General features: G+C 54.7%; 56 protein-coding genes and 1 tRNA gene (2 of these 57 running past the window's edge). 10 read left to right on the forward strand and 47 right to left on the reverse strand.

Going from position 1 to position 56,857, the window contains the following annotated elements; translation table 11 throughout:
• The 15 genes from ACYVRB_RS00805 to ACYVRB_RS00875 all read right to left on the reverse strand — a co-directional run.
• A protein-coding gene (locus tag ACYVRB_RS00805) for a replication initiation and membrane attachment family protein (protein ID WP_461212940.1) crosses the window boundary here: on the reverse strand, nucleotides 1–114 show its beginning. Its footprint begins 1,263 nt before the window's first position; 114 of the gene's 1,377 nt are visible here — the first part of the coding sequence; the start codon lies at nucleotides 112–114; its stop codon lies off the left edge, out of view.
• A 129-nt stretch (nucleotides 115–243) separates the two neighbouring features.
• On the reverse strand, nucleotides 244–717 hold the full coding sequence (nrdR, locus tag ACYVRB_RS00810; RefSeq protein ID WP_461213030.1) for a transcriptional regulator NrdR: 474 nt from the start codon (nucleotides 715–717) through the stop codon (nucleotides 244–246).
• A gap of 55 nt (nucleotides 718–772) precedes the next feature.
• Nucleotides 773–1,384 carry a dephospho-CoA kinase gene (coaE, locus tag ACYVRB_RS00815; protein ID WP_461212941.1) on the reverse strand — a complete coding sequence of 204 codons (612 nt, stop codon included), beginning with the start codon at nucleotides 1,382–1,384 and terminating at the stop codon, nucleotides 773–775.
• Nucleotides 1,381–2,229, reverse strand: a complete 849-nt coding sequence (mutM, locus tag ACYVRB_RS00820; protein WP_461212942.1) for a DNA-formamidopyrimidine glycosylase — start codon at nucleotides 2,227–2,229, stop codon at nucleotides 1,381–1,383. Before mutM ends, coaE begins: the two co-directional genes overlap by 4 nt.
• A 27-nt stretch (nucleotides 2,230–2,256) precedes the next feature.
• Nucleotides 2,257–4,896 carry a DNA polymerase I gene (gene polA / locus ACYVRB_RS00825; RefSeq protein WP_461212943.1) on the reverse strand — a complete coding sequence of 880 codons (2,640 nt, stop codon included), beginning with the start codon at nucleotides 4,894–4,896 and terminating at the stop codon, nucleotides 2,257–2,259.
• A gap of 87 nt (nucleotides 4,897–4,983) precedes the next feature.
• Nucleotides 4,984–5,691 carry a Bax inhibitor-1/YccA family protein gene (locus tag ACYVRB_RS00830; RefSeq protein ID WP_461212944.1) on the reverse strand — a complete coding sequence of 236 codons (708 nt, stop codon included), beginning with the start codon at nucleotides 5,689–5,691 and terminating at the stop codon, nucleotides 4,984–4,986.
• Between the two features lie 130 nt (nucleotides 5,692–5,821).
• On the reverse strand, nucleotides 5,822–7,147 hold the full coding sequence (murC, locus tag ACYVRB_RS00835) for a UDP-N-acetylmuramate--L-alanine ligase (RefSeq protein WP_461212945.1): 1,326 nt from the start codon (nucleotides 7,145–7,147) through the stop codon (nucleotides 5,822–5,824).
• Nucleotides 7,148–7,160: 13 nt separating this feature from the next.
• On the reverse strand, nucleotides 7,161–9,476 hold the full coding sequence (locus ACYVRB_RS00840; RefSeq protein WP_461212946.1) for a DNA translocase FtsK: 2,316 nt from the start codon (nucleotides 9,474–9,476) through the stop codon (nucleotides 7,161–7,163).
• Nucleotides 9,477–9,587: 111 nt separating this feature from the next.
• Nucleotides 9,588–10,409: a metallophosphoesterase family protein gene (locus ACYVRB_RS00845; RefSeq protein WP_461212947.1), complete on the reverse strand. Its 822-nt coding sequence runs from the start codon at nucleotides 10,407–10,409 to the stop codon at nucleotides 9,588–9,590.
• Nucleotides 10,409–11,506, reverse strand: a complete 1,098-nt coding sequence (locus tag ACYVRB_RS00850; RefSeq protein WP_461212948.1) for an ABC transporter ATP-binding protein — start codon at nucleotides 11,504–11,506, stop codon at nucleotides 10,409–10,411. Before ACYVRB_RS00850 ends, ACYVRB_RS00845 begins: the two co-directional genes overlap by 1 nt.
• 11 nt (nucleotides 11,507–11,517) lie before the next feature.
• Nucleotides 11,518–12,336 (reverse strand): carbohydrate ABC transporter permease, encoded by an 819-nt coding sequence (locus ACYVRB_RS00855; RefSeq protein ID WP_461212950.1) that lies wholly within the window; start codon nucleotides 12,334–12,336, stop codon nucleotides 11,518–11,520.
• A complete protein-coding gene (locus tag ACYVRB_RS00860) occupies nucleotides 12,326–13,210 on the reverse strand; it encodes a carbohydrate ABC transporter permease (RefSeq protein WP_461212951.1) in 885 nt (294 codons plus the stop codon). The genes ACYVRB_RS00855 and ACYVRB_RS00860 overlap by 11 nt, the downstream gene beginning before the upstream one ends.
• Nucleotides 13,191–14,486 (reverse strand): ABC transporter substrate-binding protein, encoded by a 1,296-nt coding sequence (locus tag ACYVRB_RS00865; protein ID WP_461212952.1) that lies wholly within the window; start codon nucleotides 14,484–14,486, stop codon nucleotides 13,191–13,193. Before ACYVRB_RS00865 ends, ACYVRB_RS00860 begins: the two co-directional genes overlap by 20 nt.
• A 246-nt stretch (nucleotides 14,487–14,732) precedes the next feature.
• On the reverse strand, nucleotides 14,733–15,374 hold the full coding sequence (ytpR, locus tag ACYVRB_RS00870) for a YtpR family tRNA-binding protein (RefSeq protein WP_461212953.1): 642 nt from the start codon (nucleotides 15,372–15,374) through the stop codon (nucleotides 14,733–14,735).
• A gap of 43 nt (nucleotides 15,375–15,417) precedes the next feature.
• Nucleotides 15,418–15,738: a thioredoxin family protein gene (locus tag ACYVRB_RS00875; protein WP_461212954.1), complete on the reverse strand. Its 321-nt coding sequence runs from the start codon at nucleotides 15,736–15,738 to the stop codon at nucleotides 15,418–15,420.
• 109 nt (nucleotides 15,739–15,847) lie between these two features.
• Between ACYVRB_RS00875 and ACYVRB_RS00880 the strand changes: the two genes are divergently transcribed.
• Complete coding sequence (locus ACYVRB_RS00880) at nucleotides 15,848–16,141, forward strand: hypothetical protein (protein WP_461212956.1); 294 nt, start codon at nucleotides 15,848–15,850, stop codon at nucleotides 16,139–16,141.
• Here ACYVRB_RS00880 and trmB read toward each other — a convergent pair.
• The 4 genes from trmB to ACYVRB_RS00900 form a co-directional block, all read right to left on the reverse strand.
• Nucleotides 16,134–16,781 (reverse strand): tRNA (guanosine(46)-N7)-methyltransferase TrmB, encoded by a 648-nt coding sequence (gene trmB / locus ACYVRB_RS00885; RefSeq protein WP_461212957.1) that lies wholly within the window; start codon nucleotides 16,779–16,781, stop codon nucleotides 16,134–16,136. The two genes, ACYVRB_RS00880 and trmB, sit on opposite strands and share 8 nt — an antisense overlap.
• Nucleotides 16,782–16,841: 60 nt before the next feature.
• Nucleotides 16,842–17,615 (reverse strand): phosphotransferase family protein, encoded by a 774-nt coding sequence (locus tag ACYVRB_RS00890; protein ID WP_461212959.1) that lies wholly within the window; start codon nucleotides 17,613–17,615, stop codon nucleotides 16,842–16,844.
• A gap of 123 nt (nucleotides 17,616–17,738) precedes the next feature.
• On the reverse strand, nucleotides 17,739–18,950 hold the full coding sequence (locus ACYVRB_RS00895) for an ABC transporter permease (RefSeq protein WP_461212960.1): 1,212 nt from the start codon (nucleotides 18,948–18,950) through the stop codon (nucleotides 17,739–17,741).
• Nucleotides 18,947–19,681 (reverse strand): ABC transporter ATP-binding protein, encoded by a 735-nt coding sequence (locus tag ACYVRB_RS00900; RefSeq protein ID WP_461212961.1) that lies wholly within the window; start codon nucleotides 19,679–19,681, stop codon nucleotides 18,947–18,949. The genes ACYVRB_RS00895 and ACYVRB_RS00900 overlap by 4 nt, the downstream gene beginning before the upstream one ends.
• A gap of 201 nt (nucleotides 19,682–19,882) precedes the next feature.
• Between ACYVRB_RS00900 and ACYVRB_RS00905 the strand changes: the two genes are divergently transcribed.
• From ACYVRB_RS00905 to ACYVRB_RS00915, 3 genes are all read left to right on the forward strand, one after another.
• Complete coding sequence (locus ACYVRB_RS00905; RefSeq protein ID WP_461212962.1) at nucleotides 19,883–20,311, forward strand: HIT family protein; 429 nt, start codon at nucleotides 19,883–19,885, stop codon at nucleotides 20,309–20,311.
• Nucleotides 20,311–20,655, forward strand: a complete 345-nt coding sequence (locus tag ACYVRB_RS00910) for a YtxH domain-containing protein (protein ID WP_461212963.1) — start codon at nucleotides 20,311–20,313, stop codon at nucleotides 20,653–20,655. Before ACYVRB_RS00905 ends, ACYVRB_RS00910 begins: the two co-directional genes overlap by 1 nt.
• 102 nt (nucleotides 20,656–20,757) lie before the next feature.
• On the forward strand, nucleotides 20,758–21,675 hold the full coding sequence (locus ACYVRB_RS00915) for a peptidylprolyl isomerase PrsA (RefSeq protein WP_461212965.1): 918 nt from the start codon (nucleotides 20,758–20,760) through the stop codon (nucleotides 21,673–21,675).
• 897 nt (nucleotides 21,676–22,572) lie between these two features.
• On the opposite strand, the gene ACYVRB_RS00920 is transcribed toward ACYVRB_RS00915, so the two are convergent.
• The 3 genes from ACYVRB_RS00920 to ACYVRB_RS00930 form a co-directional block, all read right to left on the reverse strand.
• Complete coding sequence (locus tag ACYVRB_RS00920; protein WP_461212966.1) at nucleotides 22,573–23,541, reverse strand: 3'-5' exoribonuclease YhaM family protein; 969 nt, start codon at nucleotides 23,539–23,541, stop codon at nucleotides 22,573–22,575.
• Between the two features lie 107 nt (nucleotides 23,542–23,648).
• Nucleotides 23,649–23,993, reverse strand: coding sequence for a YlbF family regulator (locus tag ACYVRB_RS00925; protein ID WP_461212967.1), 345 nt, complete (start codon nucleotides 23,991–23,993; stop codon nucleotides 23,649–23,651).
• Between the two features lie 30 nt (nucleotides 23,994–24,023).
• Nucleotides 24,024–26,108, reverse strand: a complete 2,085-nt coding sequence (locus ACYVRB_RS00930; protein ID WP_461212968.1) for a PBP1A family penicillin-binding protein — start codon at nucleotides 26,106–26,108, stop codon at nucleotides 24,024–24,026.
• A 109-nt stretch (nucleotides 26,109–26,217) separates the two neighbouring features.
• On the opposite strand from ACYVRB_RS00930, the gene ACYVRB_RS00935 reads away from it, so the two are divergent.
• A complete protein-coding gene (locus ACYVRB_RS00935) occupies nucleotides 26,218–27,054 on the forward strand; it encodes an RluA family pseudouridine synthase (RefSeq protein WP_461212969.1) in 837 nt (278 codons plus the stop codon).
• Between the two features lie 659 nt (nucleotides 27,055–27,713).
• Here ACYVRB_RS00935 and ACYVRB_RS00940 read toward each other — a convergent pair.
• The 3 genes from ACYVRB_RS00940 to ACYVRB_RS00950 all read right to left on the reverse strand — a co-directional run bounded on the left by ACYVRB_RS00940 (nucleotide 27,714) and on the right by ACYVRB_RS00950 (nucleotide 30,440).
• Nucleotides 27,714–28,169, reverse strand: a complete 456-nt coding sequence (locus tag ACYVRB_RS00940) for an arginine repressor (RefSeq protein ID WP_461212970.1) — start codon at nucleotides 28,167–28,169, stop codon at nucleotides 27,714–27,716.
• Nucleotides 28,170–28,431: 262 nt separating this feature from the next.
• Nucleotides 28,432–30,114 (reverse strand): arginine--tRNA ligase, encoded by a 1,683-nt coding sequence (argS, locus tag ACYVRB_RS00945; protein ID WP_461212971.1) that lies wholly within the window; start codon nucleotides 30,112–30,114, stop codon nucleotides 28,432–28,434.
• Nucleotides 30,115–30,369: 255 nt separating this feature from the next.
• Nucleotides 30,370–30,440: transfer RNA gene (locus tag ACYVRB_RS00950), tRNA-Gly, on the reverse strand.
• A 189-nt stretch (nucleotides 30,441–30,629) separates the two neighbouring features.
• Here ACYVRB_RS00950 and ACYVRB_RS00955 point away from each other — a divergent pair.
• Together ACYVRB_RS00955 and ACYVRB_RS00960 are read left to right on the forward strand one after the other, a co-directional pair.
• Nucleotides 30,630–31,031, forward strand: a complete 402-nt coding sequence (locus ACYVRB_RS00955) for a hypothetical protein (RefSeq protein WP_461212972.1) — start codon at nucleotides 30,630–30,632, stop codon at nucleotides 31,029–31,031.
• Between the two features lie 157 nt (nucleotides 31,032–31,188).
• Entirely contained in the window at nucleotides 31,189–32,130 is a 942-nt protein-coding gene (locus ACYVRB_RS00960; protein ID WP_461212973.1) for a dihydroorotate oxidase, read from the forward strand.
• A 118-nt stretch (nucleotides 32,131–32,248) separates the two neighbouring features.
• Here ACYVRB_RS00960 and ACYVRB_RS00965 read toward each other — a convergent pair whose 3' ends face one another.
• The 6 genes from ACYVRB_RS00965 to ACYVRB_RS00990 all read right to left on the reverse strand — a co-directional run bounded on the left by ACYVRB_RS00965 (nucleotide 32,249) and on the right by ACYVRB_RS00990 (nucleotide 37,666).
• Nucleotides 32,249–32,656, reverse strand: a complete 408-nt coding sequence (locus ACYVRB_RS00965) for a GtrA family protein (RefSeq protein WP_461212975.1) — start codon at nucleotides 32,654–32,656, stop codon at nucleotides 32,249–32,251.
• Between the two features lie 15 nt (nucleotides 32,657–32,671).
• A complete protein-coding gene (locus ACYVRB_RS00970; protein WP_461212976.1) occupies nucleotides 32,672–33,934 on the reverse strand; it encodes a class-III pyridoxal-phosphate-dependent aminotransferase in 1,263 nt (420 codons plus the stop codon).
• On the reverse strand, nucleotides 33,931–35,154 hold the full coding sequence (locus tag ACYVRB_RS00975) for a phosphotransferase enzyme family protein (protein ID WP_461212978.1): 1,224 nt from the start codon (nucleotides 35,152–35,154) through the stop codon (nucleotides 33,931–33,933). Before ACYVRB_RS00975 ends, ACYVRB_RS00970 begins: the two co-directional genes overlap by 4 nt.
• A 284-nt stretch (nucleotides 35,155–35,438) precedes the next feature.
• Nucleotides 35,439–36,107: an adaptor protein MecA gene (locus tag ACYVRB_RS00980; RefSeq protein WP_461212979.1), complete on the reverse strand. Its 669-nt coding sequence runs from the start codon at nucleotides 36,105–36,107 to the stop codon at nucleotides 35,439–35,441.
• 179 nt (nucleotides 36,108–36,286) lie between these two features.
• Nucleotides 36,287–36,685, reverse strand: coding sequence for a transcriptional regulator Spx (spx, locus tag ACYVRB_RS00985; protein WP_461213031.1), 399 nt, complete (start codon nucleotides 36,683–36,685; stop codon nucleotides 36,287–36,289).
• Between the two features lie 243 nt (nucleotides 36,686–36,928).
• Nucleotides 36,929–37,666 carry an MBL fold metallo-hydrolase gene (locus ACYVRB_RS00990; protein WP_461212980.1) on the reverse strand — a complete coding sequence of 246 codons (738 nt, stop codon included), beginning with the start codon at nucleotides 37,664–37,666 and terminating at the stop codon, nucleotides 36,929–36,931.
• A 56-nt stretch (nucleotides 37,667–37,722) separates the two neighbouring features.
• Between ACYVRB_RS00990 and ACYVRB_RS00995 the strand changes: the two genes are divergently transcribed.
• Nucleotides 37,723–38,226, forward strand: a complete 504-nt coding sequence (locus tag ACYVRB_RS00995; protein WP_461212981.1) for a hypothetical protein — start codon at nucleotides 37,723–37,725, stop codon at nucleotides 38,224–38,226.
• Here the strand turns inward: ACYVRB_RS00995 and ACYVRB_RS01000 are convergent.
• The gene (locus ACYVRB_RS01000; protein ID WP_461212982.1) at nucleotides 38,223–40,235 is read right to left on the reverse strand and encodes an FtsX-like permease family protein; all 2,013 of its coding nucleotides are present in this window, start codon (nucleotides 40,233–40,235) and stop codon (nucleotides 38,223–38,225) included. The genes ACYVRB_RS00995 and ACYVRB_RS01000 overlap by 4 nt on opposite strands.
• Nucleotides 40,213–40,989 (reverse strand): ABC transporter ATP-binding protein, encoded by a 777-nt coding sequence (locus ACYVRB_RS01005; protein ID WP_461212983.1) that lies wholly within the window; start codon nucleotides 40,987–40,989, stop codon nucleotides 40,213–40,215. The genes ACYVRB_RS01000 and ACYVRB_RS01005 overlap by 23 nt, the downstream gene beginning before the upstream one ends.
• Before the next feature lie 95 nt (nucleotides 40,990–41,084).
• Here ACYVRB_RS01005 and ACYVRB_RS01010 point away from each other — a divergent pair, with 95 nt between their 5' ends.
• Together ACYVRB_RS01010 and ACYVRB_RS01015 are read left to right on the forward strand one after the other, a co-directional pair.
• On the forward strand, nucleotides 41,085–41,759 hold the full coding sequence (locus ACYVRB_RS01010; RefSeq protein WP_461212985.1) for a response regulator transcription factor: 675 nt from the start codon (nucleotides 41,085–41,087) through the stop codon (nucleotides 41,757–41,759).
• A 10-nt stretch (nucleotides 41,760–41,769) separates the two neighbouring features.
• Nucleotides 41,770–42,816, forward strand: a complete 1,047-nt coding sequence (locus tag ACYVRB_RS01015; RefSeq protein ID WP_461212986.1) for a sensor histidine kinase — start codon at nucleotides 41,770–41,772, stop codon at nucleotides 42,814–42,816.
• A gap of 56 nt (nucleotides 42,817–42,872) precedes the next feature.
• Here ACYVRB_RS01015 and nrdG read toward each other — a convergent pair whose 3' ends face one another.
• The 14 genes from nrdG to ACYVRB_RS01085 all read right to left on the reverse strand — a co-directional run.
• Nucleotides 42,873–43,487: an anaerobic ribonucleoside-triphosphate reductase activating protein gene (gene nrdG, locus ACYVRB_RS01020; RefSeq protein WP_461212988.1), complete on the reverse strand. Its 615-nt coding sequence runs from the start codon at nucleotides 43,485–43,487 to the stop codon at nucleotides 42,873–42,875.
• A 115-nt stretch (nucleotides 43,488–43,602) separates the two neighbouring features.
• On the reverse strand, nucleotides 43,603–44,841 hold the full coding sequence (purD, locus tag ACYVRB_RS01025; protein WP_461212989.1) for a phosphoribosylamine--glycine ligase: 1,239 nt from the start codon (nucleotides 44,839–44,841) through the stop codon (nucleotides 43,603–43,605).
• A 40-nt stretch (nucleotides 44,842–44,881) separates the two neighbouring features.
• Nucleotides 44,882–46,408, reverse strand: coding sequence for a bifunctional phosphoribosylaminoimidazolecarboxamide formyltransferase/IMP cyclohydrolase (gene purH, locus ACYVRB_RS01030; protein WP_461212990.1), 1,527 nt, complete (start codon nucleotides 46,406–46,408; stop codon nucleotides 44,882–44,884).
• Nucleotides 46,405–46,977, reverse strand: a complete 573-nt coding sequence (gene purN / locus ACYVRB_RS01035; protein ID WP_461212992.1) for a phosphoribosylglycinamide formyltransferase — start codon at nucleotides 46,975–46,977, stop codon at nucleotides 46,405–46,407. The genes purH and purN overlap by 4 nt, the downstream gene beginning before the upstream one ends.
• Before the next feature lies 1 nt (nucleotide 46,978).
• Complete coding sequence (purM, locus tag ACYVRB_RS01040) at nucleotides 46,979–47,980, reverse strand: phosphoribosylformylglycinamidine cyclo-ligase (RefSeq protein ID WP_461212993.1); 1,002 nt, start codon at nucleotides 47,978–47,980, stop codon at nucleotides 46,979–46,981.
• The gene (purF, locus tag ACYVRB_RS01045) at nucleotides 47,977–49,431 is read right to left on the reverse strand and encodes an amidophosphoribosyltransferase (RefSeq protein ID WP_461212994.1); all 1,455 of its coding nucleotides are present in this window, start codon (nucleotides 49,429–49,431) and stop codon (nucleotides 47,977–47,979) included. Before purF ends, purM begins: the two co-directional genes overlap by 4 nt.
• Nucleotides 49,416–51,623 (reverse strand): phosphoribosylformylglycinamidine synthase subunit PurL, encoded by a 2,208-nt coding sequence (purL, locus tag ACYVRB_RS01050; protein ID WP_461212995.1) that lies wholly within the window; start codon nucleotides 51,621–51,623, stop codon nucleotides 49,416–49,418. The genes purF and purL overlap by 16 nt, the downstream gene beginning before the upstream one ends.
• The gene (gene purQ, locus ACYVRB_RS01055; protein ID WP_461212997.1) at nucleotides 51,610–52,293 is read right to left on the reverse strand and encodes a phosphoribosylformylglycinamidine synthase subunit PurQ; all 684 of its coding nucleotides are present in this window, start codon (nucleotides 52,291–52,293) and stop codon (nucleotides 51,610–51,612) included. Before purQ ends, purL begins: the two co-directional genes overlap by 14 nt.
• Entirely contained in the window at nucleotides 52,290–52,541 is a 252-nt protein-coding gene (gene purS, locus ACYVRB_RS01060; RefSeq protein WP_461212998.1) for a phosphoribosylformylglycinamidine synthase subunit PurS, read from the reverse strand. The genes purQ and purS overlap by 4 nt, the downstream gene beginning before the upstream one ends.
• Nucleotides 52,534–53,256 (reverse strand): phosphoribosylaminoimidazolesuccinocarboxamide synthase, encoded by a 723-nt coding sequence (purC, locus tag ACYVRB_RS01065; protein ID WP_461212999.1) that lies wholly within the window; start codon nucleotides 53,254–53,256, stop codon nucleotides 52,534–52,536. Before purC ends, purS begins: the two co-directional genes overlap by 8 nt.
• Nucleotides 53,256–54,374: a 5-(carboxyamino)imidazole ribonucleotide synthase gene (gene purK, locus ACYVRB_RS01070; protein ID WP_461213000.1), complete on the reverse strand. Its 1,119-nt coding sequence runs from the start codon at nucleotides 54,372–54,374 to the stop codon at nucleotides 53,256–53,258. Before purK ends, purC begins: the two co-directional genes overlap by 1 nt.
• Entirely contained in the window at nucleotides 54,367–54,855 is a 489-nt protein-coding gene (purE, locus tag ACYVRB_RS01075; RefSeq protein ID WP_461213033.1) for a 5-(carboxyamino)imidazole ribonucleotide mutase, read from the reverse strand. Before purE ends, purK begins: the two co-directional genes overlap by 8 nt.
• 228 nt (nucleotides 54,856–55,083) lie before the next feature.
• On the reverse strand, nucleotides 55,084–56,805 hold the full coding sequence (gene ptsP / locus ACYVRB_RS01080) for a phosphoenolpyruvate--protein phosphotransferase (RefSeq protein ID WP_461213001.1): 1,722 nt from the start codon (nucleotides 56,803–56,805) through the stop codon (nucleotides 55,084–55,086).
• Nucleotides 56,805–56,857, reverse strand: the final stretch of a protein-coding gene (locus ACYVRB_RS01085; protein WP_461213002.1) for a phosphocarrier protein HPr. Its footprint extends 214 nt past the window's final position; only the last 53 of its 267 coding nucleotides appear in the window; the start codon falls outside the window, past its right edge; the stop codon is at nucleotides 56,805–56,807. Before ACYVRB_RS01085 ends, ptsP begins: the two co-directional genes overlap by 1 nt.

Genomic DNA, 56,857 nt, shown 5'->3' on the forward strand with positions numbered 1-56,857 from the left:
GCCGACCAGCGGCTGATACAAACTGATGGCGACTTGTTGGTCGCGGTCGCTAAAATAAGTGGCCTGTGTGACGAGATAGTCGTCTTGGGCCATGAAACTCTGTGGACGATCCATCACGTCCTCCTTTCACAAAAGTTGAACCCGGCAAACACAGAAGGCGACGAAGTCCTCTGGGCATCAGAAGATATCGTCGCCTGCTCACCAAGCCTGCCAAGACCGGTTGAACCATTAGCACGGTTGCGATCAGTCTTGATGCGGACCCTTTTCTTTTTTCATCATGTCTTGGAGTTCCTGCATGAACACCGACATGTCTTTGAATTGGCGATAAACACTGGCAAAGCGAATATAGGCCACGTCGTCGACGTCGGCCAACAGGCTCATCACATACTCCCCGATGGCCTGGCTGGACACTTCGTTTTCCCCGATGGCACGCAGGCGATTTTCGACTTTTTCGACGATGCCTTGCATCTGCTCCATCGTGACCGGCCGCTTTTCGGCGGCACGGATGAGGCCTTTCAAAATCTTCTCGCGGTTGAACTCTTCGCGCGTTCCGTTCTTCTTGATCACGAGCAACGGGGTTTGTTCGATCCGCTCAAACGTGGTGAAGCGGAAGCCGCAATTTTCGCATTCGCGGCGACGTCGGATCGCCTTGCCGCCGTCGGTTGGACGGGAGTCGACGACACGACTACTGTTGTGATGACAATGTGGGCACTGCAAGCCAACACCTTCTTTTCCGTTTTGAATCAAGTATAACATACTTCCAACCGCGGTTTCACGGGGTTTCATCAAGCGCACGCAGGCGGGCGATGAGGGCTTGGACCTGTTGTTGGCGCACAACCGGCCCCAGCGAATTGTTGATCACAAAATCGGCTTGAGCGACCTTGTCTGCAAGCGGCATCTGTGCGGCGATGCGCTGCTTGGCTTCTTGTTCTTCGAGATGATCTCGCGCCATCAAGCGCGACAGTTGCAAGGCCGGTTCAATGTCGACGACACACACGCCATCGAACGCATCCTGCCAGCCGGTTTCATACAGTAGCGGAATATCCCCCACCACGATGGCGGCGCCGGTTGCCGCCGCGGCATTCAAGGCGTCATGGATCGCAGTGCGCAGATACGGCCGATCGATCGCGTTGAGATCAGCCAGCGCCTGCTTGTCGGCGAACACGATCCGCCCCAGAACATGCCGGTCCAGACTGCCATCGGGTTGGATCACATGCGCGCCAAAACGCGCCTTGATTTCTTGCAAGGCGGGTTGGCCGGGTTCAACGATCTGCCGAGCAATGATATCGGCATCGACCACCGGATACCCCGCCTCTTTGAACATCGCAGAGACTGTGCTTTTACCCGACGCGATGCCGCCGGTTAGCCCTAATAAATATGTCATGGCAGTTTGCGCTTTCTCAAAGGCTGGCAGTGTGGGCAATAGTGGGTCCCGCGCTGGCCGACTTTGATCTTGACGATGGTCGTGCCGCAAACCGGACAAGGCGTGCCTTCGCGATCGTACACACGCAAATGTTCCTGGAACCCGCCGCGTTTGCCATTCGCATCCACGAACGTATGGACGCTGGTGCCGCCTAGTTCGATGGCTTGGGCCATGATCGCGATGATCTCATCGTGCAGACGCACGACTTCTTTGCGTGTCAATGTCGCCGCCGGCTGTTCCGGATTGATCTTGGCCCGCCACAGCGTTTCATCGGCATAGATGTTGCCCACACCGGCCACCACACTTTGATCGAGCAACACGGACTTGATCGGCTTCTTATGGCGCTTGAGCGTCTGATAAAACGCCGTGGCGTCAAAAGCCTCTGCGGTCGGCTCAGGCCCCATAGCCGCGATTCCCGAGACGCTGGCGGCAACACTGCCGGTGTCACACAGTTGCATCCGGCCAAACTTGCGCATGTCCAAATAGCGCAGTTGGCTGCCATCGGTGAAATCAAACCAGACATGGACGAAACGCGGCAACGGTTGCGTGGCGTCCACTGCAAGTTGATACTTGCCTTCCATGCGCAGGTGCGACACGAGTGTCAAGTCGTTGTCAAAGCGCAACAACAAATACTTGCCGCGCCGGTCAACACCGGTGACGGTGGCGTTTTGCAAGGCTTCTTGGAACAGTTGTTGGCCGCCGATGAGGATCTTCTCCCAGTTAGTGGCAACGGCGGCGACAGTTTTGCCTACCACCAAGTTGCTCAGGCTGCGGCGGACGTTTTCAACTTCTGGTAATTCTGGCATCGGGCATCCTTTCTCGCCAACTTGAGGCTACTTGGCATCGTACCAAGTCGGTCCATAGGAACTTTCAACTTTCAACGGCACGGAAAGATCGACGGCTGAATCCATCACCTTAGGCACCAGCTCGCCAAGCTTCGCCATTTCTTCTTCCGGGCCTTCAAAGATCAGTTCATCGTGGACCTGCAAGAGCATCCGGCTTTGCAAGTTGTGTTCTTCTAGCATCTGTTGCATCCGGATCATGGCAACCTTAATGATATCTGCGGCAGAGCCTTGGATCGGGGTATTCATCGCGGTGCGTTCTGCAAACTGGCGCTGGTTGAAGTTGCGCGAATGGATCTGGTCGAGGTAGCGGCGGCGGTGGAACAAGGTTTCAACATAGCCTTGCTCACGAGCTTGCGCGACCATTTTGTCCATGTAATCATGCACCTGTGGGTATTGTTCGAAGTACCCGTCGATAAACGCCTTGGCCTGCCGCCGGGTGATGCCGATATTTTTGGCCAAACCAAAGTCTGAGATCCCGTACACGATCCCGAAGTTGGTCGCCTTGGCCTGCCGACGCATATCTGGCGTCACCTGATCCGGCGAATCGAGACCGAAGATCTTCATGGCGGTATTGGCGTGGATATCGCGATCTTCTTTGAACGCCTCTTGCATGTTGGCATCCCCGGAGATGTGAGCGAGCACGCGCAGTTCGATCTGCGAATAATCGCTACTGAAGATCTGCCAGCCGGCATGCGACGGCACGAAGGCCTTGCGGATCAACTTGCCGTCGCCACGGGCCGGGATGTTTTGCATGTTTGGATCGACCGACGACAGCCGCCCGGTTTGCGTCAGCGTCTGCAAATAACGGGTATGGATCTTCCCGTCTGGTAGTACCGCCTTCAACAGACCTTTGACATAGGTCGACTGAAGCTTAGAAACCGCGCGGTAATCGAGGATGTCTTGGACGATCGGGCTGCTTGAACGCAACTGTTCCAACACCTCGACGCTGGTGGAATAGCCGGTCTTGGTTTTTTTGATCACCGGCAGTTGCATCTTCTCAAACAAGACCTCACCTAGCTGCTTGGGCGAGTTGAGGTTAAACTTCAACCCGGCTTCGCCATAGATCTTCTCTTCCAAGACCTGGATCGTCTGGGCGTACTGGTCCCCCATGGCCTGAAGCGTCGCGCCGTGCAAGGTGATGCCGGCGATTTCCATGCGCGCCAGTACCTTGGCCAGCGGCATTTCCATATCGGTGAATAAGTCGGTTTGATCGTGCGCGTCGAGGTCTGTCAGTAAGTGTGGCCGCAGGCTCAAGATTGCCGCGGCTTTGCGAGCGAAGTGGCTGAACAACACCGGTTCTTCCGGCAATGCCAGCTTGGCACCTTTGCCATAGATATCCGCATCGAATTCCAGCTGGTAGTCGTGGTCTTGGGCGATCTGGCCAAAATCGTTGGCGTTTTGGTCTGGGTTCAGCAAATAAGACGCGAGCAACACGTCAAAATCGATGTTGTCCAGCTGTAACCCGAGCTTGTTGGCCGCGATCAGATTGCGCTTGGCGTCAAAAACAGCGATGCCCGGCAACCGCTGCAACCAGGTTTGTACTGCCGGCAGCGTCAGCAAGGTGACGTCGGCGCTGACGTACGCATCGCTGGACGTGCCGATGAAAAAGCCGACCGGGTCTGCCGTGTGGTAGTTTTCGGTCAACATCTCGATCTCAAAGCTGATCGGTTCCTTGATGGCAAACAACTGCTCGAGATTGGTGTCGTCGAGCACCACATAATGCGCGGCGGGCTGGGCGACTGGCGCCTGTTTGTTCAGCTTGTTCAGCGCCTGGCGCATGTCCAGCTCGGTGTACAGTTCCCGCAGCTTGTCGATGTCGGGGCCGGCATACTTGGTGTCATCAAGCCCCACGGTCAACGGCGCGTCTTGGCGGATCGTCGCGAGGTCCTTGCTCATGAAGGCATTGTCGCGGTCGTTGATCAGATTTTCTTTCATCTTAGACTTCTTGAGGTCGTCGATGTTGTCATAAAGATTTTCGATCGAGCCAAACTGGTTGAGTAGCTTCAGCGCGGTTTTTTCGCCGACCTTGGTGACGCCAGGATAGTTGTCAGAAGTATCGCCCATCAGCCCTTTCATGTCGATGATCTGTTTAGGCGTGATGCCAAACTTCTCTTCGATGTGTGCCGGTGTGTAGGCTTCAAGCTCACCAACGCCTTTTTTCGTCACCTGCACGGTCACGTGATCGGTCGCCAGCTGCGTGAGATCGCGGTCGCCGGTCACCACTGTGGTTTCCCAACCAGCGGCTTCCGCCTGCTTGGCCAGGGTCCCGATGATGTCGTCGGCCTCCCAATCCTGCAACTCATAATGCGCCATGCCGTGGTCATCCAACAGGCGCTTGATCAGCGGCAACTGTTCGACCAGCTCTTCAGGCGCCCGGTCACGGTTGCCTTTGTATTCCGCAAACTTTTTGGTGCGGAACGTCCCGCCGGAGCGATCAAACGCCACCAAAATATTGTCCGGTGCCACCGTGTCGACCAGATTGTCTAACATGTTGTTGAACGCGAACACCGCATTGGTGTGCACGCCTTGTGCGTTCGTGAACCGATCCAGTTGGTTGTACAGCGCATAAAATGCCCGAAACGCGATCGAGTTGCCATCGATCAGTAGTAAATGTTTACCCGTGGCCATGTTGTCCTCCTCAAATTCTTCTGCTCTCATTGTACCAGATTCGCCGAGCAACAAAAAACGACCCTCGAATGAGAGTCGCAGTATTGACTAGTTGTCGCTGGAAACCCCGAAGATCTGCAAGATGACCAAAAACAGGTTCAAGAAATCCAGGTACAAGAGCAATGCCCCTTGGACAGCGAGGCTTGAGGTGTTGACCGCATAATCACCGTCACCACCAGCGGTCAGGTATAACCGCTTCAGCGCCTGCGTATCTGCCGCCGTCATGATGATGAAGACGATCAAGATCACATACGAAATCAGAAGTGACATCATGCCGGAATGCATGAACATGTTGATCAAGCTCAAGACGATTGCCCCGAGCAAGACGCTCATGGCGATACCACCGATCCGCGACATATTCTGCTTCGTCACGCGGCCGACCACCGACATCGTGAAGAAGACCACCGCGGTGACGATCAGCGCGATCCCGATGTTTGCGGCGGGATAGATCAGCCATATCGACGCCAGCGTGAAGCCGTAGCTGGCGGCCATCACGCCGAACATCAGCCTAGCGTAAGCCGGACTTTCTTGGCCGCGGCGACCGGAAATCAGAAACGTCAAGACAAACGGCAAGAGTGTCAGGACCCAGAAGATGATCTGATTGGATGAGATGAAGTTCCCGTACTGAACACGGAACACATTTCCTAGTAAATAACTGATTACGGCGGTGATCAACAACCCACCACCCATGGTGCCGTAGACTTTCGCAAAGAATACGGATAAGCCCGCATCATTGACAATACGACGTTCTTGCATCGAATCGTCTCCTTCCATTTTTATCACTAGCAATATTATATCGACAAAAGCCAGCCTTGTCAGTTGGACTTTGGACCGATATTGCAAAAACGTCAGTCGACGACTTGCCGGCTGACGCGTCGATCATGATTTAGTTAGCTTTGGGGCTGACGTCGCTGAGCAAGTTCTCGAAGGCGACTTCGTATTTTTGAATGTCGCCGGCGCCCATGAAGACGAAGACCGCATTGTTGTAATCCAACAGTGGTGACATGTCATCTAACTTGATGACCGCGCCTGGTTTTTGGATCTTAGCTTCCAGATCTTCTGCCGAAACCGAGCCCGACTTTTCGCGCGCAGACGTAAAGATTGGCGTCACATAAACGGCGTCGGCGGCACTCAGCGTTGTGGCGAACTCGTCGAGGTACGCGATCGTGCGCGAGAAAGTGTGCGGCTGGAACACAGCCACGACTTCTTGATCTGGATATTTTTGACGTGCGGCGTCGAGCGTCGCTTTGATCTCGCTTGGATGGTGGGCGTAGTCGTCGATGATGACCGCGTTGTCCATCTTCTTTTCAGAAAAACGCCGCTTGACCCCACCGAAGCTGGCGAGCTCGCGGGCGATGTAGTCTGCGTCGAGGTTTTCAGTGAAGGCCACAGCAACGACCGCCAAGGCGTTCAAGACGCTGTGTTCCCCGAATAACGGCACGTGGAAATGCCCGATCAGTTCGTTGTGGTGGAACGCGTCAAAACTCGACCCCGTCGTCGTACGCGTGACGTTTTTGGCCACGAAGTCGTCGCGGTCGCTGGTGCCGTAATAATAAACCGGCACGTCGGCTTTGATCTTGCGTAACCATTCATCGTCGCCCCAAGCAAAGATCGCTTTTTGCACCTGAGTCGCTTCGGTTTGAAAAGCTGAGTAAACGTCTTCGATACCGGTGTAGTAATCCGGATGATCGAAGTCGATGTTGGTCATGATGAGGTAATCGGGATGATAGGCCAGAAAGTGGCGGCGGTATTCGTCGGCTTCAAAAACGAAGAACTTGGAATCCGGGGTGCCTTTGCCTGTGCCATCCCCAATCAGGTAGCTGGTCTTGTCGATACCAGACAAAGTGTGCGCCAGCAGACCGGTGGTGCTGGTCTTGCCATGCGCGCCGGCGACCCCAATGGAGGTGTAAGGCTGCATCAGCTTACCCAAGAATTCGTGATAGCGATAGAAGGTCAAGCCAAGGGCCTTGGCCTGCTTGACTTCTGGATGTTCGTCGGTAAACGAGTTGCCGCAGATGATCGTGTAGCCAGGCTTGATGTTGGCCGGATCGAATGGCAACATCTCGATGCCTGCCGCAGCCAAACCGCGTTGGGTGAAGGTGTATTGCGTGATGTCAGAGCCCAGCACCTTTTCGCCCATGTCGTGCAAGATCAGTGCCAATGCACTCATCCCTGAACCTTTAATACCGATAAAATAATACGTTTCTGTCATTGTTTTCCCCTTATCATGATTCGTCTTGATCCAAGTCGTCCTTGCTCAAGTAGACATCGCGAGGCTTGGAGCCGTTGGCAGGCGAGATATAATGCCGCATCTCTAATTCATCGATCAAGTTGGCCGCACGGTTGTACCCGATCGAAAAGACACGTTGAAGCTTTGACGTCGAGACGTGCTTTTCCTGGGCGATGTAGTCTAACACCTGTGGGAAAAGATCGTCTTGCGCCTCAGAGGCCTCGGCTTTTGCCAAGAGGCCTTCCGGTTGGAACAAATAGCGTGGCGGCCGCTCAGCACGGACAAAATCGACGACCTTAGCAATGTCTTCGTCGATAAACGTGCCTTGGAGCCGAATCGGCTGGCTGGCGCCGCTACCAAGATACAACATGTCCCCTCGTCCAAGCAAGCGCTCGGCGCCATTGGCATCGATAATCGTGCGCGAATCGGTTTGGCTCGCGACCATAAATGCGATCCGTGTCGGGATATTGTTCTTAATGGTACCGGTAATCACATCAACAGACGGCCGCTGGGTCGCGACGATCAAATGGATCCCGGCCGCCCGCGCCTTTTGCGTGATTCGGGCGATGTAGTCTTGGACCTCGCTGGCGGCGACCATCATCAGGTCGGCCAGCTCGTCGATGATGATGACGATGTATGGCAAGACCATGCCAAAATCGCCGTGCGCCTTCGCTTTTTCGTTGAATTGCGCCAGGTTGCGCACGCCTGCCGCTGCCATTTTCTGGTAGCGGTTCTCCATTTCTTCGACCGCCCACTTCAAGGCTTCCGCCGCCGCTTTAGGTTCGGAAATCACCGGTGAAACCAAGTGCGGCAACTTGTTGTAAACCGCCAGCTCGACGGCCTTAGGATCGATCAACAGCAGCCGCACCTGTTCCGGCGTCGCCTTGTACAGCAGCGACGTCAGCAATGAATTGATGAACACCGATTTCCCAGACCCGGTCGCCCCGGCGATCAAGCCGTGGGGCATCTTGTTGATGTTGGTCACCACAGGTTTGCCAAACAAATCGACCCCTAACGCGATGGTCAAAGGCGACTTGGCTTCTTGAAAAGCTTGGGACTGCAAGACTTCCGACAGCATCACCGGTCGCGGATGCAAATTCGGGATCTCGATGCCGACCGTGGTTTTACCCGGGATCGGGGCTTCGATCCGGATGTCCTTGGCGGCGAGTGCCAGTTTGAGATCGTCGTTCAAGTTGGTGATCTTGTTGACCTTCACCCCAGCAGCGAGCGCCACCTGAAATTGGGTGACGGTCGGGCCAATGGTGTGCGCGACAACATGGGCGCTGACATGAAATGCCGTCAGCGTTTCGTCGAGACGCTTGGCCTGGGCGACGACCCATTCTTCTTGCGCCGCGTTTTCAGTCACCACAGGCTGAGGTAACAGTGCCAGTGGCGGAAACTGATACGGCGGTTCGGGTTCGCTGGCTTGAGCCGGTGCCGGTTTGCTTGGCGTTGTTGCTTTGGCCGTCTGCGATTCAGGCGCTACTTGTGGCTTTGGCGCTGATTCTTGGGGCTTCGGGGTACTTGGCGAAACCGACTTTACCGGTGCTTGAGCTATGCGTTGCGCAACAGGCTTAGGCAGATCTTTGTCCCGCGGTTGATGCTTATAGGATTCGACCGCCTGCGTCAACGACCGGCGATCAGGCAACTTGACTGGGCGCCAGTTGGCATACACCATTTTCTTTTGTTTTTCCAAGGCCGCGGCGATTTTAGCCTGCTGAGCCTGCTTGAGCGGATCTTGTTGGCTCGGCAACAACGGGGTTACGTGTTTCGTCGTGACAGCCGATTGCGGCTTCGTCACAGGCTCGGCCGTGTGGCTTTGTTCCGTTGCGGGTTCGTCCGTTGCGGGTTCGTCCGTTGCGGGTTCGTCCGTTGCGGGTTCGTCCGTTGCGGGTTCGTCCGTTGCGGGTTCGTCCGTTGCGGGTTCGTCCGTTGCGGGTTCGTCCGTTGCGGCCGCAACCTCAGGAGCCTCTGGAACAACAGACATTTGCGTCATTGGCACCGTCGGTTCGTCTGATGCTTCTGCAGTTGTAAGCAGATACACATCTTCATCTGGTCGTTGCATGCGCGCAAGTATCAGCTGGTAGTCGATCACAGGTCGGCGGATATCTCGACGTACAGTGCTTTTAGGCGTACTTAAGGTCGCCAGCGGGTCGACCGAGTGGTGGCCAACAAACGACGGCTCGGGCTTGGCAACTTGCGGCTTCGACGCTTCAGGTTGATGGCGCTTGGATTTAGGCGGCAGCTGATACCGGTTTTCATCCGGTTGTTGTCCTTCTCTCAAGAACGGTGGGCCATCATAATGCGCCATTGCTCTCATCCTTTCTCAATCTCAATCCCGTCCATTTTACCATATCAGCGCCGCGGTTCCGCGGATTGAACTAAAAAACCGTGAATCCTTAACGATTCACGGTCACTTTATTTATTTCACGAAACCAACATCACCAACAGGGATATGCGCTAAGACCTGATCATCATGACGCAACAAGCGTATTTCACTGCCAACGACCCCTTCCCCCATCGTAATCACGCTGTATGAGGTGGCATCACTCAACGAATGATTGTGGATGTCGCGACAATCAATATGATAAGCCGTCGAGTCTGCGGTCGCGAACAAGCAGCCTTTTTTGACATAGCTGACTGGAAAATGGATATGCCCAGAAAAAACCCCAGTGGCACGACTACCTGCAACGATTTGAGCCAACTCATCACCATTTTGCAAAACACTATATTGCATCGCGCCTAACGGAGCCGCGTAAGGTGGATGGTGCAAAAATATCAGTGCCGGCTTATCGCCTGTCGCTAATTGTGTTTGCAACCACAGCAGTTGCTCAGGCATGAGGATGCCGGCTTCACGATCGCCATCCTTAGAATCCAAGAAAAACGCGTCATAATCGCCATAATCACGATAGTAATCATATTGAGGCAGTGGGTTCTGGTTGAGATAACCTCCAAAAAAAGCCGCTGTACGGTCGTGGTTTCCTAAAAGAACATGGATCGGCAGATTAAGCGCGGCACTTTTTGCGTCCAGTAGTACGCGCAATCGGCGGTAATCTTCGGCGTTGCCTTCATGGACCAAGTCCCCTGTGATAACAATGAAGTCAGCCTCAGGGACATTAACTTGAATATCTGCAAAAACCTGGTTCAGCTTTTCCGCCGGTGATCGCTTTTGGGGATTTTCCGGTGCCCCGGTGGTATTACTCAGATGTGGATCGGTGATGTGGACGATGGTATGTTGCCGCATTAGTTCTCCTCCTGCAGCGCAATGTTCATGCCAGTGACTTGGTCAAACAGCAACAGGTGGTCGGAGCTCAGGGTAATATAACCCATATCTCCTATCGCACCATGCCAACTCGTCAGGGTTGCCTTGACCGTTTGATCGGCTGCCAGCTTGAGCGTCAATTGCGTAAACCGCCCGTAATCTGTGACGGCGGTCACCGTTGCCTCCAAAGCTAAAGCGCTAGGGCGATCGGTGTGCCATTCAACATGCTCTGAGCGTATTCCCAACTGATAATCACCATCGCCGACTCGGGTGTGCACGTGCACTGGCACCTTGGCGACCGGCACGCCATTGCTTATGAGCAAATTGCCTTGACGCGCGACAGTAAACAAGTTGATTTGGGGTGAGCCGATAAAGGTTGCGACGAACAAGTTGGCCGGCTGATGATAAATGGCATCTGGCGTGTCTACCATCTGAATCTTACCATCGTTGATCACCGCGATCCGGTCCCCCAAAGCCATCGCTTCCAGCTGATCGTGAGTCACATAAATCACTGTCTGCTGGCTTTGTTCGTGCAATCGCAAGATCCCGTCACGAGCCTGCTCGCGCAATTGAACATCGATATTGGACAAAGGTTCATCTAATAAGAACAGCTTACTGTTTTTGGCCATCCCCCGGCCCAGCGCAACCCGCTGTTTCTGGCCACCGGACAACTGTACGGGCAAGCGCTTGGCATATTTGGTCAGATTTAACGCCGTTAAGATCGTTTCGGTACGCTCATCGCGGGCTGCAGCCGGCTGTCGGTGAACCCGTGCCGCATATTCGATATTTTGACGAACGGTCATGTTCGGGTACAGTGCATAATCTTGAAAGACCATGGCAATATGACGTTTGCCGCTTGGCCATTGGGTCGCGTCTTGGCCATCAAACAACAACTCGCCGGAGGTGATCGACTCTAAACCGGCGATCATTCGTAAGGTCGTTGATTTGCCACAACCAGAAGGCCCTAACAACACCAGAAATTCACCGGGATGCACTTGCAGGTTCATCTCGTCAATAATCATGGTTTGCTTATATTTTTTTGTGACTTGCTTTAGTTCAATTGCGACGCCAGTTTGCATTGAATCCCTCCTTACTTCATACCTTGACTGCTAATGCTGTTAAGAATATAGCGTTGGAATAGGCAATAAACGATGAGTGGCAACACGATCATGATGGTTGCCAATGCCATCGCCAATGGAAAATCAGTCCCCCCTTCGCTTGAAATGTAATTTTGCAACGCCAACGGCAACGTGAAGCTCAACTTATCTTTCAAAATCAAAGTTGGCCAGACATACTCGTTCCATGAGTTGACAAAAAACATCGCCCCAATGCTGATAATGCTCGGTCGCAACAAAGGCAACACGATATTGGTGAAGATTCGCCGGTCAGGAATATCATCAACTCGTGCCGCTTCTAACAAACTCGGGGGAATTTTTGCCATCGCCCGTGTGAACAACATAATCCCAGTAGCATCACACAATTGGGGCAAGGCAACGCCAAACATTGAGTTCAGCAAATTAAGTTTGGCAATGACCAGATAGTTGGGAATCATCACGACCGTGAAAGGCACAAACATCGTCGCAATGTAAAGCACATACGCCGTTGATCGGCCGCGGAAACGATAATAGGTGAACGCATATGCAGCCAACAGTCCCGTGACCAGTTTGCCTAAGGTAACAATGGTCGCCATCCCAAAAGTGTTCAAGATGAGGCGCACCAACGCGATCTGCTGATTCAACGCGCGATAATTTGCCAATGTTGGGTGCAAAGGAAACAATGTCAGCACCGTGTGGTAAGATTCTTGCAACGTTTTGAAGGAATTGCCAACCATGTACAAAATCGGTAGCAATACGACCAACACCACCACGAGTAATACAAGGTGCCAGCCCCAGCTCGTTTTACGATTCATGATCACGCCTCCCCTCGACAAAGTATCGCTCTATGGCTAATAGCCCCAGGAAGAGGACGAACGTCAAAATCGCCAACGCAGACGAGCTTCCGGTTTTATACAGCACAAACGCATTCAGGTAGGTATGATAAAGAATATTAGATGACCCATAATTGGGACCGCCTTGCGTGATGATGTTCAGCGGGGTAAACACGTATTGCAAGCCTTGAACAACAGTTAGGATCAAGACATACACGCTGATACTCGCATTCATCGGCAACACAATGTCTTTGATCATCCGCCAACGTGGAATATCGTCCATCCGCGCAGCGTTAAGAATATTTTCAGGAATCGCCCCCAAACCCGTCAACAACAAGATAAAGTTGTAGCCGAAGACCTTCCAATTCGTGATCAAACACACGACCACGATAGCCATTGCCCCTGACGCCGTCCATTGGGGCAATGCCAGCCCCCAGTGCCGCAACAACAAGGCGATCGGCCCAGAGATTGGATTGAGAATCCAACTGAATAACATTGCACCAACGACAAGTGAAAACAGACTGGGGATAAAGAACAGAATCTTATAGACACCCCGCATCTTCTGAATAAAAAAGCTAATGATCAGCGACAACAAATACGGCACAATAAAGTTCAATGCAATCAATAGCGCAATATATACCAAGGTATTCGCCAATACCCGCCGATTCGTTGAATCCGTGAACAATTGGCTATAATTTTTCAAACCGACAAACGTTTTTGTCGGTGCGATCATATTCCAGTCGAAAAAGCTGAGGTAAAACGTGTATAAGATCGGTCCCAGCATGAAGACCAACAAGATGATCCCTGCCGGAGCCAGATAGAACCACGGCTTCAGGTTAAGCCCCTTGTTGCGCATTGATCTTCTCCTGTGCTGTTTGCAATGCCGCTTTGACATTGCTTCCTGACAAGATCTTGTCACGTGCATCGATCATGGCTTGTTCAGCATCTAACCCATTTTTAGGGAATGATGTCCACGGCACAGCATTTGTAAACGTCTCCGTGGCCGGCACAAGCATCGGGTTTTCCTTCAAATATGCCTTGAACGCATCAGAATTCAACGCCTTGGTCGTTGGTGGCAGATAGCCGGTCCCCTTGCTCCAGGTCACCAGAGAATCGTTGTGATACAAGAACTTCTCAAACGTCCACGCGGCCTTTTGTTGAGGCTTGGCTTGTGCCGTGATGGCAAGCATTGAGCCACCAACCGGCACTTTGAGCGCATGACCCGCAAATGTTGGGGCAACCTGCGCACTCGCATCGAACTTAGCGCTGGCTTTGATGTGCGCCGCTTGGGCAACAGTAGTGAAAAGCATTGCCACTTTACCTGAAACAAAATCATTGACCCCTTGATCCCAAGGCGCATGAATTGCAGAGTGGTCTTTCACCACCATATCCTGATAAAGTTGGTAAGCGTGAACCCCTTCAGGACTGGCAAAACTAGCCTTACCATGCTTAACGATCGACGCGCCGTTACTCAACATCAGCGCTTGTTGGGCCCAAGTATCGCCGGGCTCTTGGATGTAAAGGCCATATTCGCCAGTTGCTTTTGCCTTGATGATGGCCGCAGCTTTTTGGACAGCCTCCCAAGTGGTTAAGTCGGTTGCTTTGATGCCGTATTTGCTGAGGAGCGTATTATTGACATAAAAAATCGGGGTGCTGAGCGAATATGGCAAGCCGACCACGTTTCCCTTACTATTTTTGGCAAAGTTCAGCGTTTTGGCCGTGAAATTGCTCGTCAAAAATTTTTGATTGCCATCGAATTGTTTGGCGGCCTCAGCTGGTGTTTGATACTTAAAATTATCAGCAAAATAATTCATATACGACCAGCCAACTTGAACAAGATCCGGCACTTTGTTTGAAGCCTGTGCAGACTGCAGATTTTGCATCAAGCCTTGATACATATTCGGATTATACTTGGCCGTGACTTGCACATGTTTGTGGGACTTGTTAAACTGTGCGACCAAATCGTCGACGGCTTGGCCCCCTTGGGTTTTAGCATTAACATGCCAATATGTAATATGGGTGACTTTGTCAGTCGCGGCTTTGGACTGTTGCCCACATGCGACCAAACCAGCCGCTGTCACCGTCAGTGTCAATGCTGTTGCTAAACCCTTTAAAATTTGACTTGCTTTCAAAACTTCATCTCCCTTAACTTTGATTATCTTTACCTTACCCATAAAACGTAAAAGATCGGCAGACATCGCGTAATGGTTCTGTAAGGTGATTGTGAAGAGAGCAGACGCGTCGATACAAACCTGCCAGTAACGCCATGAAGGTGACCAGTTCTAACAAAACGAGTGCCCGTTGCTGGGACCCAAGATCGATTTACCGGGACGACAAAAAAGGCCGACCATCGTGGTCAGCCTTGAAAGCGATCCTCTTTAGTTTTGTGCGGCAACCACTGCGGCCGCCTGATCAAAATCAAACGGCGTGCCAGCTTGCAGGTCGTCTGGCATGATCAAGATCCCCCGCGCTTGCGGTGCGTTAGGCAACGCGAGCTCACGGGCGGCACACAGCATGCCGTAAGAATCGACGCCACGCAACTTGCCTGGCCAGATCAGCTTACCGTCTGGCATCATGGCACCCGGCAAAGCCGCGACGACAGTTTGCCCCAATGCAGCGTTCGGCGCGCCACAGACGATCTGCTTGACGCCTTCTGCACCAAGATCGACCTTGGTCACATGTAAGTGGTCTGAATCTGGATGGGCGACAAAGTCAACAATCTTCCCGATGACGATCCGGGCAGGCGTCGTTTCTGGTAGCGCGCCGGTCAAACCGGCGGCACTGATCGCCGCATTCAGCGTCGTGATTTGAGCAGGTGTCAGTTGCACTTGCCCGTTGCCTTCAAAGTCTGGCAACCATTGGCTGAGATTGAAGAAGTTGAAGCCGATTGCTTCACCGTCTTCACCATAGATCCCGACAATATCGCATACTTGCTTGCTGGTTTGATCCTTTTGATCAGGGCCAAGAACCGCGATCAAGGTGTCACCTAATGCTGCTTGATTATAAGTGGTAATTAACATGCTTCCCGTGCCAGGCAGAACCCGGCTTTCCTTTCACAATTGACTAGGCCGGCAACCCATTGATGAAGTTTTCCACTTCAGCTTTGGTTTTGCGGTCTTTGTTAACGAAACGGCCGATTTCTTTACCATCTTCAAACGCGATAAAGCTCGGGATGCCCATCACACCAAGGTCTTGGCAAACTTCGATGTTGGCATCACGATCAACGTAGATGAAGTTGTAATCGGCGTATTCTGATTCAATTTCTGGCATTGCTGGCTTGATGAAGCGGCAATCTGGGCACCAATCGGCGCTGAAAAACAGCATCTGCTTACCGTCAGCCTTGGCTGCCTGACGGATCTGGTCATCGTTTTCAAATTTTTTCATCTGAAGATCTCCCTTTGCTTACTTATGATAAGTACATTATACCGCAATCGCCGCGTTTGGCAATCCCTTGCTGACACGCTATACTGAATGCAGAAATGGAGGCATAACCGTGAAGACCAAATTCTTAATGCCCCTCACCGGCGCCACACTTGGCGGGTTGAGCGTGCTCGCACAACACTACTATTGGCACGAATGGCTACCCAACCACCGCTTCGCCCGGCTTGAGGCCACCATGAAAGTCCGCGGCCAATGCAGCGGCGGCTGGATCGATCACCGCCCGATCGAAGTAAGTCGCGGCGATGTCTTGGCCAGCGGTTACGTCGGTGGCATGACCATCGATCAGCAAACCTATGCGTTCACCCTCGCCGCTGATGGTACCCTGCTCCGCTGGGACGCTATTTAACGTCGAAGCGTGCCACGAGTTCATAGATCCGCCCGCCGGCAGAAGCAAACTTGTGCTCATATTCGGTTTCGACGTTGTCTGTCACCCGAGGATCGTTGTGCAGATCTAACGCGACAAGATCGAAGTGCATGCCGTAGTTGTTCATGCTGACGAGCGAAAATTCAAAGAAACCTTGGTTATCCGTCTTGAACTGCAAGACGCCGCCACGCTTCATGATCGCCTTGTACTGATCGAGGAAGGTCTTGTAAGTCAGGCGGCGTTTTTCGTGCTTGGTTTTCGGCCACGGATCGGAGAAGTTCAAGAACACCCCAGTGACTTCTTCCGGCACAAAATAATCGGTGAGATCCGCCCCGTCACCCAAGATCAGCTGCAGATTAGGCAAACCGAGTTCGACTTGCTTGCGCAAGATGTAGGCGATGGCGACCTCTTGGATCTCCAAGGCGATGAAGTTGCGATCCGGGTGCTGTTGGGCCATGTTGACGATAAATTGGCCCTTGCCAGAACCGACTTCAAGATACAGTGGACGCTCTTGGTCGAAACGGGTTTGCCACTTGCCTTGCATGCCAACTGGACGGGTCATGATGTATTCCGGATGAGCGGCGATCAAAGGCGCCGCCCAGGGTTTGTTGCGAAGACGCATAATTCCTCCTCGTGTGCTTTCATTAAAAAGCCGACGCAAACCTTTTGCGTCGGTGGGTAATTAACATTCTTGCGTGAGCGCCGCCAACTGGATCAGCGCCTGGTTCATCTCGGTGTAACGTTGCGCGATAAACCCGTTGCGGACTTCGTTGAGCAAATGCAACTGGCCGTACCACAACAGCCGCTTCAACAAATCATCATCAAGCGCGCAACCGTATGCATCAAGCCATGTTGACCACTGCTCTCGCGGCACGTAATTGATCAACACCACGGACAGATCAAATGCCGGATCCCCTAAGCTGGCTTGATCCCAGTCCACCAAATACAACTTAGCAGCGTCAGAAAGGAGCCAATTCTTGTGGTTGAGATCGCCGTGGCAAACGGTGCGATGGGCGACTAGAGGCACCTGTTTCAGACGCTTGGCCGTGGCCGCCACCAACGGATGTTGGCGCAACGGTTCAGGTAGCTCCGCTACATATTGATCCCGCAATTGTGCCGGAGTCTTGCCGGGGCCGCCGACTTTGAGCAACATACGCTGCAACAGCTGAGAATTGTGCACTCGCGCCAACAGCTTGGCGACCATTGGCGTATTCATCTGTGCGCGCGTTAACGTGTGGCCGTTAAGCCACTCTTGGGCGGTCAAAACATCGCCGGTTGTCATGCGTTTGGTCCAAATCAGTTTCGGAGTGATTTCTTCAACAGATAAGGCCGCCAAAAATGGGGACGCATTGCGTTTTAAAAAGAATTTCTCATGGGCGTGGACGCCTAAAAACGCACCGCCGGTGGTGCCACCGACAGGCTGCAGCGACCAGCCAGGGTCTAAATCAAAATCCATAGGCACAACTCCTTCGTCTGCCGCAGGACTGTACTGACGTAGCACAGATTGCGAGTCTTATTATAAGACATTCCAGGATTCAGTTTACTAACTGTCACGCCTGGCGTCAAGCATGTTCCCCAACTAGCGTAGCGCCAGTTTTTGTAGCCGCATTGGCAGATACCAGATCGTCAACACGACCATCACGGCACCGCCTGCCACCAACGCCGCCAGCGCGCCTTGCCAATGCCCGCCAGCCAACGCCCCGATAGCGATGATAACCGCTGCAACACTCAGCAACACGCCGAGCAAGCGCGTGAACGCCTGCGGTTTTTGCGCCGCCGGTAGCGGATAGAGATAGGCAAAAACGATCTCGGCGTGAACCTGATACATGGGCAGAAGCTGAAACCCGATCAGATAAACAAACAATGCCGCCAACAGTGCCGCCAGCCACCACTGACTAGCTAACGCCACGATCACCGCCCCAATCACCACCAGACGCATGTACAGGCCGATGAACTCAGTGCGGCGCAGGAAGCTACGGATAAACAGCCACTGCCAGGTGCGCTTGTGCCCGCGTGGGACCAGATGTGCGATACCATCGAGGTACTTGCGGCGGCGGACCGTGCCTTGTAGCCCCGGCACATCAGTGAACAAATTATAGAAGCGATAGATCTGTCCCATCCGGCGCGCTTCGGCAGCGATCAGCGGCTGCCAAGCCAATAAAGCCGTATCGAGCCAATCTCCTAGCCGCCAGCGCAGGCCGAGGTCGCAAACCAAAGCGACTACCAATGCAATCACAGGATGGCTATAAAACCCGGCGACCAAAGATAACAACGCCGCCAGCAACAGCCACGGCCGCTTCGCCCAGCGTGGGGCCCTGCCTGGATAAAACGCCAACAGTTGTAGCCACAAATCGCAGTCCTTGAACGCCCACAAGGCGGCGCCTAACACCAGCCCGGCGCTGAGCGGCTCAAAACCGAGCACCTTGAGCAGCGGCACCGCCGCCAGCGCCGCCAAGGCGAGAATCGCCAGCGGCAACATCAGGCTGTAGCGCCTGGCCTTGAGCAAATACCCGGCAAAATTAGTGGTTTGCGGTAGCAAAAACGTCGCGTCTGCGGTTTCAGCTAAGCTGGCCAGCCGGCCGATGGCTAACAGCGCCGTGAACACCAACGCCAACGCCGGCCCCAGCCACCAGCTGGCGACCAGCGCTTTCACGCCTTGGGCATAGGCATACAGCAACGCCCCCATCAAGATGATCAACACCAAGACAAAATGATCGTTGAAAACAAGCTTGAGATATTTAAACTGTGCTTGCGAGTGGCGGCGCAAGCGCGTCTTCCACAAAGGTTTCATGCGCGTGACCCCTCTTTTGTCATCGCCATGTAAATATCGTCGAGGCTAGCATCTGCCAATCCAAACTGCGCCTTAAGTGACGCTAGGTCTCCGGTGGCCCGGACTTGGCCGTCTTTTAACAAGACGAAGCTGTCTGCGTATTGTTGGGCTGTCGCCAAGATATGTGTCGACATCAAGACCGATGCACCTTCTGCTTTTTTCTGCTGGACCAGATCCAACAGGTCATGGACAGCCAGCGGATCCAACCCAGTGAACGGTTCGTCGATGATAAACAATTGCGCGTCCGTAATAAAGGCCGCCACGATCATCACCTTCTGCTTCATCCCTTTGGAGAAGTTATCCGGGAACCAATCGAGCTTGTTGTCCAGCCGGAAGCGCGCCAACAGTTCATCGGCCCGCGCCCAAGCCCGCTTGCGATCCAAATCATAGGCCATGATGGTCAAATCGAGGTGTTCTTTGAGCGTCAGCTCGGGATACAACACGGGCGTCTCTGGCACATAGGCGATCGCGCGACGGTAGGCCTCAGCATCACCACTCAGCGTTTGGCCGGCAACCGTGATCGTGCCCGACTGAGGGGTCAACAACCCGATGATGTGTTTAATGGTAGTCGACTTACCAGCCCCGTTTAGCCCGATCAAACCGACGATGGCACCATCGTCGACAGCAAAGCTCACTTTTTTTAAGACAGGCACTGTGCCGTAGCCGCCTGTTAATTGATCAATCGTTAGCATATCTCATCATATAAACAGCGGATGGATGCTGAGACCTCAGCGATCGTTTATATTGTCCTTTCTTAATTGCACGGCCGCATATCGACGACTTCCACTCGCGTCGTCAGCGATCAAACAACAATCGGCATTGCGTTTTCCCGCGCCTTTATTCTATGATAGCATTAAACCAAATCGAACCTAACAACGAAAGAGGTATTGGCTATGACAGATTGTATTTTTTGCAAGATTATCGCCGGTGAAATTCCTAGTGTTAAAGTTTATGAAGATGACGACATCCTCGCTTTCTTAGACATCACCCAAGTCACGCCAGGCCACACCCTGGTCGTTCCTAAGAAACACGTGCCAGACATTTTTGCTTACAGTCCAGAACTCGCTGCCACCGTCTTCTCACGCTTGCCAAAAATCGCCAACGCGATCAAAGCCAGCGACCCGAAGATCAAGGGATTGAATATCTTGAACAACAACGGTGAAGTGGCCTATCAAAGTGTCTTCCATTCACACATCCACTTGATCCCGCGCTACAGTGCCGATGACGATTTCGGGATCCACTTCGGCGATCATAGCAAGCAATACGACAACGCCCAACTGCAAGCTATTGCCACACGCATCCACGACAAGGTGGTCGACTAATGGCTAAATTTGCGACGGGCTTTCTGTTAGGTGCCGTCATCGGTACGGGTTACGCCTTGTTGACGGCCAAAAAATCCGGTCCGCAACGCCAAGCCCACGCCGCTGCGTATGTTGACAGCCTCACCCAGGCAACTAACAACGTCCAATCCGCGGTGAAGCGCTTCGGTAACGCAATGGCCGACCTGCGTCACGAACTCGACGACACCTTGCAACCAGCGATGGCAGATATTCAAAGCAGCGTCAACGACTTTGAGTTTCAAACCAAGCCGCATGTCAACGCCCTTAACAATTCCTTAGAAAAGCTTGGCCAAGCCGCACAAACACTGGATGATCAGGCCGAATAATTGTGAAGCTTTCGTGAAATCGGGGCAGGCACAAGCAACTTGTGTTATATTAGGACACGTGCGAATTCTACAAAATATTTTAAATTAGGATGTGTGTACACAATGAAGAAATGGATCCTCGGCATTGCCGGTATCGTTCTGGCAGCAACCTTAGCTGGCTGTGGTAGCAGCACGGTTGCAAACATGAAGGGTGCTAAAATCACCAAGGACGAATACTACAACGAGCTCAAGTCCACAAGTGCTGGACAATCAACTTTACGTAGCATGATCGTCTTAAAGGCGCTGGAACAGCAATACGGCGACAAGGTTTCTGACAAAAAGGTCACCGCCCAATACAACAAAGTTAAGAAGCAGTATGGTTCCAGCTTCTCCTCTGCTCTGCAACAAAACGGTATGACGGCCAAGTCGTTCAAGGAACAAATCAAGACTTCTCTGCTTTCCGAAGTTGCTTTGAAGGCGCTCAAGAAGCCGACGCAAAAACAGATCGACGCGCAATGGAAGAAGTATGAACCAAAGATTCAGGTTCAGCACATTCTGGTTGCCAAGCAATCCAAAGCTGAAGAAATCATCAAAGATCTTCAAAAAGACAACTCCGAAGCTAACTTCAAGAAGTTAGCCAAGGCCAACTCAACCGATACGGCAACGGCTTCTGATGCCGGCAAGCTTGCGGCGTTCGATAACACCGACACCAGCCTCGATGCCACCTTCAAGAAGGCTGCATTCAAGCTGACCAAGGCCGGTGAATTCACCACAACGCCAGTCAAGACCAGCTATGGTTACCATGTCATCCGGGCGATCAAAGTCCCTGCCAAGGGTAAGGAATCTGATCACAAAGCCGAGTTGAAGAAGCAGATCTATACCAGCTGGCAATCTGATACCACGGTTATGACCAGTGTAATCAAGAAGGTTCTCAAGAAGGCCAACGTCTCCATCAAGGATAGTGACCTGAAGAACGTATTGTCTGTCTATCTCGACAGCAACTCCAGCTCAAGCACCGGCGCAACTTCTGCAAGCAACTAATCGGTGTTGACATCCTGCTTTTGCAGGGTGTTTTTTTGTGCTCAAATCAACGAGACTAAAAAAAGACAACGCTTTCAACTCGTACGATAATTTAATCAGGCGTTGGGTAGGGGTATTTATTGACCGGTCCTCCAAATATCCCTTGTTTCCCCAGCACACCAGTGAGACCAGCCGCAGCCTTCTGATCCTGGGAGGTTGGATCTCCAATTCCAGTACATCGATGACTTGAACGACCGGATACAAAGCTACGGCCAATTCACAGGTCTGAACGGTTGAACGGCCACTCGGTGACAAGTGAAGCATGACTAAGGTCGCGCGCCGAAACGCGGTGCAACGCAAATGTAGGTCTTAGGGGTCCAAAGGTAATTCTGGTCGGCCCCGGCGATACATTCATGGTACACAGAGCTTTATGGGGCGCATTTAGCGATGTGGATAAGGCAATCTGGGTGCGTGCCGGCAACGCCGGTGCGTGACCGGAATGACTTATCCGCAATCGCGTTGCCCCAGAAAGCTCGACTAGGCACAGAGCGGAGCAACCCGCTCTTAGCGATGTGGATAAGACAGCTTGGGTGCGTGCGGGCAACGCCCGTGCGTGACTGAGATGGCTTGTCCGCAAGCGCGTTGAATTCTAAAAAGCAAAGGAGGCTCGCACACACCAGTCGCAGACAGACACAATCAATTTTGGCAACGCGCTCGTCAAAATTGACCAGACCCGGATGCTTCTTTAAGTGCGCGCCACCGCCAAAACTTGCCTAAGCAAAAAAATTGCAACCACGATTGCTTATTTGGGTTACACATAAAAACTAGCCACGATCCGCATCGCGTATCGTGGCTTTCGTACGTCCATGGCTGGACAGCAAAAAAACAGGCCTATTGTTAGGCCTGTTGCGCGTCTGCTTATTGAGGATCCGGATACCCTTTCCCGTTTTGTGGGCGGTAGAAGCGCCGGTTGTCCATGCCGAAAAGCCGTTCTGTGAAGGTGCCAGGATCGACGTGCTGATATGCAGTCGTTAACATGTTGATCTGAGCGTCCATGTCGTCAAGGTTGTGCAAGATCTGGGCTTCAAGCAACTCTGGGCGCACCGGTGACCCGTATTCGAGCAAACCATGATGCGCGAGGATCACATGCCGCAACATCACCATGTCTTCTTGGTGAATATCGATTTTCAACGTCTGCGCGGTTTGGACCAAGGCCTCATCGACCAAGACAATGTGGCCGATCAAGTTGCCTTCCATCGTGTATTCGGTGGAAACCGGACCGCTTAACTCAAGCGTTTTGCCTAAATCATGCAAGATGGCACCGGCATATAGCAGCGACTTGTTCACGCTGGAATACTGTTCAGCGACACTCTTGCACAGCCGCAAGATGCTGAGCGTGTGAAAAGCCAGGCCGCCGGTGAACGCGTGGTGGTTGGACTTGGCTGCAGGATAGGTCAAAAACGCCTGCTTGTGGTCTGCCAACAGGCGCCGCACGATGCGGTTCCAGTTTGCATTGGTGATCTCAAACAAAAACGCGTTGAGCTCTTCGCCCATGTCGTCGGCAGACTCTGGGGCGTGTTCTTGATAGTTGGCAGGATTGTTGCCTTCTTCTTGAGTCGCCAGACGCAGGTTGTAGATCTTGATCTGTGGGTTGCCTTGATACAGCTCGCGCTTGCCGTGCAACAAGGCCACCTCGCCTGCTTTGAACTGCTCGATGTCAGCCTCACTGGCATCCCAGAACTTCGCAGAGATGTGTCCCGACCCGTCTTGGAAGTTGAACGCGATAAATTTTTTGCCATTCTTGGCGATCCGCACCTCGGCGGATTTGATCAAAACAGGCAACGTCAGGTCTGCCCCGTTTTGATAATCGAATAATTTTTTAGCCATTTAAGTTCACCTTTTCTATGCCGCTTATGTTGTCATGATAGCGATTTTTTTCGTAAAAGGCAAATCATCAAAAAAGGATCGGCCGCGTCGGTCGATCCTCGTTGTGCTTACTTGCCTTGGTAGATGTCGACGATCGGTTGGGAGATCGTGCGGTTGAGCTCGTCCATCATCTGCGACATCGCTTGTTCTTTGACCATCAAATCGGTGATTGGTTGCATGCTTTGCATTTTTTCGCCAAGCGTCTGCAGGTCTTTGAGTTCGTCATCGCTGATTTCTTGGCCGTTCATCTGCTTTTGTTGCAACTTCATTTGCTTGTCTTGAAACTGTTGGAATAATGCGTATGCGACCGCATCCAGCTTGAGCATATCAAAGGCATGCTTCATCTCCAAAAATTGTTGAGAGTCTTGCAGGTCCTTTGCCAGTTGGTTCGCTGTATCGTAAACGTTTGCCATGAATAGGCGCCTCATTTCAATTGATTTAGGCTAGTTGAACAAGCCCTTGAGATCATTATACCATTCATTGACTTTGTCCTTCGCGGAATTGATCCCAGATTCCACACCGGATTGCACATTGTCCCAAACATTGCTACCGCTGGCGTCATTGGCCGGCGTTTGCAGCGTCGCCATTTCCTTGGCATCTTTGGTGTTGAAGCTCGATTGCGGTGTGCTTGGCAAAATGGCCTGCATCTCGGATTTAAAGATCGGCGCCACCCCAGATTCGCTGGTCCCAACCAAGAAGTGCTGTGCGTCTGTCTGCGCAAACCCGGTCCAGGTCGCCACGACGATGTCTGGCGTGTAGCCGACGACCCACTGATCGCGCGTGCCGTAACCCCAACTGGAAGGCACTTCGGTCGACCCGGTCTTGCCGGCGACTGTGTAACCTTCCGGTGCGGCGGAAACGCCGGTGCCGTATTTGAACGTCCCCAGCATCATCGACGTCATCGACTTGGCGACGGAAGCCTTGATGATGCGCTTCTTAGATGTATCCGTGTTGTCGACCACGGTTTTGCCAGTGGCGTCGACGATCTTGCGAATAAAGTGCGTCTGCGGCAGATAACCACCGTTGGCAAACGCGGAATACGCCCGGGCCATGATCAAAGGCGAGAACCCGGTGGTGACGCCACCCAGCGCGGCGGCTAGGTTTTGATCTTTTTTCTTCAGCGTAATGCCAAAACGATCCAGACTCTTGACGCCGGTTTGGACGCCGATCTTGTTCAACAGCCACACGGCGCTGGTGTTGACCGAGTTGGCCAGCGCCAAGTACATCGGCAGGCTACCGGTATACGTGCCGGTGGCGTTGGTCGGGGTGTAGTTGTTTTTACCATAACTTTGTTTCTTGTCTTGCACGGTCGAATCATAGGCATACCCGTGCTCCAGCGCCGGGGTGTAAACCATCAGCGGCTTAATCGTTGACCCGGGACTGCGCTGCAGTTGCGTGGCGTAGTTGAACCCGAGGTAGACATGCGTCCCCCGCGCGCCGACGACGGCCAAGACGCCACCGGTGTCTGGATCGACAGCGATACTTGCGGCCTGCGCCTTAGTGCCGTCGCTGGCGTTTTGTGGGAAGTTATAGTCGTTGTCAAAGGTGGTTTGCATCTCTTCTTGGTACGTCGGGTCCAGCGTCGTGTAGACCTTGTAGCCTTTGTTGACGATGTCGTCTTGCGAGATCCCGTCTTTTTGGGCTTCTTCGATCACGGCATCGAAGAAATACGGGTACTTCTCCGCGTTGCCTTCAGAATAATTATCTTGGAGCACTAAAGCTTCACTCTTGGCAGCCTTGGCCTCGGTGTCGGTGAGTTTGTTGTTATCGACCATCAAGCCCAAGATCAGGTTGCGGCGAGCCACGGCGTGATCCATGTGGTCGACTGGGTTATAATAGCTCGGACTGCGCAGCATCGCCGCCAGCGTCGCGCCTTCTGACGCATCGAGCTCGCTGGCGTGCTTGCCGAAGTATCGCTCAGACGCGTCTTCGACCCCCCACACGCCGTTGCCAAAGTATGCGTTGTTGAGGTACATCGTCAAAATATCGGATTTAGAGTACACTTTAGTCAGCTGCACCGCCAAAAACAGTTCCTGGGCTTTTCGCAGATAACTCTGTTGCTGCGTCAGCAACGTGTTTTTAGCGAGCTGCTGGGTGATGGTCGAGCCGCCACCGGTGATCTCGCCGCGATGGATGATCAAGTTGACCACCGAGCGCAGGATGCCTTTGACCGAAAAACCCCAGTTGGAATAAAAGGTCCGGTCTTCTGTTGACAACACAGCGTTTTGGATCGGCTTGGCGATCTTGTCGAGTTCGACGTAGGTCCCTTTTTGGCCATACAGCGTGCCGGCAGCTTCGTTCTTGCGGTCGTAGATGGTGGTCTTTGTCTGCAGAGTCGATTTGATGTCTTGGACATCAGCGGTTTTGGCCTTGTAAGTAAAAAATGCGCTGGCAACCAAGATCGCCGTCAAGCAGATCAAAATCGCCCAGCGAATCAGCTGGAAGCGGCGGAAGACCCACGCGATCGCGCGTCCCAGGCGGTGGAGATACGGCGCCAACCACGCCCAGAATTGCTTGAGGTATGTCACGTTTCAGCCCTCCTAATTAGCATAATGACAATATTGTAGCACACCGCCAGGCAGCGACCTGACGTGGCACTTTAATTTAACGCAATTTCAACGAAAAGGAATCCGTCTCATGCCCGAATTTACGCTTCACGCTCAAGTTTTGTCCCCATATGTCAGCGTCACCGCCCAGCTGGCCGCCTGGCATGTGCCCAAGCGCTACCGCTTTTGGCTGCGGCAACACCAAGCCGTTTTGGTCAATGGCACCTACCGCCATGGCAACGAACCGGTCACTCGAGGCGAAACTATCACCATCCACCTGCAGGCCGCAGACCCCACCAACTACGCCTTGGAAGACACCCCGCTTGCCATCGTCTACGAAGACGACCAGGTGCTGGTCGTCAACAAGCCCGCTGGCATGAAGCCGCATCCCAATCAACCCGGCGAAGCCGGCACGCTGATGAACGCCGTGGCCGCTTATCTCGCGCCGCAACCGGCTTACATCACCCACCGGCTCGACATGGCCACCAGCGGCCTGACGCTGATCGCCAAAGACCCGCTCACCCAAGCCATCATCAACCAACAGCTGGCGACCAAAACCATGGCGCGCGCCTACACTGCTTTGGTTGCGCCAGGCATCGCCACCAGCGGCACCATTACAACACTGATCGGCCGCGATCCAGAAGACAAGCGCAAACGCATGGTGCGCGCAGACGGCGATGCCGCCAGCACGCATTATCGCCGCCTGCACCACGATGCAGACGGCGATCGCGTCTGGTTGACCTTAGCCACCGGCCGCACCCACCAGCTGCGCGTCCACCTTGCAAGCATCGGCCACCCCATCTTAGGCGATCCACTATACGCCCCAGAAAACCCAGCCAGCCGCCTGATGCTGCATGCCACTACCTTGACTTGGCAAGCCCCTCTCAGCACCCACTTCCACACCGTCACCGCGCCAGCGCCTTTCTAGCACCGATTCACGCTGTCCGGCAGCGTGAGTGTGTAGTTGGCTGTAGACCAATCGCGGTCGGGTGCGGGTGAAAGTGACTCCAGCAGGCTTCAATCTGTCGTGGAGAGGGTGCTCGGCGGAGTTAACTTCGTCTGCGACGAAGTGGATCTCCACCTGCGCCTTGCTGTAAGCGACAAGTCGCTAACAGCAACCTCACCACGTCAGATTGACCTGCTTCCGTCACTTTCGCCCACACCCTGGATTTTGCGTATCAGGATAGTCTGGTGTAACGGACAAGCAAGCCGATTCATTCTATTATGAATAGATCATTCACTACTAGTATCACTAGTTGCTATCAAACTTCCACCACCTTGGAAATCGCCACTTTGAATGTTCAGAACGCAAATGTAAGGACGGGGTGCGCGGAAGACAGATATGGCTCAGGCGCGACATTGTTATTGGCGGTTTACCGCCTACAACAACGGCGTCGAGGGAGATCCACTCGTAGCGTAGCGTAGAGTTAGCTCCCGAGCGCCGCGCACCGTTCCAGCCATATCCGTCTGGAGTGCACCCCGTCCGGACCTAACCACTATCCCCAACACATCCCAAAGAAGACTTACGCTGCCGTAAAACGTCAATGCAAAACAGCGGATCGGCAAATGCCGACCCGCTGTTTTAGGTTAATCGCTGAAGGCGCGATCGTATTGTTGGTTGAACCAGATGGCGCTGTCGACGTCTGGGGAAATGACGACGATGGTGTCGTGCCCCGCCAGTGTCCCAACGACTTGGGCGAACTTGATATCGTCGATGATTGCCGCCAACAGATTACCGTTACTAGGTAGCGTCTTGATCACGTTCATGAACTGCACGCGCGTGATCGACAGGCCCACTTCGCGAATCGAGTTGCCCAGACGCTCCAATTGCGACTCGGAATCGCCACGGAAAATGGTGTAGCGCAACCTGCCACTGGCGTCTTGGGCCTTGACGATGCGCAATTCACGGATATCGCGGGAAATCGTCGCTTGCGTGGCCTCAATCCCGGCGTGTTTTAGTTCGGACAGCAGCTCGTCTTGCGTGCTGATCACCTTTTGATTAATAATTCGGGCTAACGTGTTTTGGCGCTCGGCTTTATTCATAAACTCACCTCATCGTGAATATCTATTCACAGAATAGCATATTTATGCCAAAAATAAAACCACTGTCTGCTGACCACGGTTTTATTTTTTTTTCAAGAAGAGTGCCACAATGTGAGCACCTGAGTGTCGTTGTATTCGCTGATCTCATGTCGGCCCGACCAGATCTGAAATAGATTGGCCGAAGATGGGCGGCTTAGGAATGCCACGAACTTTAAGTTTCATGACACAAAAAAACCGCTGTCCTCAGACAACGGTTCAGGAATTACATTTCGGCAGGTGCGTTGACCCCTAACAAAGCAAGCGCTGAGGTCAGCACAGTGCTGGTGGCCTTGACCAAAGCCAGGCGTGCCGGCAGTTCTGCGTCTTCGACGAGGACCTTGGTGTTGGCGTAATACTTGTTGAACGCCTTGGCCAGGCGCAATGCGTACTTGGCAACCACCGATGGTTCGTAAGTCACAGCCGCACGCGCGATGATCCGCGGATAGTCGGCCAGCGCCTTGAGTACATCCCAGGCGTTGGTGTCTGTCAGCGCGACTTCAGCGGCTGGCTGAACGTCTGTCTTGCGCAAGATGCTGTTGGCCCGAGCGTTGGTGTATTGGACATACGGACCGGTTTCGCCTTCGAAGCGAACGACTTCTTCGAGGTTGAAGTCGAAGGAATCGAGCCGTTCGTTTTTCAGATCATGGAAAATCACCGCGCCGACACCGACATCATGAGCGACCTTGTCAGCGTTGGCCAGGTCGGGATGCTTTTCAGCGATCTGTTGCTTGGCCAGGTCGATAGCGTCGTTCAAGACGCGTTCCAGCAAAATGATGTTGCCTTTACGTGTCGACAGCTTCTTGCCGCCTGAGGTGATCAGGCCAAACGGGATGTGATGGATATCATCCGCCCAGTCGTAGCCCATTTCCTTGATGACGGCCTTGAGCTGGTCGAAATGTTCGCGCTGTTCGTTACCAACGACGTACAGTGACTGCACGAAGTCGTATTCGTTGTGGCGATAGAAAGCCGCTGCGAGATCGCGGGTCATGTACAGCGTCGCGCCATCGGACTTTTTGATCAAGGCCGGGTTGAGGTCGTACTTGGTGAGGTCGACGATTTCTGCGCCTTGGCTTTCTTGAAGCAGGTGCTTGGCTTCCAGTTCGTTGACCACGCCGTCCATCTTGTCGTTGTAGAACGCTTCACCGTTGTAAGAATCGAAGGTCACGCCCAGCATGTCATAGATGCGGTTGAATTCCTTCAGCGATTCGGTACGGAACCAAGACCACAGCTTGTAGACTTCCTGGTCGCCGTCTTCGAGCTGCTTGAAAACCGCGCGGGCTTGTTCATCTAATGAAGGATCGGTTTCTGCTTCTTCGTGGAAACGCACGTAATATTGGACGAGGTAGTGGATCGGGTCTTTGCGGACGTCGGCTTCAGATCCCCACTTGCGATAAGCGACGATCAGCTTCCCAAACTGGGTGCCCCAGTCGCCGAGGTGGTTGATCTTGATCGGCGAATAACCGATCTTCGTCAAGATATTTGCCAAGGCGTTTCCGATCACCGTCGAGCGAAGATGCCCCATGCTCATCGGCTTGGCGATATTAGGGCTGGACATGTCGATCGGCACGTTGCCATGGGCGAGCTGCTGGTCGCCGTAGTGTGCTGGGTCTTGAGCGATGGCCGTCAAAGTTTCATGAGCGAAGCTGACCTTATCTAAGAAGAAGTTGACATAACCGCCGACTGCGGCCACTTTTTCATAAGGGGTGTCGTCAAGCTTCTCGACGAGGTCGGCGGCGATCATCTTAGGGGCTTTATGATACAGCTTCGCCAGGGTGAACGTCGGGAACGCATAGTCGCCCAGATCCGACGTCTTGGGTGTTTCTAACAGCGCCATGATCTGCGCTTCGTCTAAGTCTGGTGCCAACGCGGCATTCAATGTTGCCGCCACCTGTTGCTTGAAATCCATGAGAATCCTCCTATTTTTAAGCCACAAAAAAACTCGTCTCTTCGAATATAACGAAAGAGACGAGTTTCCCCGCGGTACCACTCTAATTGGCATTGCCCACTTAAAATATCCACTTCGTTCTCCGCGGCGCGCCTCCGCTTCGGCCAGTCACTCACACCACCGTGACCTCACTGAAGACCAGCAAACGGAATCTTCCGCATCATCGAACGTATTGCTTGATACAAAAAACTGGTGCGAGCCTCGCACCAGTCCTGCAGCGGTTGACGAGAATCGAACTCGCGACGCCAGCTTGGGAAGCTGGAGTTTTACCACTAAACTACAACCGCAACAACAGAAATTAGTATAGCAAGCCCCCCAAAAGATTGCAAGTCTATTTTCACGAGAAATCCGATGCATTCCTGATAATATTAAAATTTTCTCATTTACTTGCTCATAATTTTAACCATGTTATAATTGTATAGAGAAAACTGCGTGACACTATGCCAAACCTGGCACGCAGATGGGAGTGATCACACATGGCAACAAGTAACCGACATTATTATTTTGCCGCGCGCAACGAAAAGACGGACCATGGTTATATGATCAACTTCGTCAATATCCCGCAAGCCTCAGCTGTGGGGACAACTTATGAAGAAGCAGTCTATTACTCCTATCGGGTGTTATCTGACTTTTTGAGCCATCTGCCTAAAGGCGAAGCAGCGCTGACCGCGTACACGTTGACCACCCTGCCCAAGGCTAAAGAAGAAGACGTCTTCTACTCACTGGTCAGCGTCACCCCGGATTTTGATCCGCACCGCATGGTCACCCACTTCACCTTGCCGCAGGCGCCACCTGCCGAGATCCGGCGCAAGGCCAGCGAATTGGCGAAACTGGTTAAACATCAAGATCATGCCCGTAAAGCCGCGAATGCAAATTAAACCATATGCCGAACGAAATATTCGTATCGGCATTTTTTGTGCGTCATTTTACCGTTCACCTCTGGTCAGCTGCCGTGAAATATGGTTTAATAGTCCGCAGGGTTCGCATCGATCATCGGGATCGATGACCCAAGACCGACTAAAAGGAGTGGCGCAGTTGACGAGTTTAGCCTCACAAATCCAAGATTTTCACTTCAGCAACGTCTTAATGAATGCCAGCGGGGTCCATTGCATGACCGCCGCAGAACTTGACGAGATCGCCGCCAGTCACGCAGGAACCTTGATCACCAAGTCCGGCACCCCGCAAGCCCGCGTTGGGAATCCCGAACCGCGCTATCAGGCCCTCACCCTCGGCAGCATCAATTCGATGGGGTTGCCGAACAAAGGCATCGATTATTACCTCGATTACGTTTCGCAGTTTCAGCAGACCCATCCGGATCAGCCCATCTTCATGTCGGTCGCCGGCATGGGGCCCGACGATTACGTCTTGTTAGCGGAAAAGATCCAAGCAAGTGATTTCACCGGGCTGACCGAATTCAACCTCAGCTGCCCTAACGTCCCTGGCAAGCCGCAGATCGCTTATGATCTGGAAACCACCGCCACCATTTTGGACAACTTGTTCAAGGTCTTCAAGAAACCGGCCGGCGTCAAGTTGCCACCGTTCTTCGACCTCGCACAATTCGATCAAATGGCAGCGTTGTTGAATCGCTACCCGCTGAGCTTCATCAACTCGATCAACAGCCTGGGCAACGGGTTGATGATCGACCCTGATACCGACACGACGGTCATCCGGCCCAAAGGCGGCTTCGGTGGCGTCGGTGGCGCCTATGCCAAGCCGATCGCCTTGGCCAACGTCCGCGCCTTCCGCCAACGTCTGCGCGACGACATCGCAATCATCGGGACCGGCGGCGTCAACACCGGTCGCGACGTCTACGATCTGATTCTGTGTGGTGCAGACATGGTGCAACTGGGCACGGTGCTTCAAGAAGAAGGCGTGTCAGTATTCACCCGCCTGAGTGCAGAGCTTAAAGACGTGATGAGTCAAAAAGGCTACACCAAGCTCAGCGACTTCCGCGGCAAGCTCCAAACCATCGATTGATTCAAACCAAAAGGCTTGCAAATCTGCAAGTCTTTTTCCATGCAAAAAACCATCAGCCACAAAGGACTGATGGTGCGCAATGGAGGTATTACGATATGGTTTGATCGGCCTCACCTCCCTATCCGTGATGGGCACGCACGGTGCGATCGAGCGTTGCACCGAAGACGAAGAAACGTTGATATAAGAACTCGGTGATGCCGTTGGCCGCCAGGTTGATCAATGTCGCCACGTAATCGTTGACGCCACTGGCCGTCGCCCAATCCCCGAACCACGCGGATAACGGCGTGAACACGGCATAATATGCGGCGACTTTGAGCATCGCGACCGGGATATTGCCGTTTGAGTGGAAGGTAAAATGGCGATTCAGCGTGAAATTCCACACCACCGACAACACCAACGCGATCAAGTAACGCGGTGCATAGGCCATGGTCGTCAGCTGAGTAAAAACGGTAAAACTACCCATCTCGACGACCGCCGCTGAACTGGCACAACAGAAATATTTTAATGTGCGTTTGACTTCTTGCATCGCCACGCCCCCTCGCTAGTGCACCGCCGTGGCCTTCAGGACCAGGTCGTGGGCTTCGGTCAGTGCCGCGTCCAGACGGTCCAACACATCCAAGGCGGTCGCTTTGGTCATCAACAAGTTGGGTTTGAATTGCAGAACTGATTGATCGAAGTCGGCCATCATGCACCACACGCCGTGATGCAACATTGCCTGCATCAGTGCCTGCCCGCCGAGTGGATGTGCCGTCTTGAGCCCCATGATCACGCCACACTGGCGCACTTCGATCAGGAAATCCGCGTGGTGGCGTTGCACCTCAGCCAAGCCCTTGGCAAAAACATCCGTCAACATATCTCGGTTGGCCAACGTTTCCGGCCGCGCCAAGATATCTAAGACCTTGCTGGCCACGATACAACCCAGCTCGGTGCCGTTGAAAGAACTGGTGTAGGCAAACCCGTCTTGTTGCATCCAAGATGCCGCTTGATCGTTCATGATGACGGCCGACATTGGGTAATAGCCACCGGACAGCCCTTTGCCGCACACGATCATGTCAGGCGTCGCCTCGAACTTGCAACACGCCCACATGGCCCCGGAGCGCTGCATCCCTGTTTGGACTTCGTCGGCGATATACAGCGCGCCGTGTTCATGTGCGAGGGCTTCAACGCGACGATGGTAGTCTTTGATCGGCATCGGAAAGCCTGCGGTCGCCGGGATCGATTCGATCAACACCGCAGCCACATCCCCGCCAGCAAGTGCCTGGTTCAACGCCTCCAGATCGTTATATGGGATGTGGGTGTTCCACGCAGGGTCCGGCGGCATGTTGAAGAAGTTAGCGATGCTAGGATTGCCGGCGGCCATCGCCAGGCCAGTCGACCCGTGGAAGGCGATATCCAAGCTGATGATCCGCCGCTTTTTGGTGGCAAAACGAGCGAATTTGATCGCCGCGTCGATCGCTTCGCCGCCGCCGTTCAAGGTGAAAACATAATGCATGCTGTCAGGAGAAGCCGCCAGCAACTTTTCGTTCAGCTGATTCTTATATTCAGAGGGAAAATAATGATTCCCCGCGTCGACCAGATCGGCCCCGTGCTGTAGGGCTTCGCGTACCTCAGGGTTCTTGTGCCCGAGGTTGAACACGCCGCCGTTAGAATGCATGTTGATGAACCGGTGGCCGTCGAGGTCTTCAAAATACGACCCGCCGCGCGCGCCCATCACCAGCTCGCCGCCAAGCTGGCGGATAGTCGCCACCCGGCCTGGGTTCCAGAGTTTGTCTGCTTCGTCATAGATCTCATGTGCTGTTGTCATCGCGTCCGTACCTCCTGATGTAAGATCTGCGTTGCCGGCATCGCGTGTTCGCGGCAATACCGCTTGGCCAAGCCGGCCGTGCCTTGTGCGTAAAATGCCAAGACTTCCGGGGTCAATTCTTGCGACTCGCCGCTACCTGGCATGACGTGCCCCATGCGACTGAGCAGGCTTTGCAACATCCCGATCCGCCGCAACATGATGAACGTCCACACCATCTGCTTGTCTTGTTCACTCAACTCGCGGACGCTTTGGTAGCCGCTCAGCAATTCATGCACCACCTCCGCCAAGTCGCCGCGATGTTCCATCAACGCCACAGTGCTGGCGATATCATACATGTAATAGCCCAAGCCACTGTCGTCAAAATCCAAAACCGTCAGCTGCTTGCCGTCGACCAACAAGTTTGCCGCACGCAGATCGGAATGGATCATGCCGTAGTGTTGGGCGCTTTGCCCGTATGCGGTCACGTGTTCTTGGATCAGCGCTACCGCGTCATCGATTTGATGCAACGCGCGCGGTGACAGCCAATCCGGGGCGTGATAGTCGGTGCCATAGAAGTTGTTGCCGGCGCCAATGGTTCCCGCCAGATCCCATTGCATGCGCTCGAAATACGCCGGGCGCCGCCAGTGTTGCGCGGTTTGATGCATGGTCGCCATCGTTTTGCCGATCACGCGGTACAACTGGTGGTCTGCAGCGGTCATCTTGCTGACCTTCCAGCGGCTTACCACCAGTTGTACCCGCGCGGCGACTCGAAACAGCGGCAATGTGATCGTCTTAGGGACAACGTTCAAAGCCGAAATCACATTGCCAACTGAAGCGTTGCCGTCGGCGGAGTCGACCGGCGCGCGTCCGGGGACATAATCGAAACAGACGACAAAGCGGCGTTCACCCATCTCGGGGGTGTCGAAAGCCTGGATCGGATTGCCGTCAGGTGCCGGAATGGGGGTTTCGACTTTGACATCGGTATGTTCGCGCAAGTACGCCAGCCAATCTAACTCGGAACGAATCGATGCGCGGGTCGTGTAATCCAGGCGATGAACGCGCATGATCATGGGTTTATAGCCTTTGGCCGTGATCAAGAAGGTGCCATTTTCGGTGTAATTCAACAACTTGATCTCACTGTCGTCGGGATAGCCCCAACGCACCACGGCCCGGCGCGCAATTTTGGTTAGATGTTGGCGCTGGGCGTCGAAGGATAAAGTTGCAAAGATCGATTTCGACATCATAAAGACCCCTTCCACACTATGTGTGATGTTAGTTAACATCAACGGCTTATTCGTTGTGTTGATGGTGCTTATCATAGGCCGATAAATATAAAAATAAAGGAATATTGGCAGCTAACATGACAATTAGGTAAAAATAAATCGACCGCAGGCCTTTGCCAGCCGTTGGATCACAGAATGTGTGTCAGATTTCACGCATCGTGACGCAAAAAAAGCGTCTCTGAGCGCGACCGCAGATGCGATCGCGTCCAGAGACACTTGGTTGTCGCCGTTAACCGGCAAGCTTATTTGAAATAGTAGCGGGCCGTTTCCAACGCGCTGGTAGCCATAACCGTCTGCCCGTATTCGGACAGCTTGGCGCTTGAAACTGAACTACGCTCGGCGTATTCCAGTGCCACCGCCAATTGGTCTTGGATCTCTTGATCAGAAACCTGGTTGCTGTAGAATGTCAGCACCAGATAATAGGCGTCTTGATAGTGATACAAGTCACTCGACGCCCCTTCTAACCGCAGGGTCTTGGCCATCGAGATCAGATCTTCAAAGCTGGCCAGCTTCAACACTGCTTCGTGTGATACCGCGCCGTTGTTGTCGATAAAGCCGCCTTCATCGACTGCCTCTTCAGGATCCGTGTCAGTCGCCATCAGCTGCCGACGAATAAATTCGGGCACATTCGGTTGCGTATCATCGCTGTCATCAGCATCATCGAGATCTTCACCCACATTTTTACTGATCAACAGCTCAAGTCCAGACTGACTTGGCATGACCTGGAAGGTGACGGCATCATTCGTAGCAAAGCTATGGTCCTTATCCACTTCATCTAAAATGCTGTAGAAGAAGCTTTCGATCTGTTGGTGGTTGCCTAACAGGTCCAAGACTGTGATCCCGCGTTGCGCAAGATCATCGTTGCCCAACAAGACACGAATGGTGTTATCATTGATGCGTTCCATTTCCATGATTGCTGCACCTCACTTCTGACGACGATTACTTGTCGATGGACTCTATTATACCAGAGTTCATTCCATTAGAGCATTCTACCCCAATCGATTTCGGTTTGCAATCTAAAAGGGACGTGATTAATTCCACGTCCCTTTTAGTCGGAAGCTGGTCGCATAACGATGGCGCCCACCTCCAATCAGAATCCCGCCAACAGCTGCGCTTGTTGCAACGCGATCGCACGCACGTCCCGTGGCAGGAAGCGGCGGATCTCATCTTCGTGAAATCCGACCTGCATGCGGCGCCCGTCCATGATGATCGGCCGGCGCAACAATTTTGGTTCGTTGATGATCAGCGAAATCAGCTGTTCGGTCGTCAGCTCATCGACTTGGATGCCTAACTTGAGGTATGCACGCGAACGCACAGAAAGCAATTCTTCGGTTCCACGCTCGGTCAGCCGGAACAGTTGGCGGATCTCGTCGCGTGACAAGCTGTCTGCGTCGAGGTTACGTTCAACAAAATCGATATGATTGGCCAACAGCCAGTTGCGGGCCTTGCGACTCGAGGTGCAACTTCCAGATGTGTACAAGGTTACCACCATGTATCTCACTCCTTTAAAAGTTGAAAGCGGCTTCTACTCTTATTATTATAAAGGAGTGACAGCACGATAAACAATCACTTTCAGAAAAGTTTTCTTCCCAATCGTGAATACTTGTAAAAAATACGTAACGGCATAATCAATTTTAGCGGGGAAAATCCCCGATAAATCAAGACTTTCCAGGTAAAAATAACTGCTTTACAATATTTACACTTCAATCTACTGAAAGCAATTTCATAATAATTATATTTCTATAACTTTATTTTCAGAAGCGAGGCTCACCGGCACTGCTCCCGCCGCCGCTTGGGCCTGGTGCAGGAGCGTCTGCAGGTCAACTTCTTGCGGCAGATGTGTCAACACCAACCGGCCGACACCGGCGGCTTGGGCGAGCTGTCCGGCTTCTGGCGCCGTCAGATGCCAGCGCGGCGCGGGTTTGTCGGCTAAGAAGTTGGTATCTGCCAGCAGCACATCGGCGTCTTTGGCAAACGGCGCCAGCCCGGCAAACGCGCGCGTATCGCTGGTGTTCACCAGCACCTTGCCGGTCGTGTTTTCCACGATCCGCACCGCAAACGCCGGCACCGGATGCTGCGTCTCCAAGAAGGTCAGCGTCAACGGCCCCATTGTGATCGTCGAGTCCGCGGTGTAGCCGACGCCTCGGGTGAAATCGCCAAACGTCAGCGCGGCAAAATTCAGCGGGTCTTTGGTGTGCCCGTATACCGGCAACGGCTGGTGCTTTTTGGCGCCGGAGTGCAGCTGGTAGTAATATTGCAACACGCCAAAATCAGCCACGTGGTCGTGGTGGTAATGCGTCAGTAACACGGCGTCGAGCTGCAACGGGTCAAACACCTGTTGCAACGCCAAGAGCGCCCCGCTACCGGCATCCATCAGCAGGTGAAAATCCCCGCTTTCCACGAGGTAGCTGCTCGTGCCGACGCCGTGATCGGGATAACCGCCATAATAACCAAGAATCGTGAGTTTCATTGTATAAACACCTTTCCACCGCGATGTCGCGGTATACTTAAACAGGAGGAACAATTATGTCAACTGATATGCAAATGATATTTGGATCATTGGATTTTCTCAAGGCTTATCAAACCCGTGCCAAGCACCCGTTGCTGTTGCTGCGGCCGCTGACCGGCGGCAATTTTGCACTTCTCGATGCCAGCGGGCGTCAGAAATTCGCCATGCCACAGCGTTTGCAGGTGCTGACCGCCAGCGGTGAGTTGCAACGCAGCGGCTTTGTACAGCTGCGGTATTTCCACCTCACGCCAGAAGACGGCCCGGTGTTTGTCGACGCCGCCAAGCGGATCGTTGAAAACCAGGCGACCATCACCAACAACCAGTATGCCGGCGTCATGCGCACCACCGGCAAAAATGCTGCGGAGGTGCTACTGACGCAGTGGCAAACCACCACCGCAGAAGGCGCCGCGAGAAAGACGCCGGCCTTTGTCACGCTCGAAGAATTCGCCCAGCGAGCCGCGGCCGGCGCCGGCTACCACGAAGCCTTCTACCAAGTGGTCAAGCCCAAGGTCGACCGTTAAGTGCGGTCGCTGTGGCTGGCGGTCAGCACCGCAAACGCGAGGTAAACGATGGCGTAAGCACCAAATGCAATGCCCACACTGCCTTTGGCCGGCGAATCTAACACGACCTCAAGCAAGCGCAAGCCCCCGGCGGCGTTGATGCCACCGACGACAAGCGGTAGTCCGAACACCGCCAGCACTTGGCGATCGCGCACACGCACCAGATCCGCTTCCGGCATCCCCAACCGCCTCAAGATGCGGCGGTTGCCTTGCTCGTTTTGCGCGGCGGCCAGCTGCTTCAGCAACAAGATGCTGGCCGTGGCAACCATAAACACCGCCCCTAGCAACATCATCGCAAACAACAAGAATCCAAATACCACGCGCATTTGGTGCAGCGCCGGTTTCCTCAGGCTGACGCCGTCACGCTCCAACGCGGCCGCCTGCTCGTGGGTGGTGATCCTGACCGGCTGGACGCCAGCCAACGTCTTTTTGTCCAAGGCAGCGTACTCTTGCACATCGATCTTCCCTAAGCGGCGGTCGATCGCGGGACGCTGCTTTTTCTTTGGCCAATAACCCACCAAGGTGTCTGTGGGCGCCTGCAATCGGGCATAGGCCGCGTCGGTTACCACCAGTCCGCGGTCGAAAAATCCGGCGCTACCAAGCGGAAACGCGTTGCTGAGCTGCGCGATCGTAAACTTCTCACCGTGAGCGGTCAGCGTCAACTGGCGCCCGATGTTGCTCCAGCGGCCAAACGCCTGCGCTTGATAATAGGTCTTGCCAATCGTGAGCAACGCCGCCTGCCGTCCTTGCAGGTGCACGGCTGGCAGCTGCGGTTGCGTCTGGCGGATCCGGTCGTACGCAGACAGCGTGATCACCTGATACAGCCCGCGTTCTTCTTGATCGGCAGCGTTGCGCATTTTCAACTTGACGCGCCCGGCGGCAAGTTTCGTGGGCAAGCGGACTTGCGGGGTGTCTTTGGCCAAGAGCTTGGCAACTTGAGGCTGAGCGGCCGAAGTCACCAGCACCGGCTGGGCAATATTTTGGTTGACCGTCGCTTGGCCAAACTGATATAACATCGCGGCGCTGCCTAACATCACCAGCGTCACGGTGGTCAGCCAAGTAGTCAGCCACAGCGACTGGGTGTTTTGGCGCAGACGATTGTCAATATGCGTCAGCAGCAGATACCGCGTCGCCAGTTGGGCAAAGCGCCGTTTCAACAGCCCTGAAATCACCAGCGGCAACAAGCAGGCATATAGCAAATAGACGCCTAACAGCTCGGCAATCATCAATAACAACCCCAGACTGCCCAGCCCGACAAAATCACCAAACCACCGTGCAAAGCGGCTGGTCCAGGCAAACAGCTGGAAAATCACCACGTTGGCGCCGACGAGCAACACCACCGCGGCGATCGCCCCGATCCAAGCCAATGCGCCCGAAACCGGCGGCGTCGCGGCTTGGTGCCGGTGTTGCCAGTAATGCGTTAGGTTTTTGCCGCGCACGGCCAAGCTTCGCAAGGCCGCCAACAAGACGATCAGCAGCGCGATAAAGCCGGTCACTTCACCGATTGCCACCGGACTGAACAAGACCCCGACAGGCTCGGCAACATCGACCAGGCGCAACAAAACCATCGCCAACAATTTGGACAATAAGATCCCACCGACCAGCCCGAGCACCAGCCCGACAATGCCGCTATAAGCGACCTCCAGGCTCAAGCTCAAGCCGAGACGCCCGGCTGGCATCCCCAGCCGCCGGTATAGCCCGAATTCCTCTTCGCGCCGCACCAACAACAGGTTGTTGAGATAAACCAAAAACACCACGGTGAACAGCATCATCACGACCAACACGACTACCAGCATCGCCGGCAAGATCCCTGTGGTCGTGTCGTCCGCGGTCAAGCCGCGGATCAAGCCGTGCGATTCGATCAATGCGGCGACGGCATACAACATCGCGACCAACAAGGCGATGATCCCGATGAGCTCCCGCCGCATGCCTTGATGGCGCTTGAGATCAGCGCGGGTTAGTTGCCACACGGGCTCGTCCTCCTCCGTTGATCGTCGCTTCCATATCGATGATGCTGTTGAAAAATTCCTGCCGGCTGCCGTGGCGGGTGACCTCGGCAAAATACGCCCCGTCGCAGATGAAAATGATCCGGTTGCAGAAACTGGCGGTGAACGCGTCATGTGTCACCATCAAGATCGTCGTGTCAGCTTCGAGATTGATTTTTTCTAAGTAGTGCAGCAATTCTGTCGCCGCCAGCGAATCCAGGCTGCCAGTGGGCTCGTCTGCCAGCAACAGTTGCGGGCGGGTGATGATGGCCCGAGCCGCCGCCACACGCTGTTTTTGTCCCAGCGACAGCTGGTCTGGGAACCGGCTGAGCAGCGGCGTCAGCCCTAACAAGTCGCTGACAGCCTGCACGCGGGCGTCGAGGTCGACCGGCAACGGCGGCACGAAGGTCAGCGGCAAGCGAATGTTGGCTGCGACGCTTAAGTCGTTGAGCAAATCAAACGATTGAAAAATAAACCCAAGCTGCTTACGCCGAAACGCCGCGCTTTCTTTTTGCGACATGTTGGCCACGTCGGTGCGATCGATCCAGACCTCGCCGCTGGTCGGCGTATCCATCGTCGCCAAGATATTCAACAGTGTCGACTTGCCGGCACCGCTGGGCCCCATGATGCCGATAAATTCACCGGCATCCACCCCAAAGCTCAGCTGATTCAGCGCCGTCACCCGGTTGAAGCGATGCCCATAAATTTTCGTTAGGTTGCTCACTTTCACCATCCGCATGGCGATCCCCTCCTTGTCTAGGTCAATCATAGCGCATTGGGCGCGGCTTGTCGCCAGTCTGCTGGTTGGTTACAATATAGAAAATGGAGGAAGCTATGTTTAAGATCATGATCGTAGAAGACGACCACACCATCGCTGATTTGATCGCCCAGGCCTTACAAAAATGGCAACTGATTCCGCTCACCGTGACCGACTTCGACCAGGTGTTTGACCAGTTTGAAGCGGAACAGCCACACCTGGTGTTGCTCGACATCAACCTGCCGGTGTACGACGGGTATCATTGGGTCCAGCAGATCCGTGCGGTCAGCCACGTCCCGGTGATTTTCATCTCCAGCCGCAACACCAACATGTACATGGTGATGGCGATGAACCTCGGCGCCGACGATTTCGTCAACAAGCCTTTTGCCATGGAGGTGCTGGTCGCCAAGATCAACGCCTTGTTGCGCCGGACCTACAACTATACCGACAGCCAAAGCCAGGTGCTCGAACACGGCGGCTTGACGCTGGATCTGCAAACCGGCGCCGCTGAGGTCAACCAACAGCCGATCAACTTGTCCAAAAACGAATACAAGCTGTTGCAGATCCTGATGCGCGCCCATGGGCATGTCGTGTCGCGGGATCATTTGTTGAACGCGCTGTGGCAAGACGCCCGTTTTGTCGACGACAATACCTTGACCGTCAACATCAACCGCCTGCGCAAGAAGATCACTGACGCCGGGTTGCCGGATTACATCCAGACCCGTGTTGGCGCCGGCTACATCATCAACTAGGGGTGAGATTATGGGGATGCGCGCATACTTACACGACCACCGGTTGGTGATCGGGGCCTACTGGCTCGGCCTGTTGCTGTTGTGTGGTGGCTTGTGGTTGGATCCCAGCCACCGCGTCCACGGCGACACGCTGATCTACGTCGCCGTTTTGGTGACCATTTTTGCCATGGTGATCGGCTTCATTCAATACCGCCGCAACCAGCGCTGGCTGGTCGCGTGGCAGGCGGCTTGTACCGGCGACGACGCCCCCTTGCCACACGCGGCGACCAACGCGCAAGCCGTCATCATCCAAGCCGCTGAAGCCGCCAGACGCACCCACCGCCAGGCCTTCACCAAACTCGCGGCCGACCAACAAGACCACCAGGCCTTTATCGACGCCTGGGTGCATGAAACCAAGGTGCCGCTGGCGGCGATGACGCTGCTGCTCGACAGCCTCGACGGCCAGGCCCCGGAGCAGCCGCTGCAGGCGCTGGCGCTGCAGCTAGACCGCGTCGACCACGACGTCGATCAGGTGCTATACTACTCGCGGCTTGAGACCTTCAGCAAAGACTACCTGCTACATGACCACGAACTGGTGCCACTGGTTCAACAAGTCGTTGTCGACAACCGTAACAGTTTCATCGCCAAGCACTTGCAATTTGGCATCGACGGCGACGCGACAGTGACCACCGACGGCAAGTGGTTACGCTTCATCTTGATGCAGCTGTTTTCTAATGCGATCAAATACACCCCAGAAGGCGGCAAGATCCACGTCACTATCGCCACCACCAAGAACGAAGTCACACTTGCCGTGACGGATTCTGGCATCGGGATCGCGCAAGACGAACAACACCGCGTCTTTGAAAAAGGCTTCACCGGCACTAACGGCCGCAACGCCAACGAAAAATCCACCGGGCTAGGCCTATACCTCGCCGATCAGCTGACCCAGCGTCTCGGCCACACACTCAGCCTCACGTCGACGCCAGGAGCCGGCACCACCGTCACGATCCACTTCCCGCATCTCGACTTCTACGGCGATCGCGGCAGCACCCTCACCCCGCACACGCGGGCTCGATAAATCTAAAACGCCCATCTGGCTTCGAGGCCAGATGGACGTTTTTTTGTCTGTCGCGTTTAGTGCACCAGCTTCGGCCAGATCTTGACCGCATTGGCGGCCAGGCTAGCTTGGACGTCGATGATCCGCTGGTTGGCACTGCCGCGAAATTGCAACGTCAGGTCTTTTTGCGCTTCCAAGAAGCGCCCGTCGATCAAGACATCGATCAAGTTCAACAAGTCGTGTTTGTCTTGGGAGTCTGCCATCAGTTCATCCCAGGTATAGCCCGTCCAGCTCCAGACGTCTTTGCTGTGGCCGAACTCTTGCCGCACGCGCCGCACCAGTTGCAGGCAAACGTTGGTGTTCAAGAAAGGCTCCCCGCCCAGCAGCGTCAAACCTTGGACGTAAGGCTGGGCGAGGTCGGCGATGATCCGGTCTTCCAGTTCCTTGGTGTACGGTGTGCCGTAATGGAAGTTTTGGGCGACCTTGTTGTAACAGCCTGGACAGTTGAATTTACACCCGGAGACATACAGACTACAGCGGACCCCTTCCCCATCGACGAAGTTGAAGGGTTTGTAGCTGGCCACATAATCCAAGGATAAATCGCTGGCGAGCCATTCTTTGGGCGCAGGGTTGTTCGGCAGTTTGGCCGCGGCCTGTAGTTGGGCGCCATCGAGATGCAATTGTTCAGACATATTCCACACTCCAATCAAGTATGTTTCCATCATACCACGCCTTCACTAGATACGGTATGTCGATTATATCAAAAAGGATCCCACCACAATATCTGGTAGGATCCTTTTTGATCGATCAGCTGAGTGCGTGCAGCCCGATGTCTTGGCGGTAAGCGAGCTCGCCGACCAGCGGTTGCAGGCGCGCATACGCCTGCTTCTTGGCGGCGGCCAGGTCGCTGCCTGCCCCGACGACGGTGAAGATCCGCCCGCCTTGCGACTGCAGGCCGTTGGTGCCTTGTGCCACGCCGGCTGGGTACCAGTACTGGCGCTGGGCGCTGTCTGGGATCACGACCGGCAAGTTTGCAGAGGTGTCCGTGGGATATCCGGGATTGGCGGCAACCACGCCACAATACGTCAGCCCGTCGAGCTTCAGCGGTAAGGCTTGCCCGGCGAGGAGTTTGGTAACCAGTTCATAAAAATCGTTGGTCACCTGTGGCAACAACACCTGGGTCTCGGGATCGCCGAAGCGCAGATTGTATTCCAAGATTTTGGGACCGTCTGGCGTGAACATCAGCCCGATGTACAACACCCCGCAACCATACAAGCCATCGACCACCATGCCGGCCAGCGTCTGGTCGATCAGCTCGGCGGCTTGTTGCCGCTCGGTGTCGCTGAACTGCGGCGCCGGGCTGATTGCCCCCATGCCGCCAGTGTTCGGGCCTTTGTCGGCATCAAAGCGCCGCTTGTGGTCTTGGGCGAGCGGAAACGCCACCCGCTTCATGCCGTTGAACAGCGCGAGCACCGACGCTTCTTGACCGGTGAGACATTCTTCGATGACGACCGGCGCGTCTGGTTGGGCTTGGTAGAGCTGGTGGATCGCCACTTTTGCGGCTTCTGTCGTATCTGCGACGGTGACGCCTTTGCCGGCGGCCAGACCATCGGCCTTGATCACGATCGGCGCGCCAAATTCAGAAAGCACCGCCAAAGCCGCCTGTTCGCTGGTGGTGACTTGCGCCTTGGCGGTTGGCAGGTTGTGGCGTTGCATGAAGGCCTTGGCAAACTGCTTGCTGGACTCCAGTTGCGCGAGCTTTTGCGTGGGGCCAAACACCGGCAACCCTGCCGCCTGGAAAGCATCGACGATACCGGCGGCCAACGGCGCCTCGGGACCGACGAACGTCAACGCGACATGGGCTTTGGCAAAATCCGTCAGGCTGGCAAAATCCGTCATCGCCACCGGCAACAACGTCAATCCCAACAGCGGCATCCCGGCGTTGCCTGGGGCAACGAAGACTTCATCCACCGCCTTGGCGCGCAAGAACGCCTGGCCCAGAGCGCTTTCCCGCGCCCCGTTACCGATCACAAGAACCTTGACCATATTGACCTCCTCGATCTGTTAGAACTGATTGTAGCTGCTATTAGTGCCGGAAGTGCCGCACACCGGTCGTCACCATCGCGATGCCATACTTGTTCGCCATGGCAATAGAGTCTTTGTCGCGGATCGAACCGCCTGGCTGGATGATCGCGTGGATGCCGTGCTTAGCGGCGTAGTCCACGCAGTCGTCCATCGGGAAGAAGGCGTCAGACGCCATCACGGCTCCGGCAAATTCAGGATTTTGTTGCGCTTCTTTCAAAGCGATCTCGACAGAGCCGATCCGGTTCATTTGCCCGGCACCGATGCCCAGCGTCTGCCCGTCTTTGGCGATCACGATCGCGTTCGACTTCACGTGTTTGACCACTTGTTGGGCGAACAGCAGGCTCTTGATCTGGGCTGGGGTCGGCTTGGTTTCCGTGACCACAGTCAGATCCGCTTCGGTTTCGACCGCGTCGTCACTAGTTTGGCGCAACAAGCCGCCGACCAGCGAGATCGATTCGATGTGGGGCACCTCGGTGGCTTTGGCTAGCGGCACCGTCAAGATCCGCAGATTCTTCTTCTTGGCCAAGATCTCATAGGCATCCGGGTCGTAGCTCGGGGCCATGATGATTTCCAAGAACAAGGCGTGCATCTTAGTGGCCGTCGCCAAATCGACGTTGCGGTTCAAGGCGATGATACCGCCAAAAATCGACATCGAATCTGCGGCATAGGCCTTGTCCCAGGCGCCTTCGATCGTATCGGCCTGGCCGATCCCACATGGATTCATGTGCTTCACAGCAACGACGGTCGGTTCCTTGAACTCGTTGATCATCGTTAAGGCCGCATCGGCGTCTTTGAAGTTGTTATAAGATAATTCCTTGCCGTGCAACTGCTTGGCGTTGGTGAGGCTTGATGCCGGGGCATCAGGCGCGGCGTAAAAGGCCGCTTGCTGATGCGAATTTTCGCCGTAACGCAAGGCCTGCCGCTTGGTGTAAGTCGGCGTATAGGTTTCCGGGAACGGTTCTGGATCCAGATAAGCGGCGATCTGGGCGTCGTAAGCCGCGGTGGTGGCGAAGATCTTTGCTGCCAAGCGGGCCCGCAAGGCCGCGTCGTCGGCGTCTAAGCCGGCCAGCACCGCGTCGTAGTCGGCAGGATCGACCACCGCCCAGACGCTATCGCTGTTTTTGGCCGCTGCGCGCAAAGCAGAAGGCCCGCCGATATCGATCTGTTCGATCGCTTCGGCGTGGGTAACGCCGTCTTTGGCGATGGTTTCTGCAAAAGGATACAGGTTCACGCACACCACTTCAATCGGCGTGATGTCGTGTTCTTCTAGCGCCGCCATGTGCGCTGGCAGATCGCGACGCGCCAAGATCCCGGCGTGGATGCGCGGATGCAAGGTCTTCACCCGGCCGTCTAACATCTCGGGGAAGCCGGTGACTTCATCGACCCCTGTCACTGGCAGGCCAGCTTCTGCCAACACCTTGTGGGTGCCGCCGGTCGACACCAGTTCAAACCCACGATCAACTAGCCCTTTGGCAAAATCCACCAAACCAGTCTTATCTGAAACACTCAACAATGCCCGTTTATTCAAGCTATTCGCTCCTTTGTCAATAAGTCAGCTACCGTTTGGGGTAACAGGTCATGTTCTGCCGCATGGATCGCGGTTTCTAAATCAGCAAGCGCCATGTTGGGTTCAATGCGTACTGGCACCTGCGCGATGATCTTGCCGGAATCGATCCCGGCATCGACATAATGCACGGTCACGCCGGTCACCTTGACGCCATAATCATAGGCGTCTTTGATGCCGGTACGACCGGGAAAGCTTGGCAAAAGCGCCGGATGCAAATTCACGATACGATCAGGATACGCCTGTAGCAGCGTCGGGCCGATGATGCGCATGAAGCCTGCTAAGACGATTAAATCACAAGCTGGCAACTGTGCCAAGAGCGCCTTTTCAGCGTCGGCCTTGGTTTTGTAATCGGGATAGGCGATGGTCAGCGTCGGAATGTTGAATTTCGCCGCGCGCTGTAAGACATACGCATGGGCGTGATCGCACACCAACAGGCTGATGGTGACCCCGCGGCTGGCGTCAGCAAAATATTTTGCTAACGTCTCGAAATTACTGCCGTTACCTGAGGCAAAAACGATGATATTTTTCATATTACCTCCACACCACGGCGTCTTGCTCGCGGTCGACCACTTGCCCGATCACCTTACTGTGGGGGGCTTGTGCCAACACGGCAGCGGCCGCGTCAGGCGCCACCGCCAACACCATCCCGATGCCCAGATTGAACGTCCGCCGCATCGTCGCCAGGCTCAAGTCGCCCGCTTTTTGCAGCCGTTGGAACAGCTCTGGCCAAGACCAGGATTGGGTATCAAACGCCGCCGCCAAGTTGGCCGGCAACATCCGCGGCACGTTGTCTTCAAAACCGCCGCCGGTGATGTGCGCGGCGCCATGGATCAGGCCGGCGTCGATCATCGGCAAGACGGTCTTGGCATAGATGCGCGTCGGCGCCAACAACGCCGTCGTGATCTCGGTGCCGTCAGACAGCGGCTGATTGCCCAAACTGGTTTCAGCCAGCAGCTGGCGGACCAGCGAGAAGCCGTTGGAATGCACGCCGGAACTCGGCAACCCGATCAAGACATCGCCTGCGGCCACATGTTGCGGCAACAGTTTGTCTTCAGACGCGATGCCGACCGCAAAGCCTGCCAGGTCATAGTGGTGTTGCGGGTACATCCCCGGCATCTCGGCGGTTTCCCCACCGATCAGCGCCATTCCGGCCAAGGAACAGCCATACGCAATGCCGCGCACGACGGTTTCCACCCGCGCCGGCTCCAAGGCGTCAGTGGCCAGGTAATCGAGGAAAAACAAGGGCTTGGCGCCGTCTGCGATCAGATCGTTGGCCACCATCGCGACCAAGTCGATCCCGATCGTGTCGTGTTGATCGCATTGCAGCGCCAACAGGAGCTTCGTGCCCACGCCGTCGGTCGCAGACATCAGCACCGGCTTGGCGACCGATGGCAGCCGGTACGCCGCCGCAAAGCCGCCGAGGTCGCCTAAGACGTTGGCATTTTGTGTCGCTTTGGCGACTGGGGCGATCCGGTGGACGACGTCGTTGCCGGCGTCGACGTCAACGCCCGCGGTTTTATAATCAAAAGTCATGCTGATACCTCCGCGATGTTGATCTCGAGTTTGGCGAGTTCTTGATGCAACGTTTCTTCGTAATCATCGAGCTTGGTTGGATACTCGCCGGTGAAATACGCCACACACAATCCGCCGTTAGGGGCGTCGGTATCCAAACCGACGCTGTCTTCCAGCGCCTGCGTGGACAAAAAGCCCAGCGAATCAGCGCCAAGCAGATCCCGCATCTCGCAGATGCTGTGGTTGGCCGCCATCAGTTCTTTGGTGGTTTGGATATCGATGCCATAAAAACACGGAAAGCGCAGCGGCGGGCTGGCAATGCGCAGGTGCACTTCTTTGGCACCGGCGTCTTTGAGGAGTTGGACCAGCTGAATGGCTGTCGTCCCGCGCACCAGCGAATCATCGACGAGCACGATCCGTTTGCCGGCCACCACGGCCTTGACGGGACTGAGTTTCATCCGCACACTGCGTTCACGCAACGCCTGAGTGGGCTGAATGAACGTGCGCGCGATGTATTGGGACTTGATCAGACCCATTTCGTAAGGGATCCCCGACGCGCGGGCATACCCCAGCGCCGCAGAAAGCGACGAGTTCGGGACGCCGACGACGATGTCTGCGTCTGCAGGCTGTTCTTTGGCCAGATTCTCACCCATCCGCACCCGGGCTTCGTGCACGGAAACCCCGTGGATCTCAGAATCCGGGCGGGCGAAGTAAATATATTCCATCGAGCACACGGCCAGTTGGGTGTCGGTCGTGTAGGACTCAACTTCGAGGCCGCGATCAGAAATCGTGATCAACTCGCCTGGCTGGACGTCGCGGACGAATTCGGCCCCGACGGCGGTCAGTGCGGCGGTTTCCGAGCACACGACATAGCCGCCGCTTTGCAGCTGCCCGACGACCAGCGGCCGGAAACCGTTGGGATCGACTGCCGCATACAAGGCGTGTTCGCTGAGCAGTTCAAAGGCGAACCCGCCATGGACCTTGTTCAATGCAGAGATCAGCTGGTCTTTGAACGTCTTGGCCGGACTGCGGCGGATCAGGTGCATCAAGACTTCTGTGTCTGAGGTCGATTGGAAGATCGCCCCGCTTTGTTCGAGTTGATCGCGTAGCGACAGCGCATTGGTCAAGTTGCCGTTGTGCGCCAGCGCCAAGGATTCATGCGTGAAGCGGAACAACAGCGGCTGGATGTTTTCCAAAATCCGCCCGCCGGCTGTCGCGTAGCGGACATGGCCTAGCGCGGCGGTGCCGGCAAGCTCGCGGATCGATTCCGGATCGCGGAACACTTCAGACACCAGCCCGAAGCCGTAATGCCGGTGCAACCCGTGGTCGGTCAGCCCGACGATGCCGGCGCCTTCTTGGCCCCGGTGTTGCAAAGTGTGTAGCCCCAGATGCGTCAACACGGCGGCGTTAGGGTCGCCCCAGACACCGAAAACGCCACATTCTTCGTTCAGGCTTTTTACTTCAGCTGGCATGGCAAAGCCTCCTCCTGGATCTTAGCTAACTCGTCGATGGTGGCGGCGATCGTCGTATCGGCAAGCGTCAAGTTGAACGCGCCTGAGGTGACCTCCCCTAACAACGTGGCTTGATCGCCCAGTAGCGCTTCGACTTCTGCTTGACGTTCTGGGCTAACGGTCAGCAAGAAGCGCCCTTGCGTCTCAGAAAACAACTGCGTGGCCGTCAACGTACTGGTGCCGGCGACGCCTAAGCGGTTGGCAGCTCCCATCTCAACCAAGGCCGCGGCCAGCCCGCCATCAGAAAGATCGTGGCAGGCGTTGACAAGATGTGCGCGGATCGTCTTCAGTACGAGGTCTTGGGTGGCTTTTTCCGCCTGCAGATCAAATCCGGTCAGCCGCCCAGCGTAAGCGCCGGTTTGCAGATATTGCAGGCTGCTACCGTTGTAATCATCACCAGTGGTACCGACCAGATACACCTTGTCGCCGGCGTGTTTGAAATCGATGGTGGTGATGGCGTCGAGGTCTTCGATCAACCCCACCATGCCGATCATCGGGGTCGGGTGGATGCCGACGCCGGAAGTTTCGTTGTACAACGAGACGTTACCGGAAATCACCGGTGTGTTGAAGACCTTGGTCGCTTCGATGATGCCTTGGGCGGATTCTTCTAATTCGTAGTAAACTTCTGGCTTGCTCGGGTCGCCGTAGTTCAGGCAATCGGTGATGCCCAGCGGCTCTGCCCCAGTAGCGACGAGGTTGCGTGCGGCCTCAGCAACAGTGATGGCACCGCCGATCCGAGGATCGAGCGCCAGCAGGCGGCCGTTGGAATCGGCGGTCATCGCCAAGGCGCGGTGGGTGCCGCGCACCCGGATGACGCCAGCATCTCCGCCTGGCGCGATCACGGTGTTGGTTTGCACCTGGGCGTCGTAGCGTTTGAACAAGTGCCGCTTGGACGCGATGTTAGGCAGCGCCAGCAAGGCTTTCAAGGTCGCGGTCGCGTCGGTAATTTCGGGAACAAAATCCGCCGCTGGATGCGCGAGTCGCTCTGGTTGCTTTGGTTCGGTGGTGTATGTGGGTACGTCGTCGGTCAACAAGCTCACCGGAATGTCGCAGACAACTTCGCCGTGGTGGGTCAGCCGGTACTGATGCCCTGCCGTTACCCGGCCACAAACCACCGCGTCGAGTTCGTATTCTGCAAACAGATCGAGGATCTCTTGTTCATGTCCTGCACGCACGCACAACAGCATGCGTTCCTGCGACTCGCTGAGCATGATCTCAAAAGGCGTCATGCCGGGTTCGCGTTGCGGGATCAAGTCCAGATCCATGGTCATGCCAAAACCGGCTTTGCTGGCCATTTCGGCGGAACTGGATACCAGCCCGGCGGCACCCATGTCTTGGATGCCGACCAAGATGTCTTGGTGTTCGCGGGTGACTTCCAGACAAGCGTCGGTCAGCAGTTTTTCCATGAACGGATCGCCGACCTGCACGGCCGAGCGGTCCGCGTCTTCGTCATTAGAGAACTGCGCCGAAGCAAAGCTGGCGCCGTTGATGCCGTCGCGGCCGGTTTTGGCCCCGACGTAGATGATCGCGTTGTCGACCCCGGCCGCCTTGCCGCGCTGGATGTCTTTTTCGTCCATGATGCCGACGCACATCGCGTTGACCAGCGGGTTTTGTTGATAAGATGCATCAAACTGGATCTCGCCACCCACCGTCGGGATCCCGATGGCGTTACCGTAACCGCCGATGCCGGCGACGACTTGGTCGATCAGGTTCTTGTTGTGCGCGTCAAACGTCGTGCCAAACGCCAGCGAATCCAGGCTGGCCACAGGCTTGGCCCCGATGGAGAAAATGTCACGGATAATGCCGCCGACGCCGGTCGCGGCGCCTTCATAAGGTTCCACGGCGCTAGGATGGTTGTGGGATTCTGCCTTGAACACCACAGCTTTGCCTTCACCGATCGCGATGACGCCAGCGCCTTCGCCGGGACCCATCAAGACGCGGTCATTTTTCGTCCAAAACTGCTTCAAGATTGGCTTGGAATACTTGTATGAACAGTGTTCGCTCCACATGCCTGATTGCAAGCCGACTTCGGTGTAGTTAGGCAAGCGCCCGAGACGCTGGGTGAACAGGTCGTACTCGGCTTCGGTCAGGCCCAATTGCAGGTACGGTTTTTGATCACGGATCTGTTCTGGCGTCGGTTCAGTTTGTAACATGCGCGGCTCCTTTCGTGGCTTCGATCAGACTCTCAAAGACGCCCAGGCCATCGACCCCACCGAGCAAGGCCTCCACGGCACGCTCAGGATGAGGCATCATCCCCAACACGTTACCGCGGGCGTTAGTCAGCCCAGCGATGTCGTTACAGCTGCCGTTGGGATTGTCGGCGTAGCGGAACACCACCTGCTGGTTGGCTTCAATGGTCGCAAGCGTCTCGGGATCAGCGTAGTAATTGCCTTCCCCATGCGCAATCGGCAACGAGATGTTTTGCCCTGCGGCATATTGGTTGGAAAAAGCGGTCTGGTTGTTGACCACGACCAACGGTTCTGGCTCGCAGATGAACTCCAGGCTAGTATTCCACTGCAACGCCCCGGGCAACAGTCCCGCTTCCGTCAAGATCTGAAAACCGTTACAGATGCCCAGCACATACCCGCCATTGTCCGCGAAGCGCTTAAGCGCCGCCATCACCGGCGCAAACTTGGCGATGGCGCCGCTTCTGAGATAGTCACCGTAAGAAAAGCCGCCTGGCACTAACACCAGGTCGTAGCCATCAAGCGTGGTGGCCGTGGCCTTGACCAGCGTCGCGTCTTGGCCAGCAATTTGGCCGACTGCCCACAACAGGTCTTCATCACAATTAGAACCGGGAAAACTCAATACGGCAGCTTTCATGCGCTGACCTCCTCTAAGGTGAAGCGGTAAGCCTCCATGTTGACATTGGCCAGCATCTGGTCGCACAAGTCGTCGACTTGCTTGGAGACGCTATCGTGATCGCCTTCCAACAAGACTTCAAAATACTTGCCAACGGTAACGTCTTTGACGTTGTCTTGGCCAAGGCGGCTCAAGGTGTTTTTGATGACTTCAGCTTTGGGGTCGAGAACACTCGGCTTGTAGTTGACGAAGATCTTGGCTTTATACATGTTGGACTCCTTTTTGTAGGCGGGCGAGGACATCAGCGTAGACATCTGTCAGCGGCGCAAGGTCTTTGCGGAAAACGTCTTTATCCAGCGAGTCGCCGGTGGTTTGATCGACCAAGCGCATGTTGTCAGGGGACAGCTCATCGGCAAGCACTAGGGTCCCATCGCTGAGCCGGCCAAATTCGAGCTTGAAGTCGACCAGGTCGATACCGATCTGATCGAAGCGTTGCTTGAGATAGCGGTTGACCTGATCGGACAAGTCGTGGATCGCCTTGATCGTGGCTTTGTCGACATAACCCAAGGCGATGGCTTGCTCGTCGTTGATGAACGGGTCGTCTAGCGCATCGCTTTTATAGAAGAATTCGTGCACGGCCGGCACCAAAGGACGTAAGTGTTCAACTTGGAACTTGCGCTCGAAACTTCCGGAAGCAAAGTTGCGCACCACCGCTTCCAGCGGGATCATGGCACACTTTTTGACCAGCATGGTCGTGTCGCCAATGGTCTTGATATAATGCGTCGGCAGGCCTGTTTGGTTGAGCTCTTCAAACAACTTGGTGGAGATCTGGCGGTTCAACACGCCTTTGCCTTGGATCTGCACCTTTTTCTTCCCGTTCAAGGCCGTGGCCTGGTCCATATACTCGACCCACAAGACGTCAGGATCGTCTGTGGCATACATCTGCTTGGCCTTACCGGTATACAACAACGCTGTCTTTTCCACTACTTGTCGCCCTCCAATTGAACTTCTTGTAACATGTCATCAACATCCATTCCCGTCACGGTCAAGTGCCCCATCTTGCGTCCAGGGCGGATCTCGGCTTTGCCGTAATCATGAAAATGCCACTGCGGATGGTTGCGCCACGCCGCCTTGGCACGCGTGAGGTTATCGCCTAGCAAGTTACGCATCACCGCCGGCATCTGGAGCTTGATCTCAGGAATCGGCAACCCGCAGATGCTCAAGATATGGGCGTCGAACTGCGAAAAGTTGCACGCTTCGATCGAATAATGTCCGGAATTGTGCGGCCGCGGTGCCAGCTCGTTGACGTAGATGCGATCCAGGGTTTCAAACAACTCGATGCCGAGCACCCCGCGCAGGTGCAAAGCCTCTGCAATCGTCGTCGCCAGCTCATCGATCTGTTGCTGCAACGCCGGCGCCAATTCTGGGGCCGGGGCGATCGTCGTGTGTAAGATGTGGTGTTGATGACGATTTTCGACCACCGGGAACACGCGCACCACATCGTTGCCGTCTTGGGTCACCATCACCGAGAGCTCTCGAGAAAAACTCAGGCGCTGTTCGAGGATACATGGGGCTTTGGCGGCTAACGCAGCTGCCGCCGGTAAGTCGGCTTCGCTGTTCACGTCTTGTTGACCGTGGCCGTCATAGCCGCCGGTGATGGTTTTTAAGATCGCCGGATAGCCGACGCTGGCAATCGCTTCTGACAGTGCCGAAGCGTCTGGGACGCTGGCAAAGTTAGCCGTGGCGACGCCGTGATCGCGCAGGAACGTTTTTTCCGTGATTCGCTGGCGCGTGATTGCCAACAGCTCGGTGCCTTGCGGAAGTGCCGCGTAGGCTTTAGCGGCGTTCAAGGCGTCGAGATCGACGTTTTCGAACTCGTAGGTCAACACGTCGCTGCGCTTGGCTAATGTCATCAGCGCCTGGGTATCCGCGTATTCGCTTTGGATCTGAAAGTCTGCCACCTGGGCCGCCGGTGCGTTTGGTGTCGGGTCTAAGACGCCAACGGTATAGCCCATCTGCTTGGCGCTTTGGGCAAGCATTCGGCCGAGTTGACCGCCGCCGACGATTCCGATCGTTGCTGGTGGCAAGATTGGCTTAGTCATCGAGCAAGGCCTCGCTTTCTTCCGCTTTCTTCGTTTGCGCGGTGCGGAACGCGGTCAGCCGATCCGCCACTTCCGGCTGGGAAACCGCCAAGATGCTGGCAGCAAACAACGCCGCGTTCGTGGCGCCGGCCTCACCGATCGCCATGGTCCCCACCGGCACACCGCCTGGCATTTGCACGATCGACAAGAGTGAATCGACGCCGTTTAATGTTCGGGTTTTAACCGGAACCCCGATCACCGGAACGGTCGTGTTCGCTGCCAACATCCCCGGCAAGTGGGCTGCGCCGCCTGCCCCTGCGATGATCACGTCCACACCGTGCGCCCGCGCGTTCTTGGCAAAAGCCGCCAACGCATCAGGCATGCGATGTGCCGATATCACGTGCTTTTCATAAGGAATCGCCAACGCTTCTAGCTGCTTGGCCACAAGCTTCATCGTCGGCCAGTCAGAACTTGATCCCATCACGATTGCCACTGTCAAAATCGTCACCCGCTTTCTTAAGTTAAGTTGAGTCTAGCACGGGATATTCGGAAAAACAAGGCTATTTACGCACGAAAGTTTGTACAATTATCGTTATTGTTCGGATTTACGAACGTTCGGCAAAACTAGGCCGGTTTATTTGTGCCCCTGTCGCGACTTCAACGGGGATCGTTCGGTTCTGACGACATAAAAAAACCGCCTACGCATTCACGTAGACGGTTCAATGTTGAATTACTTGGTGAATTCTTCAACCAACTTCTTGTTGTCATCGTTGGTGACAGATTCGTTGATCGCTTTGTCGGCCAAGGTCTTCATGTCTTCGGTGGACAGCTTCTTCATGAGGCTGCGGACCTTCAAGACACTAGTTGCGGACATGGAGTATTCATCCAAGCCCATCCCCAGTAAGAGTGGCACCATGATCGGGTCGCCAGCGGCTTCCCCACACATGCCAGCCCACTTGCCTTCTGCGTGCGCAGAATCGATGACGTGCTTAACCAAGCGCAGGATCGATGGGTTGTATGGCTGATAGAGGTAAGAGACATGCTCGTTACCACGATCGGCGGCCATGGTGTATTGGATTAAATCGTTGGTCCCGATGGAGAAGAAGTCAACGTGCTTGGCGAATTGATCGGCCAAGACAGCGGCGGCTGGGATTTCCATCATCATGCCGAGTTCGATGTCGTCGGAGACTTTGACCCCGTCGGCAACGAGCTTGTCTTTTTCTTCCAGAAAAATGGCCTTAGCGGCTTCAAATTCTGGAACGGTAGCGATCATCGGGAACATGATGCCCAACTTACCGTATGCGGATGCCCGCAGCAAGGCGCGCAACTGGGTACGGAAGATGTCATCACGATCCAAAGAGATCCGAATCGCCCGGTAACCCAAGAATGGGTTCTGTTCTTCTGGTAATGGCAAGTAAGGCAGATGCTTGTCGCCGCCGATATCCATCGTGCGGACAACGACCTGCTTATCACCCATGGTTTCCAAGACTTGCTTGTAGGCTTCGAACTGGTCGTCTTCGGTCGGCAGTTCCGCAGAGTCCATGTATAAGAACTCGGAACGGTACAAACCGATCGCTTCAGCCCCGTTGTCGACCACACCAGTGAGATCCTTCGGGGTCCCAATGTTGGCAGCGATGGTGAAGTGCTTGCCATCAGCAGTCATGGTCTTTGCAGTCTTCAGGGTCGCCCATTCGGCCTTTTGCTTGGCATAGTCGCTGGCTTCTTGTTCAGAGGCCTTGACCTGTTCAGGCGTTGGGTCGATGGTGATCTCACCGGTCAAGCCATCAACGGTGACGAGTTGGCCTTCCGTGATATCATCGGTCACCGATTGGGCACCGACAACAGCAGGAATTTCCAACGAGCGTGCCATGATTGCGGAGTGTGCCGTGCGGCCGCCGATATCGGTGACAAACGCCTTGACGTACTTCTTGTTCAACTGAGCGGTGTCAGATGGGGTCAAGTCGTGGGCAACCACGATGACTTCTGAGTCGATCAGCGCAGGATTAGGCAACGCGCGGCCTAACAAGTGTGCAAGCACTCGCTGGGAAACGTCGCGAACATCAGCCGCACGTTCTTGCATGTACGGGTTATCGACCATACCTTCAAACATCGCGATAAACGTGTCAGACACGTTCTTCAGCGCTGCTTCGGCATTGATCGCTTCGTCTTTGATTTTGCTTTCTATTGCACCAGTAAATTCCGGATCTGCCAGAATCATCATATGCGCGTCGAAGACTTGTGCTTCTTCTTCGCCCAGAGATTCCGCCGCCTTGTCACGGATCAGCTTCAATTCGCTGTTACTCTGCTCTAGCGCAGAATGCAGACGCTGAACCTCAGCGTCTGCATCTTTAATAGAAGTCTGATTGAATGACAAGTCAGGTTGCACCAGCATGTAGGCTTTCGCGGTTGCGATGCCATCACTAGCGGCGATCCCCTTGAGTTGCTTTGTCATTAGTCAGAGAGGCCTTCCTTCTTCATCGTTTCTTCGATGGCTGCAATTGCGT

Source organism: Lacticaseibacillus boliensis (genome assembly GCF_054784775.1).

Bases quoted from the DNA above. Each gene is read 5' to 3' on its own strand.
- coaE (WP_461212941.1), bottom strand. From the start codon at position 1,384: ATGACATATTTATTAGGGCTAACCGGCGGCATCGCGTCGGGTAAAAGC.
- mutM (WP_461212942.1), bottom strand. From the start codon at position 2,229: ATGCCAGAATTACCAGAAGTTGAAAACGTCCGCCGCAGCCTGAGCAAC.
- polA (WP_461212943.1), bottom strand. From the start codon at position 4,896: ATGGCCACGGGTAAACATTTACTACTGATCGATGGCAACTCGATCGCG.
- ACYVRB_RS00830 (WP_461212944.1), bottom strand. From the start codon at position 5,691: ATGCAAGAACGTCGTATTGTCAATGATGCGGGCTTATCCGTATTCTTT.
- murC (WP_461212945.1), bottom strand. From the start codon at position 7,147: ATGACAGAAACGTATTATTTTATCGGTATTAAAGGTTCAGGGATGAGT.
- ACYVRB_RS00840 (WP_461212946.1), bottom strand. From the start codon at position 9,476: ATGGCGCATTATGATGGCCCACCGTTCTTGAGAGAAGGACAACAACCG.
- ACYVRB_RS00845 (WP_461212947.1), bottom strand. From the start codon at position 10,409: ATGCGGCAACATACCATCGTCCACATCACCGATCCACATCTGAGTAAT.
- ACYVRB_RS00850 (WP_461212948.1), bottom strand. From the start codon at position 11,506: ATGCAAACTGGCGTCGCAATTGAACTAAAGCAAGTCACAAAAAAATAT.
- ACYVRB_RS00855 (WP_461212950.1), bottom strand. From the start codon at position 12,336: ATGAATCGTAAAACGAGCTGGGGCTGGCACCTTGTATTACTCGTGGTG.
- ACYVRB_RS00860 (WP_461212951.1), bottom strand. From the start codon at position 13,210: ATGCGCAACAAGGGGCTTAACCTGAAGCCGTGGTTCTATCTGGCTCCG.
- ytpR (WP_461212953.1), bottom strand. From the start codon at position 15,374: ATGTTAATTACCACTTATAATCAAGCAGCATTAGGTGACACCTTGATC.
- ACYVRB_RS00875 (WP_461212954.1), bottom strand. From the start codon at position 15,738: ATGAAAAAATTTGAAAACGATGACCAGATCCGTCAGGCAGCCAAGGCT.
- trmB (WP_461212957.1), bottom strand. From the start codon at position 16,781: ATGCGTCTTCGCAACAAACCCTGGGCGGCGCCTTTGATCGCCGCTCAT.
- ACYVRB_RS00890 (WP_461212959.1), bottom strand. From the start codon at position 17,615: ATGGATTTTGATTTAGACCCTGGCTGGTCGCTGCAGCCTGTCGGTGGC.
- ACYVRB_RS00895 (WP_461212960.1), bottom strand. From the start codon at position 18,950: ATGAAACCTTTGTGGAAGACGCGCTTGCGCCGCCACTCGCAAGCACAG.
- ACYVRB_RS00900 (WP_461212961.1), bottom strand. From the start codon at position 19,681: ATGCTAACGATTGATCAATTAACAGGCGGCTACGGCACAGTGCCTGTC.
- ACYVRB_RS00905 (WP_461212962.1), top strand. From the start codon at position 19,883: ATGACAGATTGTATTTTTTGCAAGATTATCGCCGGTGAAATTCCTAGT.
- ACYVRB_RS00910 (WP_461212963.1), top strand. From the start codon at position 20,311: ATGGCTAAATTTGCGACGGGCTTTCTGTTAGGTGCCGTCATCGGTACG.
- ACYVRB_RS00915 (WP_461212965.1), top strand. From the start codon at position 20,758: ATGAAGAAATGGATCCTCGGCATTGCCGGTATCGTTCTGGCAGCAACC.
- ACYVRB_RS00920 (WP_461212966.1), bottom strand. From the start codon at position 23,541: ATGGCTAAAAAATTATTCGATTATCAAAACGGGGCAGACCTGACGTTG.
- ACYVRB_RS00925 (WP_461212967.1), bottom strand. From the start codon at position 23,993: ATGGCAAACGTTTACGATACAGCGAACCAACTGGCAAAGGACCTGCAA.
- ACYVRB_RS00935 (WP_461212969.1), top strand. From the start codon at position 26,218: ATGCCCGAATTTACGCTTCACGCTCAAGTTTTGTCCCCATATGTCAGC.
- ACYVRB_RS00940 (WP_461212970.1), bottom strand. From the start codon at position 28,169: ATGAATAAAGCCGAGCGCCAAAACACGTTAGCCCGAATTATTAATCAA.
- argS (WP_461212971.1), bottom strand. From the start codon at position 30,114: ATGGATTTCAAGCAACAGGTGGCGGCAACATTGAATGCCGCGTTGGCA.
- ACYVRB_RS00955 (WP_461212972.1), top strand. From the start codon at position 30,630: ATGGCAACAAGTAACCGACATTATTATTTTGCCGCGCGCAACGAAAAG.
- ACYVRB_RS00965 (WP_461212975.1), bottom strand. From the start codon at position 32,656: ATGCAAGAAGTCAAACGCACATTAAAATATTTCTGTTGTGCCAGTTCA.
- ACYVRB_RS00970 (WP_461212976.1), bottom strand. From the start codon at position 33,934: ATGACAACAGCACATGAGATCTATGACGAAGCAGACAAACTCTGGAAC.
- ACYVRB_RS00975 (WP_461212978.1), bottom strand. From the start codon at position 35,154: ATGTCGAAATCGATCTTTGCAACTTTATCCTTCGACGCCCAGCGCCAA.
- ACYVRB_RS00980 (WP_461212979.1), bottom strand. From the start codon at position 36,107: ATGGAAATGGAACGCATCAATGATAACACCATTCGTGTCTTGTTGGGC.
- ACYVRB_RS00990 (WP_461212980.1), bottom strand. From the start codon at position 37,666: ATGAAACTCACGATTCTTGGTTATTATGGCGGTTATCCCGATCACGGC.
- ACYVRB_RS00995 (WP_461212981.1), top strand. From the start codon at position 37,723: ATGTCAACTGATATGCAAATGATATTTGGATCATTGGATTTTCTCAAG.
- ACYVRB_RS01005 (WP_461212983.1), bottom strand. From the start codon at position 40,989: ATGCGGATGGTGAAAGTGAGCAACCTAACGAAAATTTATGGGCATCGC.
- ACYVRB_RS01010 (WP_461212985.1), top strand. From the start codon at position 41,085: ATGTTTAAGATCATGATCGTAGAAGACGACCACACCATCGCTGATTTG.
- ACYVRB_RS01015 (WP_461212986.1), top strand. From the start codon at position 41,770: ATGGGGATGCGCGCATACTTACACGACCACCGGTTGGTGATCGGGGCC.
- nrdG (WP_461212988.1), bottom strand. From the start codon at position 43,487: ATGTCTGAACAATTGCATCTCGATGGCGCCCAACTACAGGCCGCGGCC.
- purD (WP_461212989.1), bottom strand. From the start codon at position 44,841: ATGGTCAAGGTTCTTGTGATCGGTAACGGGGCGCGGGAAAGCGCTCTG.
- purN (WP_461212992.1), bottom strand. From the start codon at position 46,977: ATGAAAAATATCATCGTTTTTGCCTCAGGTAACGGCAGTAATTTCGAG.
- purM (WP_461212993.1), bottom strand. From the start codon at position 47,980: ATGACTTTTGATTATAAAACCGCGGGCGTTGACGTCGACGCCGGCAAC.
- purF (WP_461212994.1), bottom strand. From the start codon at position 49,431: ATGCCAGCTGAAGTAAAAAGCCTGAACGAAGAATGTGGCGTTTTCGGT.
- purL (WP_461212995.1), bottom strand. From the start codon at position 51,623: ATGTTACAAACTGAACCGACGCCAGAACAGATCCGTGATCAAAAACCG.
- purQ (WP_461212997.1), bottom strand. From the start codon at position 52,293: ATGAAAGCTGCCGTATTGAGTTTTCCCGGTTCTAATTGTGATGAAGAC.
- purS (WP_461212998.1), bottom strand. From the start codon at position 52,541: ATGTATAAAGCCAAGATCTTCGTCAACTACAAGCCGAGTGTTCTCGAC.
- purK (WP_461213000.1), bottom strand. From the start codon at position 54,374: ATGACTAAGCCAATCTTGCCACCAGCAACGATCGGAATCGTCGGCGGC.
- ptsP (WP_461213001.1), bottom strand. From the start codon at position 56,805: ATGACAAAGCAACTCAAGGGGATCGCCGCTAGTGATGGCATCGCAACC.